Below are 56,537 nucleotides of genomic sequence, written 5' to 3'. Positions count from 1 at the left end.
CCGGCGACGACCAGAACGGAAGCGTCGAGGACGTACCGGTCTTCCTCTACCTCGCCACCGTCCAGCACGAGGACGACGTGATCGCGCTCATCGGCATCCACCCGACCGCGGTCGACGCGCGCGATTCGGTTCTCTCGTTGATGGAGCAGGTCGAACACCCCACGTCGGCGTGAGGCTGCATCCTCCGGTTTTGATCGTCTTCGAACTCCCCGGAGCGATCGCTCGAATCGCCTGACGTGAGCCGATCGATCGACGATATTTCCGCGAGCGGAAGCTTCTGTCTCCGTAACGCATTTATTACCTACTCGACCGAGTGAGAGTGGTACACGACACGAGACGGGGACGAGGCAGCGAGTCCGTCGAACACCACCATTCGCGCGCGCTCTCAGCCCCAGCTCCGTCGATCGTGGCCCGTCACGATGGACCGAAGAACCTCACTCCCACGTGGATCGGTAGGCGTTTTGATCATTTGTGTTATTGGCATTTTGCTTGTCGGAGTAGGAGTAACTCTGGCATCTGCAGAAGCAGATGGAGGTGAACCGCTTAATATAACCAATGCAGGAGATACAGAAGATTTGTTCTCATTTGAGAGTACTAATACAATCTCGAATATAGAAATCACGAGGGGTGAACGAACAAACGAGTACCTGACCCTATATATAAATTTCAAAGAATTACAGAGAGATAACATTAACGTATCCAACGTTGGGATTCGGAACGTAACCATATCGAATGGAGAATTTATTGAAACAGATCAGTTCGAAGATGATGATGAAATCATTATAACAATTAAAATTGAATCAACAGACAGTGATAATCCTATTCAGGTTGACACGGTGGAGTTTGATGGAATCAATACATCAACCGGTGGAATGACAGATAACCTTCATTACAGAGTAGCTGCAATAGGTAATAATTCAACAGAGAGCTACGAATATCTGAGATCAGAAGAATATGTGAAAAATTCTACAAAATTTAAATATGTTGATGGCTCCATTACAGTTCGAGATCAGGCAACGACTTCAACAAATCTCGGCAGAGATGGTAGAACTTCATCCGGAGTGACCGTTAGCAGACTCAATTCAAATATTAATTCTACTATTGTACTAACTGATAGAGATAATAATGAAATTGTAGGTTATAAATCTCGATCGGCAAAAGAAATGGATGGAACAGGGAATATATCACTCAACACCTCTAATCTTGGTGGAAAATATGACGCATATCTAATACCGGATGAAATGATAAATTTGGATCAAGAAGACATTGGAACAGAATTATCTGATAAGGAGAAACAATCCGCTGTTGATAAAAATAGATTCCATGTTTATTTGGGAACGGTAGAATTTGAGGATCAAAAATACGAGCTGGAAAGAACCACCAATATTTCTGTAGCAACTTCTGAAGTTCGAGACACAGTCGGAATGAATACACCATATATTATTATGATTCATCCACTTACTTCCGATAATGAGATTATTTACCAGAAGTATATAGGGTATTCAGATGTATTAGTTGGAGTACATGATGATTTGAATATACCGATTAGAGATGCTAAAGGAAACAAGAAAACCATTTGGCATAGTAACCGATATGCAGCGACTATCCGGCTGGCCAAGGGACAAGAGCCGGGGGATCCCGTTTTTCTCAATTCAACAAAGCGCTTACCAAATTCAGATATCGAAGATCAATTTGTAGAGGGAGATGTATCAGATAGCGCAATTATACAAATTTCTAATAATCTATCAACTGGAAATGAGAGTGTCCAAATAGATCGCCTATTTAATGACTCCGAGTACAACATAACACAATCGTACTCTGGGGAGCTAATTGGCTATAACAATACTACGTCGTCAGCAGAATCTATCAATTTGTATCGACGGACTTCGGATAATCGCTCAGTAATAGCTGGAACTGGGAATTATCAAAGTAGCACTGGGACGATATTATTTAATACGACGGGGTTGGAAACTGGGTCTTATTCTATTTCTCAAGATGATTTTGAGGATGAAAAACAATTTAGAATGATCGGAAGAAGCGATCAGAGAGTAGAACTCACCGATATTGATGGGCAAAAGAGAGTGGGAGGAAAAGTCGATTACAAATTATTTCACAACACGTCAAAAATTAAGCTAGAAATTATTGGATCAGATACAACACTCGCAACCGCTAACCTCACAACACCGGATCCCGGTCGCACTACAATCGGACTCAACACGTACGCGCTCGGAAACGGGTCGCTGACGGATAGCGTCGTCACAGCGGGGTCAACTGCGACGGTTGAGTCGGTCGATACGTCGATGTCGAACGAGACGCTACCGCCGGGAACGTATCGAGTTGCCGTCCGCTCCGAACAGGGCCTCGCCACGACCGCGGACGAGGCGACGGTGACGGTCGAAAACCGGTCGACGAACGGACTGACCGCCTACGCCACGACCGATCTCGGTCGTGACGACTTGGGGACGGCGGAGGCGGTGCGACGGGCCATCGGGAACGGAACGCTCTCGCCGACGTCGACCGTCACCTCGGAGGACACCGTGGTCTACGCCGCGAACGCCACGGGACTGACCGGACTGCCGGCAGCACGGAACGCGACGATCCAAACGGGAACCGACCTCGCTCTGCTCGACGGACTGGCGTTCGACGTCCGGTCGAACGCGTCGACCACGACGAACGGTGCGGGCGAGTCCGTACCGGCGAACTCGTCGGTGTATCTCGACGAGTCCGGACTCTTCCTCGTCAGCGACGGCGCTGACGCTCTCGCGACGGACGAGACGCCGACCGACGGAGAGACGTTCACCGCCGAGTTCCGCGTGGAAGACGACCGCCTGCGCGAGGCCGCGTCGAATTCGACGGCCGGCCACGACGCCTCGGCGACACTGACCTTCGAGGCGCCGGAGCGGGGCGGTGGGGGAACCGAGAGCGAGGACTCGCTCAGCGACGACTCGCTCAGCGACGGAGATGGCGGGAGCGAGGCCGACGACGGCGGAACGAGCGGCGGTGGGACCGGCGGCACAGGCGGTGGATCCGAGACCGCCGGCGGTGGCGGTCGCTCCGAGACGACGCCGACGGGAGATGCTCCGTCGAGCGACTCGACGGCCGCGGGAGCGGAAGTCCGAGGCGACGACGAGGCCCGGCCCGACCTCGGAATCATCGGCGGTCGGGTCGAGGTCCGTCCGGCACCCGACGTCCGAGGAGTGGCGAACAGCGAGTCGGACGTATCGGCGGCAGTCGGTTCGGTCCCGGCGGTACCGACCCGTGTGGGGGACGCTCCACCCGGAAGCGACGCCGGCGCGCCCGACGACGATCCGGTCGGCAGCGGCGCGGGATCGGAGGGAACGGCCGCCGGCGAGGACGAGGCATCGTCGGCCGACGGCGGCGACGACTCGTCCGGCACGACCGACGAGTCGGCGACGGAGTCCGACACAGCGGGGACGGAACCGCCCGCGCCGAGCTACGACGACGCGCCGATCCGAGCGACCGCGGAGGACGTGCCCGGGTTCGGCCCGGTCGTCGCGGTGATCGCACTCCTGGTCGCCGGACGCCTCGCCGCAATCCGGCGGTGACACCCGCGCTCGCGAGAGTCGATTCACCGACGCCGTGGCGGACGTATCCACCGACGCCGTGGCGGGCTGGCGGTATCCTTTTGCTGGACCGCCTCGTTCCGTCGAACATGAGCGCGACCATCACCCCGCCACGAGAGCGCGAGTGCGAGCTGTGCGGTCGCCGCGAGCGGTGGAACGACGAAGCCGTCGGCTGGCAGATCGACGACGAGCCGGGCGAGGTCTACTGCATCCACGAGTGGGACATCAACGGGACGTTCGCGCCGCTGCGCGAGTAGCTCGCCGCACCCAAAGCACCGACGGAGCCGATATGACGGTGCGAGGCGTCCGGTATCGCCGCGAGGGGTGCGGCGGCGGTCTGATCTGAAATTGATGATGTATATCTCAGTCGTCGAATACGCACATTTCTAGCCGTGAAATACACTCATTACTGATTATTATCGGCCATATAGCGGCTTTTTACTGATCGGACGACAAGTGTGATAAGGGTTATTCACCCCTGATGAATAATTACCTTATATTCCCTAATGTGTGTACGAGGGATCCTACCCCTATCAGGGTCATACCTTTAAGCAATCACCCGTGAGTGGTGTCCATGACCGAGCCACGTAGTGACACCCGGGGGAGCTCGGATTCCTCGGGCCACGGTGGAGGACTTGCGGCAGTAACAGACGAGCGATCGAACTGCGGGATCGGCGGGATCGTCGACCTGGACGGAGATCCGAGCCACGAGACGGTGACCGACGCGGTCCGACTGCTGGAGAACCTCGAACACCGCGGTACCACGGGCGCCGAGGAGAACACCGGCGACGGGGCGGGGATCATGGTCGCGCGCCCGGACGACTTCTTCGACGACGTGGTCGACGCCGACCTGCCCGACGAGTACGCGGTCGGATCCGTCTTCATGCCGACCGAAGGGAGCGTCCAAGCGGAGATCCACGACGTCATCGCGGAGGTGTTCTCCGTCTACGGGTTGGAGGTGCTCGCGTGGCGCTCCGTCCCGACGGACAACGCCGACCTCGGCGCGACAGCGCTCGACTCCGAGCCGGAGGTCGCTCAGCTGTTCGCCGCGCCCGTCGAGGGCGCCGGCCTCGCCGAGCGGTTCACGAGCGAGGAGACGCGACCGGACGACGTCGACCCGGAGCTGCTCGGCTTCGACCGCGCGCTGTACGCGGCCCGGCGCGAGATCGAGAACGCGGTCACGGACGTCGACGGCGCCGGGCGATTCTACGTCTGCTCGCTCGACCGCCAGCGCGTCGTGTACAAGGGGCTGCTGAAGGGCTCGCAGCTGGCCGAGTACTATCCGGACCTGACCGACGACCGCTTCGCGAGCCACGTCGCCCTGGTCCACGCGCGGTTCTCGACGAACACGCTCGGCGCTTGGCACCTCGCGCACCCGTACCGCAACATCGTCCACAACGGCGAGTTCAACACGATCCGCGGGAACGTTAACTGGATGCGCGCCCGCGAGAACGACCTCGATCACCCGGCGTTCGGCGCCGAGCTCGACACAATCAAGCCCGTGATCGATGACCCGAACCAGTCCGACACCGCGAGCGTCGACAACGCGGTCGAGCTCCTCCTCCAGGCCGGTCGGGACCTCCCCCACACCCTCCGGATGCTGATCCCGGAGGCGTTCCGCGGCGACGACCTGATGGACGCGGCCCGCACCGACTTCTACGACTACCACGCCTCGCTCGTGGAGCCGTGGGACGGCCCCGCCCTCGTGATCGGCTTCGACGGCGACCGCGTGGCCGGCGTCCTCGACCGCAACGGGCTCCGCCCGTGCCGGTACGAGGTGACAGACGACAACCGGCTCGTCGTCGGGAGCGAGGTCGGCGCGCTGCCGACCGACCCCGCCGAGGTGCGACGGCGCGGCCGGCTCCAGCCCGGCGAGATCTTCGTCGCCGACCCCGAGGAGGGGCGGATCGTCCCGGACGACGAGGTGTTCGCCGACCTCACCGACGAGAAGTACGGCGAGTGGGTCGAGGAGCGCCAGGTCGTTCTCGACGACGTCGTCGATGGGGTCGACGCCGGCACGGAGGACGAGGCCGCCACGGAGGTCGACGGCGACGCGGAGGCGACGGCCTCCGGTGGGAGCGACGGCGAAGTGAGCGACGAGGACCCGACCGTCAGGATTCATCAGGCCGCATTCGGCTACACCACCGACTCGCTGAACCACCTCGTTGAGCCGATGGCGAGAGACGGGAAAGACCCGGTCGGCTCGATGGGCGACGACACCCCGCTCTCGGTGCTCGCCGACGTCGACCGACCCCTGTTCACCTACTTCAAGCAGCTGTTCGCGCAGGTGTCGAACCCGCCGATCGACTACATCCGCGAGGAGCTCGTCACCTCGCTGGAGACCCGGATGGGGAACCAGCGGAACCTGCTCGACGAGACCCCCGAACACGCCGAGCAGATCGTCTCGGACTCACCGATCCTCACCGACGCCGAGACGGCCGCCCTCAAGCGGCTGGACGGCGAGCCGATCGACGGCGACGGACCGGCGTTCTCCTCGGTGACGGTCGACGTGACGTACGACCGCGAGGGGTCGCTCGTCGACGCCGTCACCCGGATCCGGCGGGCGTCCGCGGCCGCGATCGAGGACGGCGCCGACGTGGTCGTCCTCTCGGACCGCGCTGTCGGCCCGGACCGGCTCGCCGTCCCGAGCCTGCTCGCGACCGGTGCGGTCCACCACCACCTCGTGCGGAACGGGCTGCGGAACCGCGCCGGGGTCGTCGTCGAGTCGGGCGAGCCCCACGAGGTCCATCACATCGCGACGCTGGTCGGCTACGGCGCCGACGCGATAGACCCGTACCTCGCGTACGACTCCATCGCCGACGTCGTCGCGGGACCGGACGGCGCCGACGAGGACGAGGCGCTCGCGGCGTACCGCGGCGCCTTGGAGGACGGGCTCCTCAAGACGATGGCGAAGATGGGCATCTCGACGATGGAGTCGTACCAGGGCGCCCAGATCTTCGAGGCGATCGGACTCGCCTCCGAGTTCGTCGCCGAGTACTTCGAGGGGACCGAGATCCGTACGGAGGGGATCGGCATCGAGCAGATCGAAGACGACCTCCGGACGCGCCACGCGATGGCGTTCGGCGCCGACCCCAACCTGGAGACCACGGGCGAGTACGAGCACCGTTCCTCCGGGATCAAACACGGCTGGAACCCCCAGACGGTCGGGACGCTCCAGCAGGCGGTCCGGGGCGGCGACTACGAGCAGTACCGGGAGTTCGCCGAGCTGGTGAACGACCAGTCCAAGGAGCTCCAGACGCTGCGCGGCCTCTTGGAGTTCGAATCCGACCGCGACCCGGTGCCGGTCGAAGAGGTCGAGCCGGTCGAGTCGATCGTCGAGCGCTTCTCGACGGCCGCGATGAGCCTCGGGAGCATCTCGCCGGAGGCCCACGAGAACAACGCGATCGCGATGAACCGGATCGGCGCGAAGTCGAACACCGGCGAGGGCGGCGAGCCGCCCGAGCGGTTCGGCACCGAGAAGGAGTGTAGCGTCAAGCAGGTCGCCTCCGGCCGCTTCGGCGTCACCGCCGATTACCTCGCGAGCGCGGACGAGCTGCAGATCAAGATGGCGCAGGGGTCGAAGCCCGGTGAGGGCGGCCACCTCCCCGGCGAGAAGGTAAACGAGATGATCGCGCACGTCCGGTGTTCCACCCCCGGCGTCGGGCTCATCTCGCCGCCGCCGCAGCACGACATCTACTCCATCGAGGACCTCAAGCAGCTCATCTTCGATTTGAAGGCCGCGAGCCCCGACGCCGGCGTCAACGTGAAGCTGGTCTCGGAGGCCGGCATCGGGACCATCGCGGCCGGCGTCGCGAAGGCGAACGCGGACGTCGTCCACATTTCCGGCCACTCCGGCGGAACGGGCGCGTCGCCGAAGACCTCGATCAAGAACGCGGGGCTCCCGTGGGAGCTCGGGCTCGCCGAGGCGAACCAGATGCTCCGCGCGACCGGCCTGCGCGACCGCATCCGCGTCACCGCCGACGGCGGGCTCAAGACCGGCCGCGACGTCGCGGTGGCCGCCGCGCTGGGTGCGGAGGAGTACGTGTTCGGCACCGCGTCGCTCGTCACCGCCGGCTGCGTGATGGCCCGGCAGTGCCACGAGAACACCTGCCCGGTGGGCGTCGCGACCCAGCGCGAGGACCTCCGCCAGCGCTTCCCCGGCCAGCCGGACCACGTCATCAACTACATGACGTTCATCGCCCAGGAGCTCCGCGAGCTCATGGCCGAGCTCGGCTACACCGAGGTCGAGGAGTTCATCGGGCGCCCCGAGCTGCTCTCCCAGCGCGAGACGGACCACGAGAAGGCGAAGCACCTCGACCTCGCGGCGGTCATCGCCGAGCCCGCGGGCGACGCCCGGACGAAGACCCGCGAGCAGGAGGACGCCGACATCGAGACGCTGCTCGACTGGGACCTCATCGACGAGGCGGCCCCGGCCATCGAGGACGGCGCGCCCGTCGCGCTCACCCGCGACGTGGAGAACGTCGACCGCGCGGTCGGCGCGACGCTCTCGAACCGCGTCGTCTCCGAGCACGGCGGCGAGGGGCTCCCGGACGACACCGTCACCTGCCGGTTCGACGGCTACGCGGGCCAGAGCTTCGGCGCGTTCCTCGCGCCCGGCGTCACCCTCGAGCTGACCGGCGCCGCCAACGACTACCTCGGGAAGGGGCTCTCGGGCGGTCGACTCGTGGTCAACACGCCGGAAGAGGCCGGCTACGACCCGGCCGAGAACGTCGTCGCCGGCAACGTCGGACTGTACGGCGCCACCGACGGCGAGGTGTACGTCAACGGCGTCGTCGGCGAGCGGTTCGGCGTCCGCAACTCCGGTGTGAAGGCGGTCGTCGAGGGCGTTGGCGACCACGGCTGCGAGTACATGACCGGCGGGGTCGTCGCCGTCCTCGGCGACACCGGCCGGAACTTCGCGGCCGGGATGTCCGGCGGCGTCGCCTACGTACACGACCCCGACGGCCGGTTCACCGACCGGGTGAACCGCGGGATGGTGTCCGTCTCGCAGACGCTCGACGAGTCGGACGAGCAGATGCTCCGGCGGCTCGTCGAGAACCACCGCGCGTACACCGGCAGCGATCGCGCGGCCGAGCTGCTCGACGACTGGGCCGCGACGCTGGACGACTTCGTACGCGTCTTCCCCGACGCGTACGCGAACGTCATCGCCGAGGGGAAGGGCGCCGACGTGCGCGACGAGCCGCCGGCGGCGGCGGAGGCCGTCCCCGGCGCCGTAAGCGACCCGGCCGGGCAGGCGTCGAGCGACGACTGAGGCAATCGGTGTTGCCCGTCGCTGTCGAAATCCGCGGTCGGCGATGGATTTCGGCAGCCCCGAGGAACACGGAATGCGCCTCTCGCACAGAACTATTTCTCCGTTCGATCAGTCACCACAGGAGTGTTATCTACTGAGCTATCGGTTGAACGTGTACCCGTGGACGAGCGTATTAGCGAGAGCACCGAGCGCCGGCTGTTTCTGGATCACATCTACGATCGGTTCAGTGTATGACCACGAACGCACAGAACTGGCTGCTCGGACTCGTACTGGTGGCGCTTCTCGCCGCGCTCGCGGGTGACCTCCTCGGAGCACGGCTCCTCGTCAGGGTCGCCGTACCCACGTTCTTCCTTGCTGCAGCGAGTCTGTTCGCGCTCATGACCGTTACAAAGCTCGTCGATGCCATCCGATCGTCCGAACCGGACGTGCACGACCCGACCCGAACTGACTAGCCGAAGCGCCGGCCTTTCGATTGATCGTCGAGCGTCTCGCTCTCGACGCCCTCCTGCTCGACCGCGCGGTCGACGTGGCGCTCGCGGGCTCGGTCGACGAACTCCGCCGGCAGCTCCTCGATCTCGCCGGCCTGCACGCCCCAGAGCTTCGCGTAGAGCCCGTCGGCCGCCAGCAGGTCGTCGTGGCTCCCGCGCTCGACGACCTCCCCGTCCTCTAACACGAGGGTCGCGTCGGCGTCGGTCACCGTCGAGAGGCGGTGGGCGATGACGAACGTGGTTCGGTCGGCCGCCAGCTCGTCGAGCGAGCGCTGGATCAGCATCTCCGTCTCGGTGTCGACCGCGGAGGTCGCCTCGTCGAGGATCAGGATCGCGGGGTCCTGCAGGACGACCCGGGCGATGGCGACGCGCTGGCGCTGCCCGCCCGAGAGCTTCACGCCCTGCTCGCCGATCCGCGTCTCATAGCCGCTCGGGAGCGAGTCGATGAACTCGTGGGCCTCGGCGACCTTCGCGGCCTCGATCACCCGCTCGCGGACCGCGTCGCTCTCGACCGTCTCGTCGACCCCGGTGAACCGCCCGTACCGGATGTTCTCGGCGATGGTGCCGTCGAACAGCGTGGTGTCCTGCGCGACGTAGCCGACCGCGGAGCGCAGGCTCTCGACGGTGACGTCGCGCACGTCGTGTCCGTCGACCCTGACCGCGCCGTCGGTGACGTCGTAGAGCCGGAGGAGGAGCTTGAGCAGCGTCGACTTCCCGGCGCCGGTCGGCCCCACGAGGGCGACGGTGTCGCCGGGGTCGGCCGCGAAGGAGACGCCGCTGATGACTTCCTCGTCCGCGTCGGCCGGATCGACGAGGGCGTTCTCGGGGTAGGCGAAGGAGACGTCGTCGTACTCGACCGCGGCGGCGTCGCCGGCGCGGTCGACATCCGTCCCGTTCTGGGCCCCGAGCGCGACCGTGCCGTCGCCGTCCGTGATCCGGATCGGGATGTCTCGGAGGCCGAACACGCGTTCGCAGGAGGCCTTCGCGTTCTCGTACTGGTCGATAATGTTGGAGATCTCCGCGAGGGGAGCGACGAACTGCTGGGTGAGCAGGACGAACGTGACGAACGTTCCCACCGTGAGCGTCGTGGTGAACGGACCCGGCGGTCCGGCCGAGAGCCAGTAGCCGCCGACCGCGAAGGTGGCGGCGAACGCGAGGCCGGCGAACAGCTCCATCCCCGGACGATAGACGTAGTTCAGCCGGAGGATCGACATCGTCCGCTGGAAGTACCGGTGGGAGGCCGTCTCGACGCGCTCGCTCTCGTACGGCTCGGTGTTGGAGGTCTTCACCAGCTCGACGCCCGAGAGGGCGTTCTCCAAGGCGGTGTTGAGGTCGCCGACCACGGAGCGCTGGGCGACGTACCGCGGCTCCACGGCCCGCATGAACCAGAGCGTGAAGAGGATCATCAGGGGGATCGCCGAGAGGGTGACGACCGCGAGCTCGTAGTTGTAATACAGGAGGACGCCCGCGATGCCGACGACCATCACGCCGAGCCGCGCCGAGTTCTGGAGGGCGTTGTCCAGGAAGACCTCGAGGTTCGAGGCGTCGTTGTTGAGGACGCTCATCACCTCGCCGGTCTGCTTGTCGTCGAAGAAGGTCATGTCGAGCCGCTGCATCCGGTCGAAGGAGTCGGTCCGGACCGCGTGCATGACCCGGTGCGCGAAGTTGTTCGCGGCGATGCCGTAGATCCAGGTGAAGACGCCGGTGACGAGGAAGGAGCCGACGATGAGGACGACCGAGAGCCGGAACTGCGCCGGCCCCGCGGTCGGCAGCCACGCGTCGGGGACGACCGGGAGGGTGTACGGACCGTCGCCCGTGAACACGGCGTCGATGGCGACGCCGAGCACGACCGGCGGGACCAGCCCGGCGACGCGGGCGACGACGTTCGCGGTCATCCCGATCACGAGCCAGTGCGCCTCGGGGGCGCCGTACTCGCGGAACAGTCGGAGGAGGGGCCGGTCGACGCGGTCGCGGTACACTTCGAAGGCGTTTCGGTCGGCGGCGGCCATGGACGTAGGAGCGGTGCGAGCCCCATGTATCCGACGGCTTCGGTCGTCTCGGCCGGTTCGGTCGATTCGGTCGTCTCGGCCGGTTCGGTCGATTCGGCCGGCCCGGAGCCGGAGTGCCCTCCCGGCGTCGCCCGCGTCTGTCCGAACCGCGACTCAGTTGTGACGGAAACAGCGCGAGCCGGTGAACGCCATCGCCATGTCGTGTTCGTCGGCCGCGGCGATCACGTCCTCGTCGTTGACGGAGCCGCCGGGCTGGATCACGGCTTCGATCCCGGCCTCGGCGGCCTCCTCGATCGCGTCCGGGAACGGGAAGAAGGCGTCAGAGGCCATCACGGCGCCCTCGGCGGACTTGCCCTCCGCGTCCTTCTCGGCTTTCATCGCCGCGAGCGTCACGGCGTCGACGCGGGACACCTGACCCATCCCGACGCCGACCGTCTCGGTGCCGGTCGCGAACAGGATCCCGTTCGATTTGACGTGTTTGAGGGTCCTCCACGCGAAGAGCATCGTCTCCACCTGCTCGTCGGTGGGCTCGCGCTCGGTGACGACCTCGAGGTCCGCGGCGGTCGGCGACTGGCGGTCCCGCTCCTGGACGAGGCGCCCGCCGACGACCGGCTTCTCGGAGAACCGCTCGGCGAAGCGCTCCTCGCCCTCGCCGAGCGGGCCGACGTCCAGCACGCGGAGGTTCCCCTTCTCGCGGAGCACGTCGAGCGCGCTGTCGGTGTAGCCCGGGGCGACGACGACCTCCTTGAACGAGTCGGCGACGGCGGTCGCGGTGTCGGCGTCGCACTCGCGGTTCAACGCGACGATGCCGCCGAACGCCGACTTCGCGTCCGTGCTGAGCGCGCGGTCGTACGCGTCCGCGAGCGTGTCGCTCGTCGCGCAGCCGGCGGGATTCGTGTGCTTGATCACCGCGGCGGCGGGGTCGTCGAACTCCTTCACGAGGTTCAGGGCGGCGTCGGCGTCGTTGTAGTTGTTGTACCCCATCCCCTTCGCGCCGGGGTTGAGCTGGTCGGCGCCGACGACGCCGGCCTCCTCGCAGCCGTCGTCGGCGTAGAGCGCGGCGTCCTGGTGCGGGTTCTCGCCGTATCGGAGCGTCTCGGCGCGCTCCTCGGAGACGAACCGCCGTTCCGGGAAGTCGCCGCCCGCGTCGCCCTCGACGGTCACGTCGACGGCCTCGCCGTCCTCGCGCTCCATCGTCACGCGGTCCTCGGCGAACCACCGGACCGCCCGCGGGTACGCCGTGAACTCCGCGTCGCGGAGCACCCGGTCTTTCAGCGAGTCGGCGTCGTCGTCGCCGTAGACGGGGACCGGCTCTTGGGTGACGATCGGGCCGTCGTCGATCGCCTCGGTGACGACGTGGACGGTACAGCCCGTCGTCCGGACCCCGGCGTCGAGCACCTGCTCGTGGGCGTTCATGCCCGGGAACGCGGGCAACAGCGAGGGGTGGACGTTCAGCGTCGTCGGCGCCGAATCGAGGAACTCGTCCGTGAGCACGCGCATGTACCCGTCGAGGCAGACCAGATCGAAGTCGTAGCTCTCGAGCCGGTCGAGGATCCGGCGCTCGTGGGACGCGCGCGACTCGTCGTCCTCGCGCTCGACGACCTCGGTGGGGATCCGGCGCTCCGTCGCGGCCTCGAGGACGGGCGCCTGCTCCCGGTTCGTCAGGACGACCGACAGCTCCGCGCCGCCGGGCGCGACGTCGGCGATGTGTCTGAGGTTCCGTCCCCGGTTGCTCGCGAGTCCGGCGATCTTCATACGCCCGTGGTCCGACCGATCGCGTATATCGATTGCGGTCCGCATCGCCGGAATATCCACGTTTGCGGATAGGATCGGCCACCCGGGCGCGAAAAGGGGAGGTACCTATCCACGTCCGTGTGTCCCGGCATCGACACGCTTTTGCCGGCTCCGGGGGCAGTCGCGGACATGACTGATCACGCCATCTCGGGCCTGTCGCGGTCGGACCCGCTCGCGGCCGTCTCGCCGCTCGACGGGCGCTACGCCTCGCGGACCGCGCCGCTGTCGCCGCACGCGAGCGAGGCCGCGCTCATGCGCGCCCGGACCCGCGTCGAGGTCGAGTACCTGATCGAGCTGGCCGCGCTCGACGCGACACCGATCTCGCTCGACGACGACGCGGAGGCGACGCTGCGCGGCGTCTACAAGGAGTTCTCGGCCGAGGACGCGCGCCTGATAAAGGCGCTCGAAGTCGACGGCGCCGAGGGGTACGCCCCCACCAACCACGACGTGAAAGCGGTCGAGTACTTCCTCCGGGTCCGACTGGACGAGGCGGACGACGCCGGGACCGTCGCCGACGCGGAGGCGCTGTACCCGTGGATACACTTCGGGCTCACCAGCGAGGACGTCAACAACCTCGCTCACCGGCTGCTGCTCAAGCCCGCGGTGAGCGAGGTGCTCGTGCCCGCGGTCCGCGAGGTCCGGGACGCGCTCGTCGACCTCGCACAGGCGCACCGCGACACGCCGATGCTCGCCCGCACCCACGGTCAGCCCGCGACGCCGACGACGTTCGGCAAGGAGATGGCGGTGTACGCCGCGCGGCTCGGCCGTGCGCTCGGCCGCGTCGTCGTCGCGAACGGCGACCTCTCCGGGAAGCTGGCCGGCGCCTCGGGGGCCTACGCCGCCCACGACGCCGCCTACCCCGACATCGACTGGCAGGCGTTCTCCGAGTCGTTCGTGCACGGCCTCGGTCTGGAGCACACGCCGCTCGCGACGCAGGTGAACCCCTGCGACGACCTCGCGGCGCTGTTCGACGCGCTGCGAGGGGTCAACAACGTCCTCCTCGACCTGGACGTGGACGCGTGGCTCTACGTCTCCGACCGCTATCTCGGCCAGCGGGCGGTCGAGGGCGAGACCGGCTCCTCGACGATGCCGCACAAGGTGAACCCGATCGACTTCGAGAACAGCGAGGGCAACCTCTCGAAGGCGAACAGCGACCTCACCTTCCTCGGCGACTACGTGACGAGCTCGCGGCTCCAGCGCGACCTCTCCGACTCCACCGTCAAGCGAAACGTCGGCGCCGCGCTCGCGCACTGTCTCGTCGGCTACGGGAAGGCCGAGAACGGGCTCGCGAAGGTGGTGCCGAACGAGACGGTGATGCGCGAGGAGCTGGCGGCGACCCCCGAGGTGATCGGCGAGGCCGTTCAGACGATCCTCCGGCGCGAGGGCGACACCGACGCCTACGAACGCGTGAAGGAGCTGACCCGCGGTCGGTCGGTGACGCTCGACGACTTCCGCGAGCTGTTCGGCGACCTCGACGTCGACGAGGACGTGCGCGAGGAGCTGCGGGCGCTGACGCCGGCGGGGTACGTCGGCGTCGCCGACGCCCTCGTCGACGAGATCGACGAGTAGGGGTCACCGAGCGGCGTAGTCGGCGGAGCTCAACGCGCTCGTGAGACGGGTGTTAGTCCATAAAATGCTGGCCGAGAAGTCCCTCCTTCCCTGCGTGTTTTCGCGCGTAGACGAAGTACCAAGCGACGCCAAACACGACGAAAAGCGAACTCAGGAGGATCTCGATCGGCGCCATAAACGCAATCAGACCGAACGAGAAGACCGCACCGAGGACGGGAACGACCGGGTATAGGGGGGCTTCGAAATCGGGATCGTAGTCCTCGGCGTCGGTTTCCCGGTAGACGATCAGTGCGATGTTCAAGAGACCGTACACGATGAGGTGAAGTACACTCCCCGCCTTCGCCAGCACTTCGATGTCGCCGATGAGGATAAATCCGAAAACGAACGCCCCCGTAAGCGTGATCGAACGATACGGCGTTTCGAATTTGGGATGGACGGCGTTGAGTCGGGGAGTGACGATCTGATCTCGCGCCATGGCAAAATTGACTCGCGAAGACGCGAGGATGGAGGCGTTGGCGCTCGATGCCATCGCGAACAGCCCGGCGAGCATGAGGCCGACTACCCCGACCGACCCGGCCAATTGCTCGGCCACCCGAATGACGGCGACTTCGCCGAACTCGATTACGTCCGCGTACGGGACGACGCCCATCGTTACGATCATTACCACCACATACAACAGCGTCGCAAAGACCAGGCTACCGACCACAGCGAGAGGGAGATTTCGACCCGGATCTTCGAGTTCCTCTGCTACTGTGTTGATCTCCGCAAAGCCGAGATACGACACGAAGACGAGGGCTGCAGCAGGAAACACGCTCCCCCATCCGCCGGTTTCTGAGGGTGCAAATGGACGGAGATTCGCCGGATCAATCCGACCGAGACCGACGAGGCTGTACCCACAGAGAGCCACGATGAGCACGGCGACGATAGCGATTTGCACTTTGCCGGTCTCCTCAGTTCCGATGAAGTTGAGCGCGAAGAACAGCAGTCCTGCGACCAGGGCCATGACCTGCGAGGGAGCAAGGCCATACCCGAGAATATCCGCCGGTGGGACGGGGAGAAAAACCGCCGCGTAACTTCCCAGACCGACGAGGTAGAACGCGACGGCGGCAGACAGTCCGATCCAGTTCCCCCAGCCAGCAACGCTCCCGAACAGTGGCCCGAGCGTATCGTTGATATAGTAGTACGCGCCGCCCGCTTTCGGCATCGCCGTCCCGAGTTCGCTGATCGAGAGCGCGGTAAACGCCGAAATAAACCCCGCGAGGGCGAACGCAGCAGCGGCGGCTGGACCAGCCGTGGCAGCCGCCGCCGCCGGCAGGATGAATATCCCGGCACAAACCATCACACCGACGCCGATAGCGAATGCGGCTAGAAGGCCAAGTTCTTCCGAGAGCTCCTCGTCAGTCATTTCTGATCTTACTGTTCACCGTCCCCTGCGGAGCGGCGTCGGACGACGGGCACTGGTACGCGCGCTGCTCTGTGACCTCTTCGGACATGCCACCGAAGATCCAGTTCGGGATACTGGGTTCGTTCGCGCCCAAGATGACCGGATCGGAATCGTCGGCACGGTCGGGTGTCGTCGTCTCGGGATTGTCGGTCTCTTCGACGGCCTGCGAGATCCGCTGGACCGGTATGACCCCTCTTCCAGCGCCGTAGAGACACCCGACAGAGCCCGCCCGGCATACGTCTGTTCCGGAATCTCTTCGTGTCCGAGAAGGACGACGGGGACCGACGGGAGGGACTCGGTGGGCGTATCGGGAATGATGTCTCCTTCGAGAACCGCGATGGGGAGACTCACCCGTAGCGTAGCGACCATTGTGTAATCCTGTTCCGAAGACGACCCGCGGGTATATAAACCGGGAGAGGCGATCCCACGATTCCGGAGCCATCGCCAGCGCCGTCGGAAGGTGAGGACTCGTACGCCTGCTTCTCCGACCACGAGGAAGAAGCTCGTCGTCTCAGCGGGGACGAATTCGGTCGCTTGACCGAAGAAGTCATGAACCCGCTCCGGTCGCGTCGGGAATTTCAGGTTCACAACGACGTTTCTGCCGCTTACGGGAACCCGTTTAACACAGCCATCCTGATCGGCGGCTGACTGTCGTTCACGGGGACTCAGTTCTCGTGCAGCCTATCGGAAATCGGAGATCTCTGAGAACTCTAAAAGCGAAGGTGTTCCCCTTGATTTTCGGTGAAACCATCCTCACCGAAGCCGCCGCCACCCACGCCGGCATAAGACGTTTATCGATCGCGCATCCATCGCCGTCCGATGCCCTCCGACGACAACGACGACGAGGCGAAGTACTCGGTGTTCGGCAACGACGCGGCCAACACGCCGGAGGGATCCGGCGAGGACGCGCGGGTCGACCCGGAAGCGGTCGACCTCGGCGACGGCGACGACGGCTGTCCGAAGTGCGGGAGCGAGGAGACGGAGACCGACGAGATCGCGACCACCGGCACCGGCCTCACCAAGATGTTCGACGTGCAGAATCGCTCGTTCGTCGTGGTCTCCTGTGCGAACTGCGGCTACTCGGAGCTTTATAAGGGACAGTCGACGGGAAACGCCATCGACTTCTTCGTCGGCTGAGCGGTCGGGACGGGCGCGACGCTACCGACCCCCCTTCGAGCCCCTCTCGGAGCCCCGCGAGCGACCGATTTATGTCGACCGCGCAACCGATCTCGAGCGTGCATGGCCTCCCTCAGAAGCCCCTCCACCCTCCCGGTGGTCGGCGTTCTCGTCGACGGTCGGACCTACGGGAACCTGTTGTACCTGTTGCTCGCCGTCCCGCTCGGATTCGTCTACTCGACGGTGTTCACGTTCGGCCTCGCCCTCGGGCTCGCCCTCTCGGTCGTGCTCGTCGGGCTCGTGATCCTGCTGATGCTCCTGGTCGGCTCCCGGCTGGTCGCGGGCTTCGAGCGATGGCTCGCGAACGCGCTGCTGGGAACCGACCTGTCCCGGCCCGACGACCTGGCCGACGGCGACGGCGCGCTCGCGGGCGTCAGGAAGTACGTCGACGCGCGCTCGACGTGGACCGGACTGGGCTTCCTCTCGCTGAAGTTCTGGGTGTCGCTGTTCGCGCTCGTCCCCCTCGTCGTCCTGTCGAGCGCGCTCCCGCTCGTCGCCGCGCCGCTCCGGTACCCCTACGCGGCCGACTTCGGCGAGGTGAACGGCGAGCCGGTGACGTGGGCGGTCGACACGCTCCCAGAGGCGCTGGTCGCGCTCGCGCTCGGGGTCGCCGGCGTCCTCCTGTCGCTCCACGTCGCGAACCTCGTCGCCTACGCGGCCCGACAGATGGCCGTCGCGCTGTTGGGTCACGAAGCGCGGGGCGCGTCCCCACCGGAGTCGGCGGCGGGCGGCGAGTCTCACAGCCACGAGGGAGCGAGCCCCGTCGAAGCCGACACCGACCCCGAGGGCGGGTTCGAGTTCGTCGACGACCCAGTCGACCGCGACTTCCCCGACCACGACCCCGTTGACCGCGACCCAGTCGACCGCGACCCCGCCGACAGCGACTTCTCCGACCGCGGCCCCGCCGACCGCGGTCCCGCCGATCGCGACTCCCCCGACAGCGACTCCGCCGACCGCCCCAGCGACCCCGCTCACCGCGACGGCGACGAGGTCCCCTGATCCGGAGGCGATCCTCCGATCGACTTATTCCAGTGCGGTCGTCAGGGGCGGTATGGCACCGACGCCCGTCAACGCCGCCTTCGGTGCGCTGCTCGCGGCCGCCCTGCTCGGCGCCGCGTTCGACCGGCGCGCGGTCGCGATCGTCGTCGCGGCCGCGGTCCTCCCCGACCTCGACGCGGCCGCGAGCCTCTTGGTTCCCGGCGCGACGAACGCCCTCCTCCACGCGGTCTGGCTCCCCCTCGCCGCCGGGGGCGTCCTCTACTGGGACACGCGACTGCGCGACGACTCGGCACTCCGCGAGCGGGCCGGGTGGCGCGGCGTCCGGATCGCGTGGGTCGCGCTCGCGGCGTTCCTCGTCGCCGGCGTGGGCCCGGACCTGTTCGGCGGCGAGGGGGTGAACCTGCTGTACCCGCTCCATGACGCCTACTACCTCGTCGACGGCGGGTTCCTCTTCTCGACGCGGGACGGGGTCGTCCAGACGGTCGTCTCGGTCGGCGCGCAGGGACCGGGGATCCTCCCGCTGGAGACCCTCGGGACGACCGAGTCGTACGCCATCCCGACGTTCGCGAACCCCGACGGCCGACCGGGGCTCTCGCTCGGCGCGGACCGAGAGCTGTCCCTCGTCCGGACTGGATGGCAGCTCGTCGTGGTCGCGGCCGCGGTCGTGCTGCTGGCGGTGCGGTTCCGGCGGGAGGGTCGGACGAAACCGACCGAAGACGTCGCGGAGGTGAGCCGGTAGATGGTCTCCTCGGTCGTCCACGCCGGCTTCGCGCTGTTGCTCGCGGCCGGGCTGCTCGGCGACTACTACGACCGGCGGGCGCTCGCCGTCGTGCTCGCGATCGTCCTCGTCCCCGAGGCGGACAGCTTCCTCGGATTCGTCATGCCCGGGGCTCACCGCACGGTCGGCCACAACCTCGTGTTTCCCGCGGCCGCCGCGGCGCTGCTCTACTACGACACCCGCCTCCGCGAGCGGTCCGCGCTCCGCGAGCGCCTCGCCGACCGGTGGATCGCGGTGGCGTGGGTCGGGCTGTTCGTCCACGCCTTCGCGCACGTCTCGCTCGACTGGATCCACCTCGAAGGGGTGAACGTCTTCTGGCCGCTGCGGGACCGGTTCTACGCCCTCAACGGGGAGGTCCTGCTGTCGACCGCGGACGGGTTCGTCCAGACGTTCGTCGACCTGCAGACCGACCCGGAGACGGGTGGACGCGCGGTGGACGCGGGGACCACCGGAACCACGGAGACCGTCCACGTCAACAACCCCGTCGAGCCGCGCGACCCCGACGAGGTGACCGACGAGCCGGTCAACCGGATCTTTCCGATCGCGAACGCCGGCTGGCGGCTCTACCTCATCGGGACCGGGCTCTTCGTGCTGGTCGCCCGACGCTTGCAGGACCGGACGCCGGCCGACGGCGAGCGGTGAACTCGTCGACCGCGGCCCGAAGACCTCAACATAGTATGGGGGGGCAGTGAACCGCGTGGAGGTCGTACCGTCTCTCGATGAGCCCTCGTTCACGTGACGACGAGCGCCTCGCCGGAGCGGAGATCGCGGTCGTCGGCGCCGGGTTCGGCGGCCTCTCCACGGCCGCGTACCTCGCCGACGCCGGCGCGAACGTGACGGTCTTCGAGCGCAACGAGCACCCCGGGGGGTACGCCGGCCGGATCGAGCGCGACGGCTTCCGGATCGACACCGGCCCCTCGTGGTACCTCATGCCGGAGGTGTTCGACCGCTTCTTCGGGCACTTCGGGCGGTCGACGGACGAGTTTTACGAGCTGACGGAGCTCGACCCCCTCTACGAGGTCGTCTGGAAGGACGGCGACCGCGCGACGATGCCGGCGGACCGGGAGGGACAGAAGGCGCTGTTCGAGTCGTACGAGTCGGGCGCCGGCGACCGGCTCGACGCCTACCTCGACGACGCCGCGGAGGCGTACGAGCTCGGCATGGACCGGTTCGTCTACCCGAGCCGCTCTCGGCTCCGCGACATGATAGACCTCGACGTGTTGCGCTCGGGGCGCGCGCTTCCGAAGCTCCGGACGATGGACGACTACGTCGGCGACTACTTCGACCACGAGAAGCTGCGGCAGATCGCGGAGTACAAGCTCGTCTTCCTCGGCGGGTCGCCGTACAACACGCCGGCGATCTACACGCTGATGAGCCACGTCGACATGAACCTCGGCGTGTATCACCCGACCGGCGGCATCGCGAGCGTCGTCGACGGGATGGCGGACCTCGCGGTCGATCTCGGCGCCGAGATCCGGACGGGGACGCCGGTGACCGCCATCGAACCGTCGATCGCGGCGGCGGGACCGAAGTTCGAGGTCGAGGTCGAGACCGAAGGCGGTGACGCGCCCGAGGCCGACCGATTCGACCGGGTGGTCGCGAACGCGGCGCCGACGCACGTCGAGCGCGACCTCCTCCCCGACGAGCACGCGCGCCGCGAGGCGTACTGGGAGTCGCGGACGTACGCCCCCTCCGCGTTCCTCCTGTACTTCGGCGTCGAGGGCGACGTGGACCTCGACCACCACGCGCTCGTGTTGCCGACGGACTGGCGGCCGCACTTCGAGGAGATCTTCGACGACCCGGCGTGGCCCGACGACCCGGCGTACTACGTCCACGTCCCCTCGAAGACGGACCCGGAGGCGGCCCCCGAGGGGCACGAGGCGGTGTTCGTCCTCGTCCCGCTGGCGCCCGGGCTCGACGACGACCCCGCGACTCGCGAGCGCTTCCGCGAGCTGGTGCTCGACGACCTCGCATCGCACGCGGGCGTCGACTTCCGCGACCGGATCGTGCTGGAGGAGTCCGCGTGCGTCTCCGACTTCCGCGAGCACTTCAACGCGCCGCGGGGCACCGCTCTCGCGCTCTCGCACACCCTCGGACAGACCGGTCCGCTCCGGCCGGCCCACCGGGCGCCGGGGGTCGAAGGGCTCTATTACGTCGGCGCGTATACGAACCCCGGCATCGGGATGCCGATGTGCCTGCTCAGCGGCGAACACGTCGCCGACGCCGTGATCGAAGACGTCGCCGGCGACGGCATCCTTCCTCCCGTGGTGCCGACGTCGACGCTGCGGTAGGCGGGGGAGTTTTCACCGCGCTCACTCCGGGCCGTCCACCGCCTCCTGCACGGCGGCCCAGTGCGTGATCGTTCCGTCGGCGCCGGGGAGCGGCCGGAGCGACACGCGATTCAAAAAGGGAGTGCCGTCGCGCCGGTGGTTCCACACCTGGACCGTCACCGGTTCCCAGATCGACACCGCCTCGCGGAGGTCCGCGACCGCCGCGTCGCCCGTCTTCGGCCCCTGTAACAGCCGCGGGTTGCGACCGCGGAGCTCCGCGAGCGAGTAGCCGGTGAGTTCGCGAAGCGCCCGGTTCGCGTACCGAACGGGCGTGTCTCGGTACGCCGGACCGCAGAGCGTAATCCCGAGCGGCGCGTCGTCGAGGAGCCTGACGCGCTATATCAGGCGTCGGTCGCGGTCCGTGAGGTCGTCGGAATCTGCGACCGCCGCGGGCGGGGCGACCGCCGAGCGCGTCCGCGGGAGTCGATGCGGGTCGAGACCGCGGGCGCGCTCGGTATCGTCGCTATCCGCGAGGAGAGTCCGGAGCGCGCTCCGGGCGTCCGTCCCGTCGCACGCGAGGAAATCGAGGACGGCCGATCTGAGGCTCATCGCGCCGTCAGAACTCCCGCTCGATAGCGTGCGGCAAGCTGTTCGGGCGTTCCCCCGTGACTTCGTGCGTCGACATGCAGGTATCCACGGGAGCGTCCCGCATCAATCTGCGGAAACACCGGTGTCGGTTAGAAGCGTGCAGGGCTGAGGCGACGGAGAGTATCGCGGCGCAGAAATACGGACTCGCGGGGGTCCCGTGAGCAGAGAGGGACCACGCGAGGAAACGACTGAACGAACGAAGTGAGTCGAGTGGACTCGCGGGGATTTGAACCAGAGCCAGACGTGCTCGCTCACTCCGTTCGCTGCGCGCGACTGGCAGGGTTCAAACTCCGCTCGTTACGATGTTGCACCGCTCGTGCTATTGTTCGCTGCGCGCGACTGGCAGGGTTCAAACTCCGCTCGTTACGATGTTGCACCGCTCGTGCTATTGCTCGCGGCGCAGAAATGAGGACTCGCGGGGGTCCCGTGAGCGGTAGCGAACGGGACCACGCGAGGGAACGAGACGAACGAAGTGAGTCGAGTGGACTCGCGGGGATTTGAACCCCGGGCCTTCCCCGTGCCAGGGGGATGATCTACCACTGATCTACGAGCCCTCGTGCGCGTTTCACCGTTCCCCGGTGGATATATTAAGGCCTTCGACTCGACGACGGCGCCGAGACCGATCCGCACGTCCGCGGTCCGCGGCTCAGATCCGCTCGGAGTCGACGTACACGTCGAGCGCGACGTCGCGGGTCGAGTCCTCCAGGTCGCGGACGGCGCGCTCGACGACGCGTTCCGCCTCCGTCCTGATAAGCGGGACCGCTTTCTTCACCACCCAGTCGAAGGAGACGAGCCGCGGGAGATCGAGCGTGTCCGGGCTGGCCGACCCCGGATCGAACTGGACCTCGAGCGCGACCTCGCAGACGGGGGAGTCGGCGGCGTCGGTTCCGCTACCGTCGTCCGGACCCCTCGGCGTCACGCGCCAGCAGCCGCCGGCGTCGATGTCCTTCGTGATCTCCCAGTCGATCCGCTCGGGGGGGTCGACGCCCGTCACTCGCGAGTGGGCCGTGTAGGTGATCTTCCACCACGCGAACCTGAGCGCGTAGCGGGTCCCGGGGCCGCCGTCGCCCTCGATCGTCGCCACGTCGTCGAGGTACTTCGAGTAGCGCGCGTAGCCCGGGAAGTCGAGCAGGAACTCGTACACCTCCTCCGGGGCGGCGTACACCTCCGTGCTCACGACGAGTTCGTCCACGTACGGTGGTTCGAGCGGCGCGTAATAAGCGGTCCGGCGATAGGACGAAAACGATACGGCTGGCGGGTAAGCGTGAAGGACGCGAGAGGACACGACGGTGACCACCTCCAAAGCCCCAGTCGCTCGATTATAAATAGCGATCACCGAATCGGCAGTGACCACCTCCAAAGCCCCGGTCGCGAGGACTCGGTGCGCTCGCTGCGGTCCTCGTCACTCGTTTCACTTGTTCCTGCGGTCCTTGCGTCGCGCGCCTTCGTCCTCGCGACTGCCCCTTTGAGTCCCGCCCGCACAGCACCTCACGCCTCCCCAGCCTCGTCGGTCGTCCAGAGCAACGCGGAGGACGACCGACTCCCTCGCGCACTCTGCTCGCGCCCGATGGGCGCTCACAGGCGCGCGCCACCGCGGATTTATTTATAGAGTGTAGTCGTGTTCGCCGGTCTCGGAGTCGAGGAAGGCGGTGAGGAGGTCGATCGTCGCTGCGATATCGTCGCCGGCGGCGGTCTCGGTGACGGTGTGGAGGTACCGCGTCGGGATCGAGACGGCCCCGACGGGCTTCGCGCCGGCCGTGTTCTGGAACCCGGCGGTGTCGGTGCCGCCCGCCGGCAACACCTCGTGCTGGTGATCGATGTCCTCGGCCTCGGCCACGTCGGTCAGCCGACCGTGGACCTTCGGGCTGGTGATCACCGAGGAGTCCTTGAGCTTGATCGCGGTCCCCTCGCCGAGCTCGGTCACGGCGTCGGCCGGCTCGCCGATCTGCGGGACGTCGTTGGCGACGGTGACGTCGAGGGCGATCGCGAGGTCGGGGTCGATGTCGACGCCGAGCGCGCTCGCGCCCCGAAGCCCGACCTCCTCCTGGACGGTCGCCGCGAAGTGGATCGTCACGTCCGGGTCGTCGATCCGCCGGGCGGCCTCCAGCATCGCGAACACGCAGACCCGGTCGTCGAGCGCCTTCCCGGTCACCCGGTCGCCCATGCGCGTCGTCGTCTGGTCGAGCGTGACGAGGTCGCCGACGCCGACGAGCTCCTCGACCGCCTCGGCGGTGCGGCCGAGGTCGATGAACACGTCCGAGACCTCGTCGTCCGCCTCCTTCTGCTCCTCGGTGAGCGTGTGGGGAGGCACGGAGCCGATGACGCCGGTGAGGTCCTCGTCGCCGTGGACGGTGACGCGCTGGGCCCGGAGCACGCGGGCGTCGAAGCCGCCGAGCGGGTCCACCTGGACGAACCCCTCGTCGGTGACGTGGCGAACCATGAAGCCGATTTCGTCCATGTGGGCCGCGACCGCGACCGAGTAGTCGGACTCGCCCTCGATCGTCCCGACGACGTTCCCCATCGCGTCGGTGCGGACCCGATCGGTGAGGTCGTCGAACTCGCGGCGGACGATCTCGCGGACGTCGTCCTCGTACCCCGGGACGCCCCGGGCCTCGGTCAGCTCTCGCAGCAGGTCGAAGTCGAAATCGAACGACATGGCCGACGGTTGGCGCCCACCGACAAAGGTCCGGAGGTTCCGGCACGGTCGTCGCCGTTCTCGCGTTCCGCCCGTCGACGCTCCCGCGAGGGCCGTGTCGTCGTTCGAGAACGTCAAACTTGTTTATCGTTGTTCCGCAACGCTTTTGCGGGGGCTCGCGGGATGGGAGTGTATGAGCGACGTAAGAGCGGAACTCCGCGAACAGTTCCTCGACGCGTTCGGCGGCGCCGACTTCCCCGTCGAGAACCAGATGGACCTCGTCCCGGCGCTTCCGAACGGCCCGGCCACGAAGTTCGAGGCCGGCGACGTGAGCCTCACGGCGATGGAACTGGCCGCGAAGCTGGGCAGCGAACAGGAGTTCCCCTACGACACCCCCGAGGAGCTCGTCGACGACATCCTCGACGGGCTCGAGTCGAAAGGGATGATCTGAGACCGGCGCCTCGCTTCTCCCGACAGATCCTCGTTCCCCCCTAGCGCGTCGCTCGTCCCTAGCGCGTCGCTCGTCCCTAACGCATCGCTCGCCGGACGCCGAACGTCGGCGAGAGGTTGATAGGCACCGAGCCGTTACTGCGGTCGTGGTCGTCGAGCTCATCAGCGCGGTGCCGCCGTGGATACTGTTAGGCGCCGCGCTCGGCGGGATCGCCTCCGTGCTCGTGGCGCTCGCGTTCTACCTCGGGAACCGGTTCGTCGCCCCGAGCGTCGCCGCGGCCGACGACGGCCGGGCCAGCGCGGGCGACGAGCGGCGCCGCCGGGAGATCCGCGAGTACCTGACGGCGATAAACGAGCGGTTCCGCGAGAATCACGCGCTCGGCGAGGTGGCCGTCCCGTTCTATCTCCCCGAGCGAGAGGTCGCCATCACGTTCGACGCGCACGACTACTTCAGGCTGGAGGGGGAAGGCATCTACACGGTCCTCTGCGAACACGAGATGCCGGGACGCGGGCTCGGTCGCCGCCTCCCGTTCGACGTGATCGAGCCCGATTGGGGCCCCGGTCGGCCGTCCGGCAGCCGCGGTCGCGACCCGGTCGCCGCCGCGTTCGCGGAGCTCGACGTCGACCGCAGTGCCGACGCCGCCGAGGTGAAACACGCCTACCGCGAGCGCGTCAAGGAGACCCACCCGGACCAAGGCGGCGACGAGGAGTCGTTTCGCCGCGTCCGCGAGGCGTACGCGACCGCTCGCAACCACGCCGGCGGCGCGAACGAAGACGCCCGTCGCGGTCGCCCGGCCGCCCGGACCGACCGCACCGACCCGCCGACGGGCTTCGGCCGGTGACGGCGGTCGCGTTCGGCGAGCGCGCGGCGTACCTCGCCCGCCACGACGCGCTCGTCATCGCCGACCTCCACGTCGGCCGCGGGGAGGCCTCCGCGGTCTCGCTTCCGCTCGGCGAGCGGGAGGACCTCGTCGACCGACTCGCCGGACTCGCGGCGCGGTTCGACCCCGCGACCGTCGTCGTCGCCGGCGACGTCGTCCACACGTTCGATCGAGTGAGCGACCGGAGCCTCGGCACGCTCGCCGCGCTCCGAGACGTCTGCGAGGCGGCCGGCGCTGAGCTCGAACTCGTCGCCGGGAACCACGACACCGCCCTCGCGAGCGCGTGGGAGGGCCCGGTTCACGGGGAGTACGCCCTCGACGCCGCCGACATCGACAACGCCGAGTTTCGCACGATCGTCTGCCACGGTCACGAGGCGCCGGAGACGGCGGCGGACCGCTACGTGATCGGCCACGTCCACCCGACGATCGAGATCGAGGGCGACCGCCGGCCCTGTTTCCTCCGGGGTGAGGGGGTCTACCGCGGCGCGGACCTCCTCATGCTGCCCGCGTTCACTCGACTCGCCCCGGGCGTGGCGGTCAACGACATGCGAACGGGGGCGTTCGACTCCCCGCTCGTCACCGACGCGGACCGACTGTCGCCGGTCGTGTACGATCCGGGGGCGGGCGACGCGAGCGACGGAGGCAACGCGAGCGACACAGGCGACGCGAGCGACGCAGGCGACAGGAGCGACACAGGCGGTACGAGCGACGCAGGGGCGGCCCTGCGGTTCCCGCCGCTCGGTGAGTTCCGCGGGCTGTTGTGAACGCTTTTGTTCGGCCGTGCGTAGTGTGAGTCATGAACACGGAGAACGCGTGTCTCGGCTGCGGCGAGCCCTTCGACTGGGGCGAGGGGGAGTGTCCGGCGTGCGGCTGGGACCGCGACGCGTGGGCCGCGAGCGGCCGACACGGACTGGAGAAGGAGGGGCACGGCGAGCCCGAGGAGGACGGGCGCTCGGGGGGCGGCGGGCTCGGCGGACTCGGACCGATTCGGTGACGGCGTCGACGGGGGTCCCTACGAGCCGGGGCCGTCCGGGCCGTGGCGCGCCCGGTGGAGCGCGTCGCACACCGCGCCCTGCCCGCCCACGTTGACGGTGGCGAGCCGCGAGCGCTTCTGGACGACGTCGAGCCGGTCCGCGTCGATGGGCTCTCCCTCCGGCGTCAGGAACAGCGTGTCGGCCGGGTCGGTCACGTGACCGCTTCCGGCCGCCCGATCCAGGTACTCGTCGAGCGGGTCGGCGTCGACGACGACGGAGAGGCCGCCGATCGAGACGTGTGCCTCCTCGCCGGCGAGGTCGACGTCGGACCGGTCGAGCGCGACGATCTGCCCGGGGTCGACCCCGGCGTCGAGCAGCGCGTCGATCGCCTCGCGCTGCGTCGAGACGCGGGCCTTGTCGGCGAGGGCCGCTCGCACCTCCGCCACGCCGCCGTCCGCGTCGGGGAACGTCTCGCCGAAGGTGTCGCGGGCGTTGACGCCCGTCGTTATCTCCTCGCCGTGCATGTGGTCACACAGCTCGATCCGCGCCTCGCGGACCCAGTCGAGCGCCTCGACCTCGTCGCGGGCGTCGGTCGCCATCATCCACGCGAAGGCGGGCGAACACCACGCCGTCGGGAGCGTGAACTGGACCTCGACGCGATCGCCGTCGACGCCGATCGTGTCGATGTAGTCGAGTTCGACGATGGAGCGGGCGAGTTCCGGGTCCTCGACTCGATCGAGTCGGTCCCTGACCGCAGAGGTCCCGCGCCGGTCGCCCGTTGGGTCGTCGCCTCTGGGACCGCCACCGGCGTCGTCCGTCGGGTCCGCGCTACTCCCCGACATCAGTCCGCGGCGGCCCCCGCGTCGCCGCCGTAGTGGGCGCCGAGGTCGAACCGCTCGGTGATCTCGTCGTCGCGAAACTGGCGTTTCTTCTCCTCGATGTCGATGTCGTACAGCTCAGCGGCGTTCTCGCCCATGATCTTCTTCATGGTGTCGACGTCGAGCTCGACCCCGTACTCGTCTCTCTGCTCGTCGGTGAGCTCGGCGTTCATCACCTGGTCGACGAGCCAGTCGGGGTTCCACAGCGCGTAGTCGGAGCCGAACAGGATCCGGTCCTCGCCGAGCCAGAAGAGCAGCTCGCCCATGATCTCGCCGAACTTCCGCTCGCGGTGGGTCGACAGCGCGGAGGCGACCGCGAGCCCGCCGTACACGTTCGGCTCCTGAGCGGCGATCCAACAGAAGTCGTCGAGTCTCGGGAGCCCGACGTGGTTGACGATGAAGTTGAGCTCCGGGAACGACGAGGCGGCGTCGTCGACGTCCTTCACGTCGAACGCGTCCTTGTTGAGCGGGCGGATCGTCGGTCCCTTGTGAGCGTTGATGTTCTCGATGCCGAGGTCGGCGCACTTCTCTAAGAACTCGAAGGCGTCGTCGCTGTCGAGCCGCCACCCCTTCGACTCGCCGCGCCACTCGGCGGTGTACAGCTTCACGCCCGGGATGTCGTACTCCTCTTTCAGGTGTTCGAGGTATCGCAGGCCCTCCTCGCCATCGCGCGGATCGAAGCTCCCGTTGAGCACGAACCGCTCGGGGTACTCCTCCGCGAGTTCGGCGTTCTGTTCGGTCGTGTTGAACCCCTCGTCGTAGAAGTCGGAGAGGTACGTCGGCTGGAAGATCGCCATGTCCGCCGCCGCGTTTCCGAACAGGTCCTCGGTCATGCGGTCGGCGCCGTAGTGCCGGTACTCCTCGATGTCCCACTGCTCGTCCTCCGGCGTGAACCCGGTGTGGTAGTCGTAGAAACACTGCAGGAACTGTTCGCCTCCCTCGTGAACGATGTTCTCCTGACGCGCGTCCCAGAGGTGGACGTGCCCGTCGATGACGAATATCTCCTCGCCGTCCTTCTCGTACATGTGCCTTAGACTGTGAAGTGCTCACACATAACTATAAGGATTATTCAGGTTAATTACCATTGGTAGTTGATCCCTCATTTACGTGTACAACGTTTATCACTACGCAAGGAAATCATAACGAATGTTTATGTAGAAGCGTACGAGAGTGAGAAACACATGCAAGCTGCCAGACTTCACGAGTACACCGACGACATGAGCGAAGGGCTCACGATCGACGAGGTAGACCGGCCGCACGCGACGGGCGCGAGCGACGTGATCGTCGAGGTCGAGGGCGCGGGCTGGTGCCAGACGGACAACCACATCATCGAGGGGATGTGGGAGGAGTACGTCCCACAGGAGCTCCCCATGACCTTGGGCCACGAGAACGCGGGTACCGTCGTGGAGACGGGCGAGGACGTCGATATCGTCTCGGAGGGCGACCCGGTGATCTGCCACCCGGTTCAGACCTGCGGCACCTGCCGCCCCTGCCGGCTCGGCGAGACGATGTACTGCGAGAACAGCGCGTTCAACGGGCTCACCACCGACGGCGGCTTCGCCGAGTACCTCCACACCAGCGAGCGCGCGGTGATCCCCCTGCCGTCCGGCGTCGAGCCGATCGACATCGCCCCGCACGCCGACGCCGGGATCACGGCGTATCACGCCGCCAAGAAGGCGGTCGCTGACCTCAATCCCGGCGATCACGCGGTCGTCATCGGCGTCGGGGGGCTGGGCCACATCGGCCTGCAGTGCCTCGACTCGATGAGCGCGGCCCGGATCACGGCGATCGATTTAAAAGAGTCCGCCCTGTCGCTCGCGGAGAGCTACGGCGCCGACCACGTGATCAACCCGGGCGAGGCGGACGTCCGGGAGGAGCTCGACGGGATCACCGACGGTAACGGCGCCGCGCAGGTGCTCGACTTCGTCGGCGAGGACGTCACCACCGCGTACGCGCCGGACGTCACCGCCAGCGGCGGCGACCACCACATCATCGGGTACGGCGGGCACATCCACGAGCCGGCGCAGGCGCTCGTGAACGGGGAGTTCTCCTTCGTCGGCAACATCGTCGGCCGGTACGCGGAGCTCCAGGAGCTGGTCGCGCTCGTCGAACAGGGCGACGTCGACCTCCACACCAGCCGGTACGACCTCGGCGACGTGAACACCGTCGCGGAGAAGCTCGAACACGGCGAGATCGACGGGCGCGCCGTGATCACGCCCTGAACGGAAGGCTCAAATCGGCATTTCACCCACGAGAATACTTTTACTTCGCGTTCACGACCTCGGAGTATGGACGACGCTCTCCGACCCGGGTCGGGGCTCTCGTCTCCGCGGCGGTGGGCGCTGTTCGCCGGCGTCTACGCGTTCGTCTGCGGCGCGTTCGTCGCCGTCCTCCTCTCGGACGTGCTCCGCGTGTTCGTCGACGTCGCCGGCCTCCCGTCCGGGTTCCCGATTCCGCTGTTCGCGACCCCGGCGCTCGTCGCGGGGACGCTGTGCTGGTGGCGAGTGGTCGAGCGCAGGCGCGCGTTCGGCTTCCGGTCCGGCGCGGCGTTCGGTCTGGTCACGGCGCTCTGTACCGGCGGCCTGTGGACCGCGTGGTTCGCGGTCCGCTGGGGTCCCGAGATGCTCGCCGCCGGCCCGGTGCTGTTGATCGTCGGACTGACGCTCGCGTTCGCCGCCGTCGCCGGCGTCTTCGTCGGTGTCCCGCTCGCGTACGTCCGGCGACGGATCGGCGTCGAGAGCGCCGCCGCGACCGCTAACTCCTTGTGACCGGCGCGCACACCGATCGCCCATGGACGAGAACGGCGCCGAGGCCGCCGGCTCCCCCGATTCGCTCGCCGACCCGCTCGCGGACGCGGACGTCTACCGCGTGCTCGGGCAGGACGGCAGCCCCCTGCCGGACGCGACGGTTCCCGACCTATCGGACGAGCGGTTTCGCGCGATCTACCGCGATCTGGTGACCACGCGCCGCTTCGACGAGCGCGCGGTCAGCCTCCAGCGACAGGGGCGGATCGGGACGTACGCGCCCTGCGCGGGACAGGAGGGGTCGGCCGTCGGATCGACGCACGCCCTCGCCGACCATGACCTGATCAGCTACCAGTACCGCGAGCACGGCGCGGTCGTCGTCCGCGACCTGCTCGCCGAGTACCTCCCCTACTGGATGGGCCACGAGTCCGGGACCGAGGCGATCGCCGAGGGGAACGTCTTCCCACTGAACATCGGGATCGCGGCGCACCTCCCGCACTCGGTCGGGGCCGCGTGGGCGTTCGACTATCGGGACGAGGACCGGGTCGTCGCCGCGCACTTCGGGGACGGCGCGACCAGCGAGGGCGACTTCCACGAGGCGATGAACTTCGCCGGCGTCTTCGACACGCCGACGCTCTTCTGCTGTCACAACAACGGCTGGGCGATCTCGATCCCCGAGTCGCGCCAGACCGCGAGTGACACCTTCGCGCAGAAGGCGAGCGCCTACGGCTTCGACGGCGTCCGCGTCGACGGAATGGACCCGCTCGCGAGCTACGCGGTCACGCGGGAGGCTGCCGGGCGTGCCCGCGGCGGCGGGGACGGGTCGGGGGACGAGCCCGCGGCGGCTCCCACAGACGACCCCCGTCCGGCCCTGATCGAGTTCGTCGAGTACCGATTCGGCGCGCACACCACCGCCGACGACCCGGCCGCGTACCGCGACCCGGACGACGTGGACCCGTGGCGCGCGCTCGACCCCCTCGACCGCATGGAGGGCTTCCTGCGGGAGACCGGGCGGATCGACGACGAGGGCGTCGCGGCGATCCGCGAGGAGGCCGACGACGTCGTCGCCGACGCGATCGACGTCGCGGAGGCGGTCGAGGCCGAGCCGAGCGACATGTTCGACGACGCGTACGACGACCTGCCGCTCGAACTCCGTCGCCAGCGCGACGAGCTGCTCGCGGCGATCGACGAGCACGGCGAGGCGTCGTTCCGGCGGGAGGGGTAGGGGCGCCGGGCGGGCGGAGCGCGGCTCTATTTATAAATAGGCGGCGGCGACACCGGCCGCCGTCCGCCCGCTCTCCAAGGCGCCTTGAATCGACGACCACTCCGTGTAGTCGCCGGCGAGCACGACCGGGCCATCCGGGTCGTCGGGGGCGGGGAGGTCGGCGTAGACGCCCGGCGGCTGCGCGAACTGCGCGAACCGGATCCGGTGGACGTCGACGGTCTCCAGCCCGGAGAAGTCTCGCTCGAGGTACCACGTCGCCAGCGCGTCGCGGACGTCGTCGCGGAGGGCGTCCGCGGGGCGATCGAGGGAGTCCTCGCCGAGGAACGTCGCGGCGAGCAGCGCGCGGCCGTCGGGGGCGTACTCGGGCGCCACCTCCGACATCGGGACCACGGCGTTCGGCGATTCGTCGGCCGCGTTGAGCAGGATGCGCCTGCCCGTCTCGAACGATTCGCCCGCGGGGAGCGTGTACCAGCCGGTCACGTTCGGAACGCCCGCCGTGGGGATCGACTCGACGCCCGTGAGCCGGCGCGCCTCCGGCGGGGTGGTCGCGACGACGACCGCGTCGGCCTCGCGGGTCGACCCGTCCGCGAGTTCGACGGTGGCGCCCTCGGCGTCGGCGCTCCCGGTCCGGAAGGGGACCCTCCCCTGTCCCGCGGTCCGGACCGACTCGACGTCTTCGCCGGTCTCGATCGCCACGCCGGCCTCGCGGGCGCGGGCGGCGAGCGCCGCGGGGATCGCCCGCATCCCATCGGCGGGGACGCCGATCGACCCGCGGCTCATCGCGCGGAACGTGTACTCGAACGTCTGCTTCGAGGTCGAGAGGCTCCGATCGAGGGTGATCCCGCCGTAGAACGGCTCGACGAAGTTCTCGACGTAGTCGTCGGCGAACCCCCAGTCCCGGAGGTACTCGCGGATCGAGGCGTCCCGGCCGGTGAAAAAGGAGGCCTCCTCGCGCTTCGAGAGGTCGTACCGGAGCGCGAGCGTCCGGAGCTTGTCGGAGAAGGAGACCTCGTCGTTCAGCAGCGAGGGGACCGCCCCGCGGGGGTCGCGGAGCGGGTCCGAGAGGACCGAGCGCGAGCCCGGCCGGCAGATCGTCGCGCCCGGGGCGAAGCGCCGGACGTCGAGGGCGTCGACGTCGAGTTCGGCCGCGACCGCCGGGTAGCTCGTGAACAGCACCTGGAACCCGCGGTCGAGGGTGAAGCCGTCGACGGTCTCCGTCCGCACGCGGCCGCCGACTTCGGGTCGTCGCTCGTACAGCGTCACGTCCGCGCCCGCCTCGGCGAGTCGGGCCGCCGCGACGAGGCCGGCGAGCCCGCCGCCGACGACGGTGGCGTCTCTACTCATGCGTGGAGTATCGGGTCGCGGGTTCATAAGTCGTTGATAACTAGTTGACGGGGGATCTCTCCGAAGCCCCAGCCGCTCAGGTATACGTCAGTCATAATGGACAGACCGTGAACGCCTCAAAGCCCCAGCCGCGACGACTCGCGCGTTTGCTGCGCTCCTCAGTCGCTCACTCCGTTCGCTCCTTCCGGCGCTTGCTGCAGCGTGCTTCGTCCTCGCGACTGCCCCTTTGAATCCACCCGCCCGTACAGCACCGTAGCCTCACGCCTCCCCAGCCTCGGCGGACGGCCCGGCGCGGGCGGAGCCGCGCCGGACCGCCGCCTCCCTCGCGCGTGCGACTCGCGGCCTGTCGGCCGCTCGTCGGCACGCGCCACCGCTCCAGTCCGTCGCATCGCTCGGTCGCGTTCGGCCCGAGTGGGAAGCGATTAGTCGCCGCCGCCGCAAGGGTTCGTATGGAGTCGACGGAGACGACGACGGCGTTCCGCGGGCTACAGAGTCGCGCGTCGGGTCGCGTCCACGAGACGGCCGACCCGACGACGGTGTCGGCCGAGGAACAGGCGCGCGGGCTCGACCCTGCCTACGACTACGACGCGGTCGATCCGGAGACGCTCTTGAGGGCCCCGCGAGACGGCCCGGCGGGGGCGGGGCGCGGCCACTGGCGCTTCGACGCGCTCCTCCCGTTCCCGGCCGAGACGGCGATCTCGGCCGGCGAGGGCGCCACGCCGCTCGTCCCGACGGAGCGGCTCGCCGACGAGCTCGACGTGGAGTCGGTCTACGTGAAAGACGAGGGGCGGAACCCGACGGGCACCGTGCTCGACCGCGGGCTCTCGGTCGCGCTCACCGCCGTCGCGGCGCGGGCGGCCGAGGGCCAGGACGTCGAGCCGCTCGCGTGCGCGAGCCCCGGCAACGCCGGGCAGTCGATGGCGGCGTACGCGGGCCGGGCGGACCTCCGCTCGTACGCGTTCGTCCCCTCGCGGTGCGCGTTCTCGAACAAGGCCATGACGAACGTCCACGGCGGGGACATGCGCGTGGTCGGCGGCCGGTTCCCCGACGCGGCCGCGGCGGTGGACGAACAGCTGGAGACCGACTACACCGACCTCGGCGAGTTCGCGACCCCGTACCGCCACGACGGCGTGAAGACGCTCGCGTTCGAGCTGGTCGCCGAGCTCGACGCGGCGCCCGACGTCGTCGTCGTCCCGACCGGATCCGGCGAGGTCGTCGCCGGCGTTTATAAGGGCTTCACCGAGCTGGAGCGCGTCGGCGCGATCGACGCGGTCCCGAAGGTCGTCGCCGCGCAGACCGCGGGCTGCGCGCCGATCGCGACCGCGGTCGAGCGCGGGCTGGAGGAGCCCGAGCCGTGGAAGACGCCCGACACGATCTGCGGCGAGCTGGAGATCGCGGACCCCGCGGGCGGCGCGGCCGCGATCGAGGCGGTCACGGAGAGCGGCGGGACGGCGGTGGGCGTCGAAGACGAGGACGTCCTCGCGAGCGCGGTCGCCGTCGCCCAGAACGAGGTGATGGAGATGGGCGCCACCGGCGGCGCCGCGCCCGCCGGGGCGTGGGCGCTCGCGGAGGACGGCTTCTTCGACGGCGACGAGACGGTCGTCCTCGTCAACAGCGACGCCGGGCTCAAGACGCCGGACGTGCTGCGCAGCCACCTGATGGGCCAAGGGATCTAGGCTCGGCCGTCGTCGAGGGTCCCGTCCGGGGAACCGTTTTTATGTCGCCCCGCGTACGTGGGAGTATGTACGTCCGCGACGCCAAAAACCGTGACGAGGCGTGGTTACTGGACGCGATCGAGCGGCTCGGGCTCGACGACGTCGCCTTCCGGTCACGGGACTACGTGATCGCGGTCGATCAGGAGTCGGGCGACCGGGCCGGGTTCGGACGGCTGCGACTGCACCGCGGCGACGAGGGCGAGGAGAACCGGATCGAGCTCACCGGGATCGGCGTGCTCCCCGAGTGGCGCGGGCGGGGCGTCGGCGCGCACGTGGTCGAGCGCCTCGTCGACACCGCGGCCGCGGACGGGTTCGAGACGGTGTACGTGCTCACCGACCAGCCGGAGTACCTGACGCAGTTCGGCTTCGAGGAGGTCGACACCGAGGAGCTCCCTCCGGCGCTCTCCGACCGGCTCGGCGAGAAGCGCGAGTTCCTCGGCGGGGACGTGGTCGGCCTGCGGCTCCCGGTCGACGAGTTCGAGATGCCGGAGCGCTTCCGCGAGGCGTTCAAGCAGGCCGAACCGGCGGATTCCACTGACGACGAGGTAACGGAGTCGCCGGAGGACTTCGGGATCGATCCCGAGACGGCCACGTACAAGTACGACACCGGTCGGTAGGGCCCGAAGGGAGGGCGGGCTCTCGCAGGGACCGCCGCCCCGGATCCGGAAGTGACATTGAGACGTGCCTCGTACGCGGCGTGAATGGGGTCACGGATCCACAGCGTGGACGCAATGCGGATCGTCGCCGTCGCGCTGGTCGTCGTCATCCACACGAACCCCTTCGAGGGGCTCGGTGCGTCCGGAAACGCGGTCAACTTCGTCCTCGAGACCACCGCTCGGGTCGCCGTTCCGTTCTTCTTCCTGGCGTCGGGCTACTTCTTCGCGAGAAAGACCCTCGACGGCGACCCGGCGGCGTACTTCCGATCGCGGGCGCGGTCGCTCGCGGAGCTGTACGCGTTCGGAATCGCCCTGGCGCTTCCCGTCTTCCTCGCCGGAACGGCGGTCGAGGCGGCCGCCGCCGGCGAGTCGGTGACCCGGGGCGTCGGCGGGCGGCTGGCCGAGAGCCTCTCGCCGGTCGACCTCCTCTACTACGGGACCTCCGTCTCGGAGATCCTGTGGTTCCTCCCGGCGCTGGCCGTCGGACTCGGACTGGTCGCCGGGCTCGCCGCGATCGGGCGCGGCGATCTGGCCCTCCCGATCGCGCTCGCGCTCCACGCGGTCGGGCTCCTCGGTCCGGAGTACGCCGGGGTCGTGTCCCTCCCGGTCGACGTCCGCGACGGGCTCTTCTTCGGGTTCTTCTACGTGAGCGTCGGCTACGTCGTCGCCGCGCGCGGGTGGCGCGGCGGGTCGGGACGGTCGGGACCGCTGCTCGCCGCGACGGTCGCGTTCGGCCTCCTCCACGTGGCCGAGCGCTACGCGATGGGGTACGCGCTCGGCGACGCGTCGATCGCGGCCGGGGTGTACGCGCCCTCGTTCACCGTCGGCACCGCGGCGTTCGCGGTCTCGCTGTTCCTGTACCTCCTCTCCCGGCCGGGACTGGGCGCCTCGACGCGCCTCCCCGCGTGGGGGAGCTACGCGGTCGGCGTGTACGTCGCGCACCCGCCGGTGTTGGCGGCTCTCGAACTGGTCGGCGATCGAGCCCTCGTCGGCGGCGTGCCGCTCGCGGAGACCGTCGGCTGGCACCTCGCGTTCGCGCCGGCGACGTTCCTCGTCGCGCTCGGCGTGTATCTGGCGGCGGATCGGCTCGGCGTCGTCGAGATCGGAGGATCGCATCTGCCGCGACCGCCGGACCTCGGGCGGCTCTCGCGTCTGTTCGGTCGTCGGCCGTCGTGACCGCCGGCGGCGGCCGTCGTGACCGCCGGTCGCTCGAGGGGGGCGGTCGCGACCGTCGGGGTCCGCCGCGCGGCGCGCCGTCGATCCGACCGCTTAACGCCCCGCCGGTCGACGCCTCGGTATGGACCTGATCGAGGCCGCGCGCGGCGCGCTCTCGGACGCGCACGTCCCGTACTCCGAGTACCGCGTCGGCGCCGCGCTCCGGACCGCCGACGGCACCGTCTACACCGGCTGTAACATCGAGAACGCGAACTACTCCAACAGCCTCCACGCCGAGGAGGTCGCGCTCGCGGAGGCGGTGAAGAACGGCCACCGCGAGTTCGACCGGATCGCCGTCGCCTCGGGCGTCCGCGACGGCGTCACCCCCTGCGGGATGTGTCGACAGACGCTCTCGGAGTTCGCGGCCGACGACCTCGTCGTCGTCTGCGACGAGGGCGACGGCGAGACCAGCGAGTACACGCTCGGCGAACTGCTCCCGAACACCATCTCCGAGGGGACGCTCGACGACGCCAAGAACGTCTGAGAGCGGGAGGGGAGGGCGGGCGACGGGCGGCGAGACGGAACTACTTTTAAACGGCTCGCCGAAGGTCGGGGACATGACCGACGAGAGCGAGACCACCGCCGACGAGGCCGCGGGCGGCGACAGCGAGGACCCCAACGACGAGGTCCAGTACCACGTCGAGGTCGGCGAGGGCGACGTCGCCGACTCCGTGCTCCTCCCCGGCAACCCCGAGCGCGTCGACAAGATCACGGCGCTGTGGGACGACCACGAGGAGGTCGCACACCACCGCGAGTACCGCACCGCGACCGGCGCCTACGACGGCGCGCCGATCTCGGTGACGTCGACGGGGATCGGCTCCCCATCGGCCGCCATCGCCGTCGAGGAGCTCGCCAGGGTGGGCGTCGACACGTTCGTTCGGGTCGGCTCCTGCGGCGCCATCCAGCCCGGGATGGACGTCGGCGACCTGGTGATCACGACCGGCGCGGTCCGCCAAGAGGGAACGAGCGACGAGTACGTCCGCGAGGACTACCCGGCCGCCGCCGACGGCGAGGTCGTCTCGGCGCTCGTCGCCGCCGCGGAGCGGCTCGGACACGACTATCACACCGGCGTGACGATGAGCGCCGACTCCTTTTACGCCGGGCAGGGACGTCCGGGCTTCGAGGGGTTCGAGGCGGCCGGCTCCGACGAGCTCGTCGCGGAGCTGCGGAACGCGAACGTGAAGAACATCGAGATGGAGGCGTCGGCGATCCTGACCGTCGCGAGCGTGTACGGCCTCCGCGCCGGCGCGGTCTGCTCCGTCTACGCGAACCGCGTGACCGGCGAGTTCCGGACTGAAGGCGAGTCGCGGGCGGCGGAGACCGCGAGTCTCGCCGTGAGGCTCCTCGCGCACATGGACGAGATCAAGGGGGAGGCGGGCGCCGACCGCTGGCACGCCGGCCTCTCGCTGTAGGGCGGCGGGCTTCGAAACTGTCGACCGTTTTAGGGACGTTCCAAAGCGACTTTACCCGCGCACTGCGGAACGATATCCATGACTACACAGGTCGTCGTCGTCGGCTCCGGCTACGCCGGGGCGGGAGCGGTGAAGGCGTTCGAAGGCGAGGTTGGCGAAGGCGAGGCGGAGCTCACGTGGATCTCGGAACACGACTACCACCTCGTCCTCCACGAGGTCCACCGGGCCATCCGCAACCCCGCGGTCGCGGACAAGATCACGATCCCCGTCGACGAGATCAAATCGCCCGAGTCCGACTTCGTCGAGGGCCGCGTCGTCGACGTCGACACCGACGAGCGCGTCGTCGAGACGGAGGACGGAACGACCGTCGACTACGACTACCTGCTGCTCGGCGTCGGCTCCACGACCGCCTTCTTCGGCATCGACGGGCTGAAGGAGAACGCCCACCAGCTCAAGAGCCTCGCCGACGCGAAGGCGATCCACGAGGACGTGCGGTCAGCCGCCGCCGAGGCGACCCGCTCGGACCCCGTCGAGGTCATCGTCGGCGGTGCCGGACTCTCCGGCATCCAGACGGCGGGCGAGATCGCGGAGTACCGCGACAAGCACCGCGCCCCGATCAACATCACGCTCGTCGAGGGGCTCGACGAGGTCTTCCCCGGCAACGACCCGCAGCTGCAGGGCGCGCTCCGACAGCGGCTGGAGGACGCCGGCGTGGAGATTCTCACCGGCGACTTCATCTCGAAGGCCGACGAGGACGCGGTCTACCTCGGCGGCGGCGAGGACGAGGAGCCCGAGGAGCTCCCGCACGACGTGTTAGTCTGGACCGGCGGTATCACGGGCCAGCCGGAGCTGGATAATGTCGAAGTCGATAAGGACGAGCGCTCGAACCGCGTCCACGCCGCCTCCGATTTCACCACCAGCGACGACCGCGTGTTCGCCATCGGCGACACCGCCCTCGTCGAGCAGGGCGACGACGACGTGGCGCCGCCGACCGCGCAGGCCGCGTGGCAGGCCGCCGAGGTCGCCGGCAGGAACCTCGCGCGGGCCGCCCGCGGCGCCCCGCTCCAGTCGTGGGAACACACCGACAAGGGGACCGTCATCTCGGTCGGTGAGGAGGCGGTCGCCCACGACGTGGTCGGGGTCCCGATCAAGACGTTCGGGGGCACTCCCGCGAAGGTGCTGAAGAAGTCCATCGCGGTTCGGTGGATCGCGAAGGTCTCCTCGACCGGACGCGGCGTGAGCGCGTTCGGCGACATGTAACGACGGCGATCGCTGCGCGTTCTGGCGGTGTATTGGCCGGCGAATCTCTGAGACGAGCGCGGACTCCGCTACCGGCGGCTTCGAGACGGACCGATAGCGATGTCGCGGACGAGCGGTCAGTGCTCGGCGGGCTCGTCGGGCGCGCGCATGTCGTCGATCCGGAGGATGAGGATGTTGGCGGTGTCGTCTTTTCCGTCGACGGTTCCGTCGATGACGAGCTTCGAGAGCGGCGTCGGGCCGACGGTGACCGAGTCGCCCTCGTGGAACGCCCGAACCGAGCCTTGAACGTGGATCTCGGCGCGGCACAGCTCGGGGTGGTGGACGCTGGAGAGGTCGATTCCGTCGACGTTAACGCCCGATACCTCCTCGCCCTCGTGGAAGATGGGGACGTCGGCGGGCTCGTCCATGCGCTGGATGTCGAGCGCCTCGTAGGCGTTCGAGGTGGGCTTGTACCCGCCCTTCGGGCCGGGAACGCCCTCGACCAGCTGGAGCGCTTTCAGGCTCTGCATCTGGTTGCGGATCGTGCCGGGGTTGCGGTCGACCTCCTCGGCGATCGCCTCCCCTTTGACGGCGTCTTCCTGTTCCCCGTACAGGTTGATGAGGGCCGTCAGGATGCTCTTCTGACTCGACGTGAGCTCGATGGATGACATGGTTTCGGATAGAGGACGACACCGCTTAAAGGCGCTGGAAGCTGTTTATAAACGATCGTGTGAAATCTCACGATCCGTACCGTCGTCGGTGCCGGAGGTACGCGATCGGACTGGAGAGCGCCACGACGACGCCGACCCCGATCAGGGCCAGTCCGAGATCCGTGACGAACAGGGAGATCCCCGCGCCGACGAGCCCTGTCACGGCGCCGGTAAAGGCCACGGCGATCATCGCGCCGAGCGGGTCGATGTCGGCGGCGTCGACGCCGCTGGGGTCGAACTCGGAGGGCGCGACGCCGGTGTCGGTGTCGTCCGCATCCGTGCCGGTGTCGTCCGCATCCGTGCCGGTGTCGTCCCCGTCCTCGGGACCGCCCATACCGTGCGAACGGGACGGGGCGACAAAACCGTGTGCGATCGCGGCCGTCGCGGGATCCCACCATTCAAGAGTGGGGGCGTCGCGCCTTCAACTATGACCACCGTCAGGATCATCGGCGCGCCGACCGACTACGGGGCGAACCGACGCGGCGTGGACATGGGGCCGTCGGCCATCCGGTACGCCGGACTCGCCGATCAGCTCGCGAGCGCGGACGTCGAGACCGTCGACACGGGCGACCTCGCGGTCCCGCGCGCGGAGGAGCGCGATCCGGACACCGACGCCCCGAGAAGGGGGAAAGCGAAGTTCCTCCGCGAGACGGCCGACGTCTGCCGCCGCCTCGCGGACAGAGTGAGCGGGACGCTCGCTGACGGGGCGGTCCCGCTCGCGCTCGGCGGCGACCACTCGATCGCCATCGGTTCGCTCGCGGGATCCGCGCGCGACGCGGCCATCGGCGCGGTGTGGTTCGACGCCCACGCCGACCTCAACACGCCCTCGACGACTCCCTCGGGGAACGTCCACGGGATGCCGCTCGCGGCCGCGCTCGGGCTCGACGAGTTCGCGGACTCGGACTGGGCGAACGCGCGCGGGCTCACCCCGGCGAACGTCGCGCTCGTCGGGCTCCGGTCCGTCGACGACGCGGAGATCGAGACCATCCGCGACCACGGCTTCGCGGCGTACACGATGTCAGACATCGACGAACGCGGGATCACCGAGGTCACGGAGGAGGCGATGGCGACTGCGGGGGAGGGCGTCGACGGCGTCCACGTCAGCCTCGACCTCGACTGGCTCGACCCCAAGGAGGCGCCCGGCGTCGGGACCCCCGTCCGCGGCGGGGTCACCTACCGAGAGGCCCACCGCGCGATGGAGACCGTCGCCGAGGCCGGCAGCCTCCGGTCGATGGAACTCGTCGAAGTGAACCCGACGCTCGACCAGCACAACGAGACCGCCGAGCTCGCGACTGAGCTGGCGGCGAGCGCGTTCGGAAAACGGGTGCTGTGAGCGGAGACGCGGCCGGGTGATCGGCTCTCAGACGCCGCGGTCCAGTTCGTCGACGACCCGCTGGAGGTCGGCCTCCCGCTCGATCTCCCGCTTGATCTCCTCGCGTCGTCTGACGGCCGCGGAGTCGGCCTCGTACGCGCGAACGAACTCGGCCCTGGTGTGCTCCTCGAACGCGTGCCGAATCGCGAAGTAGCCGTCCGGGACGATCGTGCCGCACACCTTACACTCGTGGCGCTGGTGGTCGTCGGTCTGGTGGACGATGGCTGACTCCACGTCGGCGAAGTCGGCGTCACAGCCGTCGATTCCGCACATCCAGCGAGGCATGTTCCCCCGTGGCTCCCGCGGGGGATTAACCGTTTCCCCCTACGGCCCCGGCCGGGGCGCGCGATCAGGGTCACCGGACGTGGCCCGCTCGCCGACGCCGGATCCGTTCGCCGTCGAACGATACGCCTTTGCTCCGGGGCGCATACCAATCACTCGTGACCCGACCGAGAACGCGCGTCGACGCCCACGTGAAGGTGCTCGACGACGACGTCGTGGCCCTCGCGAAAGAGCGAGGGATCGACGCGCTCGTGTACGCGCCGCATTTCACCCGGCTCGCGACGATCCGGGGGCGCGCGGCCCGGTACGCCGACGACGACCTGACGATCGTTCCCGCTCGCGAGGTGTTCACCGGCGACTGGGGGAACCGCCGGCACCTCCTCGTTCTCGGCTTGGAAGCGCCCGTCCCCGACTACATCACCTTCGAGGCGGCGATGGCCGAGTTCGAGCGGCAGAACGCCGTCGCGCTCGTTCCGCACCCCGGCTTCGCCACCATCTCGCTCACCCGACCGGAGATCGCCGCTCACGGCGAGCGGCTCGCCGCGGTGGAGACGTACAACACCAAGCTCCTCCCGCATCAGAACGCCCGAGCGCGGCGGATCGCGGAGGCGACGGACACGCCCGGCTTCGGGTCCTCGTACGCGCACCTGCCCGGCACCGTCGGCGAGGCGTGGACCGAGTTCCCCGGCGACCTCGACGACGCGGACGCGGTCGTCGACGCGTTCCGCGAGGCGGAACCCCGGACAGTGGTCCACCGCGGCGGGGTCCGCCACCAGCTCCGCGGACTCTTGGAGTTCGCTCACCTCGGCTACGAGAACACCTGGGAGAAGCTCGACCGCCTGTTCCTCTCCGGCGACGAGCCGACCCTCCCGACCAACGTCGCATACGAGGGCCGGTTCAACGACGTGAGCGTCTACTCCGGCGCGCTGTCGGACTACCGGCCGAAGTGAGTCGGCCCGCGGTTCGCGGCGGACCCGAATCGACTCCGGTTCAGAGCCCGAGCCCGGCCGTCGCCTCCGAGGCGGCCGCCGAGAGGTCGAGATCAAGCGTCACGACGTACGTGTGGAGCGCCCAGAACGCCGCAAGCTCCAGCGCGGTGACGACGACGGTGACGAGGTCGGCGTACTTGCTGCTCGTCGTCACGCCTGTCGGGAAGCCGTACTCCTTGTCGGACAGGGGGTGGAACAGCGCGATGCCGCGGCGGCTCCCGACGATGTCGAGGAGGTAGTGGGTCAACACGCCGATCCAGACGTACTGGAGGTTACCGAAGACGATCGGGTACGCGAGGAAGACGGCGAGCACCGGGAGGCTGTGGAGCGTCTTCCGGTGGCGTCCGAAGGCGGTGTCGACGTCGGGAAACAGCGCCCCCAACACGATCGGTACGGTGATCTGGGCGGTGGTCCGCGCCGTGGCCGCGTCGAGTCCGGGCTCGATGACGAAGCCGAGCCCGAGCGCGAGCAGCAGGGCGTTGAGGACGTGTCCGCGTTTGTTCATGTCTTCGGGTAGCCGGGGCCGTAGGTGAAACCACCGGATCCGAACGGACGGGAGTAAGGTCGGCATAACGCGGGGCGCTCGGCCGAAAGAGCCACGGCGGCGGCCCCCCAGCGGTCGGTATGGAGTACGAGGAGCCGAAGTTCTTCCACGTGATGCAGTACGCGGCCGCGGCCGACGGCGACGTCATCGACATGGTGAGCGGCAACCCGGACTGGGAGCCGCCGGCCGCGCTGCGGGAGGCGCTCCGCGAGTACGCCGAGCTCCCGCCCGACGCCTTCCAGTATCCCCCGAGCGAGGGGCTCTCGGAGCTCCGGGAGGCGATCGCCGAGCGCCGGGGCGTCGACGTCGACCGCGTCGTCGTCACGAACGGGACCGGCGAGGCGAACTACCTCGCGATGGCGCGCGCGTTCGGGCGCGACGCCGGCGACGAGGCGCTGTTGATGGACCCCGTCTACCCGTACTATCCCGGGAAGGTGGACCTGCTCGGCGGCGAGTCGACGCTCGTCCCGACGGAGCGCGACGGCGGCCTGAACGCGGCGGCGATCCGCGAGGCCGCGAGCGCGGACACGGCGCTGATCGTCCTCAACACCCCGAACAACCCCACGGGAGCCGTCTACGACCTCGACGCGGTCCGCGAGGTCGTCGCGGTCGCGGACGAGGTCGACGCCCTCGTCGTGGTCGACGAGGTGTACGACCACTTCGATTTAACCGGGCGCTTCGAGTCCGCGCTGACGCTCGGGTCCGACCGCGTGATCGTCACCGGAGGGTTCTCGAAGTCGATGGCGATCACGGGGTTCCGGGTCGGGTACGGCCTCTTCCCCGAGGAGCACGTCGACGACGCGAAGACGCGGCACATGCTCGTGAACGTCGCCGGCGCGCGCCCCTCGCAGTACGCGGTCCACCACGCGCTCGCCGAGACGCCGCCCGAGTACTACGCGGAGGCCCGGGAGCTGCTGGCGGAGCGCGCGGACGCGTTCGCCGACGCGCTCGACGCGGCCGGTGCCGAGTACAACCGTCCCGAGGGCGCCTTCTACGTGCTCGCGCGCTTCGAGGGGTTCCCCGGGACGATGGCGAACGTGAAGCGGCTGGTCGACGAGGCCGGGGTCGCGGGGATGCCCGGCGACGCGTTCGGCACCGCGCGCGACGAGTGGATCCGGTTCGCGCTCGTCACCCCGCACGCCGTCGAGGCCGCGCAGCGGCTGGCCGACTACTTCGGAGAGTAATCTGCGACGGATCAAGTGGCGCGCGCCTCTGGCAGCCGGCGCACAGCGCCGGCGACGAGGCTGGGGAGGCGTGAGGTGCGGGGCGGGTGCAGTCGGGTGGGACACAAAGGGGCAGCCGCGAGGACGGCGCAGGCGACGCACGCACCGCCGGGAAGGAGCGTAAGCGACTGACTGAGGAGCGCAGCGAGCGTGCGCCGTCCTCGCGGTTGGGGCTTTGGAGGTGTTCACCGCAGCGTCGTCGGAAACGTATAAGCGAGCGGCTGGGGCTTTGGCGGTGTTCATCGGCGATCCGTAGCCAACTGCTTATAACCGAGCGGTTGGGGCTTTGGAGGTGTCCTCCGCTTATCTCGCGGTATCCGTTTTTAAATCACCCGCCAAAACGTCTCGAATCGCGTCTAGCCGAAGTTCTCGACCTTGGCGGCCTCGGGGTCCCCGCCGGCCGCCTCGACCGCGGCCTCGGCGTCGGCGACGAGGTCGGCGAAGCCGTAGACGAAGACGGTCTCGCCCGCCGCTCCCGTCAGCGCCTCGGCGACCGCGTCGTCCAGGTCCTCGCCGGCGTCGAGGAGGCGGATCGCGGCGCCGCGCGACGCCAGCCGGTCCAGACGGTCCGCGTGCGACACGTCGTCGTCGCGGTAGACGACCGCCGCCTCGGCGCCGTCGTCGAGGGCGCGCTCCGCGATGGCGACCGCGGGCCCGACGCCCGGGCCGCCGGCGATCACGACCGCGCGCGGCTCGCCGTCGTAGTGCTGGTCGCCGAACGGACCGGAGAGCGTCATCTCGGTGCCCGCCTCGGCGTCCGCGAGGAACGCGGAGAACTCGCCGCCCTCCTCGGGGTCGATCCCGACCGTGACCTCGAAGGTGTCGCCGACGGTCGGCGACGAGAGGGTGTAAAACCGAGCGACCGACTCGCCGTCGATCTCCGTGCCCAGTTTGACGAACTGACCGGGTTCCGCGGCGAAGCCCTCGGGCGCGTCGAACCGGAGGGCGTACGTGTCGCGGCCGACCGACTCGACCGCGCTGACCGTCGCTGTCGTGTCCATACGAGCGATCCGGTCGGCGGACACAAACGTGTTCCCGTCCGCGTCGGTGCCGCCCGTGCCGAGAGAGCCGTCCGCCGGGAGCCGCCGTTCGACGAACGTCGAAAAGAGATGCGACGAAGTGGGTCGATCGTGAGGAATGTGGAAAACGTTCGTTCACTCGAAAGCCATATAATTTGTATAGATAGGGTCAAAAGCGACAATATTCGCGAAGTGGTGTACGAATGTTCGAAAGTACGTCGGTGACTCCTTCCAGAAGTCTTTTGATGAGTCCGGCGAAAACTGCGACATAGCATGGCCGCGGATTTCAATTGGGCCGTCGGCGGAGAGGCCGGCGACGGCATCGACTCGACCGGGAAGATCTTCGCGCAAGCGCTCTCTCGGGCGGGTCGACACGTGTTCACGTCGAAGGACTTCGCCTCCCGGATCCGAGGCGGGTACACCGCCTACAAGGTGCGGACGTCCGTCGACAAGGTACAGAGCGTCGTTGACCGGCTCGACGTGCTCATCGCGCTGACGCCCCGGACGATCGAGGAGAACCTCGAGGAACTCCACGAAGGCTCGGTGATCATCTACGACGGCGAACGGACCACGATGCAGGACGTCGAGATCCCCGACGAGATGATCGGGATCGACGTCCCGCTCAAGCGGCTCGCCGAGGAGGCGGGCGGGGCGATCATGCGGAACGTCGTCGCGCTCGGTGCGGCCTGCGAGGTCGCCGAGTTCCCCATCGAGAACCTCGACTCCGCGCTCAAGAAGCGGTTCAAGGACAAAGGGCAGAAGCTCGTCGACAACAACAAGGAGGCCGCCCGCGCGGGGCAGTCGTACGTCGCCGAGGAGTACGACCACGAGTTCGACTACGAGTTGGAGACCACGGACGAGGACTACGTCCTCCTCAACGGCGACGAGGCCATCGGGATGGGCGCCATCGCGGCCGGCTGTCGCTTCTACGCCGGTTACCCGATCACGCCCGCGACGGACGTGATGACGTACCTCACCGGCCGAATCGAGCGCTACGGGGGCCACGTCGTGCAGGCGGAAGACGAGCTCTCCGCGATCAACATGGCGCTCGGCGCCGCCCGCGGCGGCGCGCGGTCGATGACCGCGACGTCCGGCCCCGGGATCGACCTGATGACCGAGACGTTCGGACTCATCGCCACCTCCGAGACGCCGCTCGTCATCTGCAACGTGATGCGTTCCGGTCCCTCGACCGGAATGCCGACGAAACAGGAGCAGGGCGACTTAAACCAGATGCTGTACGGCGGCCACGGCGAGGTCCCCCGGTTCGTCGTCGCGCCGACGACGATCGACGAGTGCTTCTGGAAGACGGTCGAGGCGTTCAACCTCGCCGAGAAGTACCAGACCCCCGTCTACCTCACCGCGGACCTCTCGTTGGCGGTCACCGAACAGACGTTCGCTCCGGAGGTCTTCGACATGGACGCGGTCGAGATCGACCGCGGCTTCGTCGTCGACGAGGCCGACATCGACGACCACATGAGCGAGTCGGGCGGCTTCCAGCCCCACGAGATCACCGACGACGGGATCTCGCCGCGGGCGTTCCCCGGCACCGCCGACGGCGCGCACATGTCCACCGGCCTCGAACACGACGAACAGGGGCGCCGGACCGAGGACACCGAGATGCGCGTCGCGCAGGTCGACAAGCGCAACCAGAAGGTCGAGACCGCGCGCGAACGCGAGGACTGGACCCCCCGCGAGTTCGGAGACGCCGACGCGGAGAATCTCGTCATTTCCTGGGGGTCGAACGAAGGGGCGCTCGTCGAGGCGCTCGACCTCCTCGCCGACGACGGAATCGACGTGCGGACCCTCTCGGTCCCGTACATCTTCCCGCGGCCGGACCTCACGGAGGACGTGAAGGCGGCCGAGAACGCCATCGTCGTCGAGTGTAACGAGAGCGGGCAGTTCGCAGACCTCGTCGAGCACGACGTCTTGGAGCGCGTCGACCGCGTGAACAAATACACGGGCGTGCGATTCAAGGCCGACGAACTCGCAGAGGAGATCAAAGCGACCCTCGCGGCGGGGGTGGAGGCGTAACCAATGAGCTCAGACATTCGATTCACCGACTTCAAGTCCGACAAACAGCCGACGTGGTGTCCTGGCTGTGGCGACTTCGGAACGATGAACGGCATGATGAAGGCCCTCGCGGAGACGGGCAACGACCCCGACAACACCTTCGTCGTCGCCGGTATCGGCTGTTCCGGAAAGATCGGCACCTACATGCACAGCTACGCGCTCCACGGCGTCCACGGGCGCGCGCTTCCCGTCGGGACCGGCGTCAAGATGGCGCGACCCGACATCGAAGTGATGGTCGCCGGCGGCGACGGCGACGGCTACTCCATCGGCGCGGGCCACTTCGTCCACGCCGTCCGGCGCAACGTCGACATGACGTACGTCGTGATGGACAACCGCATCTACGGGCTGACGAAGGGCCAGGCGTCGCCCACCTCCCGCGAGGACTTCGAGACCTCGACGAGCCCCGAGGGGCCGAAACAGCCCCCGGTCAACCCGCACGCGCTGGCGTTGGCCTCGGGCGCGACGTTCATCGCGCAGTCGTTCTCCTCGGACGCGCTGCGGCACCAGGAGATCGTCCAGCAGGCGGTCGAGCACGACGGGTTCGGCTTCGTGAACGTCTACTCGCCCTGCGTCACCTTCAACGACGTCGACACGTACGACTACTTCCGCGACTCGCTGGTCGACCTGAAGGAGACCGACCACGACCCGGCCGACCGCGACGACGCGAAGGACGCCATTCTGGACTCCGAGAAGGAGTACCAGGGCGTCATCTACCAAGACGAGGGCTCGGTGCCGTACCACGAGCAGCACGGCGTCGACGAGGACATGTCCGTCATTCCGGACGGCGCGCCCGAGGGCGCGACGGACCTCGTCCGCGAGTTCTACTGACGCCGCGTCCGTCGGGACGCCTCGTTTTCCGCGGTCATCGACCCCGGCGAGCGGGGGATATTCCGACCTCCCTCAATAGCCAAATTCCGCCGATGGAGCCGGGTCAGGCCCCGTTCGCGACCCGTTTCAGCAAACCTAATTACGTGGGTACGAATTACTTTGTATATGACTGATCGCTACGACGTCGTCGTCGCGGGCGCCGGACCGGCGGGGGCGCAGTGCGCCCGCGACCTGGCGACGCGCGGCTACGATGTCGTCGTTCTCGAAACGGAGCCGGAGGCCGAGTTCCCCCGTCAGAGCAACAAGTCGACCGCGGGGACGTTCCCGTCCATGATGTCCGCGTTCGGGATTCCCGACGACGTCGTGATGTCGTACACCGACGACGTGGTGTTGGAGTCGCCGAACAGCTACTACGAGAGCTATCAGCCGGGCGCCGTGCTGGAGTTCGCCGACTTCAAGCGCTTCCTCGTCGAGGACGGGCGCGAGAACGGCGCGGAGTACTGGTTCGACGCGCGCGTCTCCCGCCCGATCCTCGACGACGAGGGCGTCATCGAGGGGGTGCGGTACAACGGCGACGAGGAGGTGTACGCCGAGGTCGTGGTCGACGCCACCGGACCGGCCGCGCCGATCGCCAGCGCGCTCGACGTGGTCGATCTGGAGCGCGAGAACCAGGCGATCGGCATCGAGTACGAGATGGAGGGCGTCGAGATGAACCACCCCGAGTACGCCGACCTCCGGCGGGCGATGATGCTTCGGCTCGACCACGACATCGCGCCCGGCGGCTACTCGTGGATCTTCGCGACGGGCGAGGACACCGCGAAGGTCGGCATCTGTTACATCCAGAACGACCGCCACCGCGAGTTCGCCGAGGAGGGCCAGACCGTCGACGGCTACCTGGACGACTGGATCGATCGGGACCCCCGGTTCGCCGACGCCGAACAGATCGACGACACGGTCCACCGCGGCTCCGCGCACATTCAGATGCCCGACGAGATGCACACCGACCGGCTCCTCGCCATCGGTGACACCGTTCCCACGATCGACCCGCTGTGGGGCGAAGGGATCCACAAGGGGATGAAGTCGGCCCGGGCGGCGGCGTCCACCATCGACCGATGTCTCACGGACTCGAAGCGACGCGTGGACGCAGAGAGCCTCGCCGTCTACGAGCGGCTCTGGCACCGTGACGTGGCTCCGCGGATGCGGGCCCGGCTGATGCTCACCCGGCTGCTGTACCTCGCACCGAACGAGCGGTACGACCGGTTCATGGAGGACCTCCGCCGGACGGACGACAACACCTTAGAGAAGGCGAATCAGGGCGACAAGACCGCGATGGCGAAGCTGCTTCACTTCGACGACCTCCCGCTGCTGGCGAAGTTCGCCCGCGAGCGGCTGGGGTCGTGAGCCGCTATTTATAAGAGAATCCCGCGTCGGGAGACCGCTGCCGCTCCGCCTACCGCTCGTCGATCGGGACGAACTCGGCGCTCTCGGGGCCGGTGTACCGAGCGCGCGGGCGAATGAGCCGGTTGTCGGCCTGGTACTCAACCACGTGGGCGATCCAGCCGCCGGCGCGGCTCATCGCGAAGATGGGCGTGTACATGTCGACGGGGATCCCGAGCGAGTCGTAGACCGAACCCGAGTAGAAGTCGACGTTCGGGGCGATCCCCTTGTCGAGCAGTCCCTCTTCGGTCAGGTAGTCCTCGATCGCGGTGGTGTAGTCGAGCCACTTCGAGTCACCGGACGACTCGGACAGGTCGCGCAGCTTCTCCTGAAGGATCCTCGCGCGCGGGTCCTTCACCTTGTACACCCGGTGGCCGAAGCCGGGAATGCGCCGATCGGATTCGCGGGCGTCTTTCACCCACTCGACCGGGTCCTTCGCGGAGTCGTCGATCTCGTGGAGAACCTCCATCACGTCCTGGTTCGCGCCGCCGTGGAGCGATCCGGAAAGCGCGCCGATCCCGCCGGTGACGCCCGAGTAGACGTCGGCCAGCGTCGAGCCGATCACCATCGCCGTGAACGTCGAGGCGTTGAGCCCGTGGTCGGCGTGGAGCGTCAGGGCCATGTCGAACGTCTCCTCGCTGACGGCGTCGGGCTCGGTGCCGGTGAGCATATACAGGAAGTTCCCGGCGTACGAGAGGTCGGGATCCGGCGCGACGGGCGCTTTACCCTGTCGCTCTCGCTCGAAGGCGGCGAGGAGGGTCGGCACCTTCGCCGTGATCCGACGGCCCTGCCGGCGCGCCCTCTCCGTGACGTCGTCGTCCCCGTCGTTCGCGTCGGGGTCGTACGCCGACAGCATGGAGGTGGCCGTCCGGAGGGCGGCCATCGGTCGCTCGCCGGCGTCGGCGAGCGTCTGGACCGTGTCGAGCACGTCGTCGTCGATAGCCCGCTCCGCGGCCAGGTCCGCGGTGAACGCGTCGCGCTCCTCGCGCGTCGGCAGCGACCCGTGCCAGAGGAGGTACAGCACCTCCTCGTAGCTCGCCCCCCGAGCGAGGTCCTCGATGTCGTACCCACGGTACACGAGCGTGCCGGCCTCGCCGTCGACGTGGCTCAGTTCCGACTCCGCGACGAGGACGCCTTCGAGCCCGCGCTTTAACTCGTCTGACATGCCGTGACGTTCCGACCACCACCAAAAAAGCGTTATCTTTCAGGAGGGATGTAATTCGACGATCGACGAATGCCGTGGAGTCGAACGACGACGGCGGCGGGCGGAGAGGGCGCGTCAGCGCGCCGGGACGACCGTCACGGTCCGCTTGCGGTCGATGGCGTCCTCCAGCTCCTCCGCGATAGCGGAACCACGGGACACCTGCACTTCGCCGCCGCGGCCGACGGTGGCGGTGAACAGGTACTCGCCGTCCGCGCGCACCTCCACCGTCTCGCCGACGCCGCCGTCAACGTCGATCACGACGTGACGAGAGGTGATCTCCGGTTGGACGACGGTGCCGCGCTCCTCGCCGACCTGTCCGCCAGCCGCTGCGTTCGCGCCGGAGTCGGCGGAGTCGTTCGGCTTCTCGCCGTGGGTCCGAACGTCGATCTCGATACCGAGCCGGTTCTCGATGTCGGCGATGCGACCGCCGCCCTTGCCGATCACGGTCCCGATGTCGCCCTCGGAGACGTACACGATCGCCTCGTCGTTGCCCTTTAATTCGACGTCAACGTGGCCGTGGGCCACCGACCGGATCTCGCGTTCGATCTCCTGTTTGGCGATGCGACCGACGCCCGTCTCGCTCTCGCCCCGCCCGTCCTCGTCGTTCAGGGGAACCGTGACGACCTGCCGGTTGAACGTGTATATCTCGTACTCCGGGCGACCGGTCTCGAAGTCGGACACTTGGATGACCGGCCGCGCGAGGTCCTCGGCGGTGAGGCCGGCGGGCACCTTCACCTCCGTGGTCACGTCGTAGACGGTGTGGACCTCGCCGGCCTCGATGTACACCACGGTGTCGACGATCTGGGGGATCATCCCGAGCTCGACGCGGCCGACGAGCCGCTGGAGCGCGTCGATGGCGCGGGAGGCGTGGACGACGCCGACCATGCCGACGCCGGCCATCCGCATGTCCGAGAACACCTCGAAGTCGTTCGTCTTCCGCACCTCGTCGTAGATGGTGTAGTCGGGTCGGACCAGGAGGAGGGAGTCGGCCGTCCTCTCCATCTCGCCGCCGAGCGCGCCGTACTGGGTGATCTCGGGGCCGACCTGGAGGTCGCGCGGCTTCTCCATCGTCTTCACGGCGTAGTCGTTGTCGTTGAGGAACTCCGCGACCGCCTGCGCGAACGTCGACTTCCCGGCGCCGGGGGACCCGGAGATGAGCACCCCGCGCTTCCGCTCTTTGAACCGCTCGCGGAGCTCGTCGGCGAACTCGTAGTCGTCGAGCGTCGTCTTCGCGATCGGCCGGACCGCCGTAATCTCGATCCCGTCCGCGAAGGGCGGTCGCGCGACGGCGATCCGGTAGTTCCGGAACTGGACGATGTCCATGCCGTCGTCGGAGAGCTCGATGAACCCGTCTTTCGACTGGCGCGCCAGGTCCACGATGGCGGTCGCCCACTCGTCCATCTGCGCCTCGCTCGTCGGCTCCTCGTCGATGGCGACGTACCGCATCTCGCCGAGGCTCCCGCGTTTCGCCTTCGGCTTCGTCCCCGTCTTGAGGTGGACCGACATCGTCTCATCGGTGAAGAACTCCTGGATGGGGAGCTCGTCGACGACGCCGCGGGCGACCGGTTCGACGTACTCGACGTCGATCCCCTTCGCGCGGGCGACCTCCGCCTGCACGATGTCGCTGGAGAGGAGAGTCGCGTCGTGATCGCCGGCGATCTCGCGTATCAGCGCGTCGATGTCGCCCTCGTGGGCGCGCGAGCGCGCGTCACCGCCGGGCCGCTCGCCGACGTAGCGCAGCTCTATCGTCCCCTCGTCCGCGAGGTCGGCGAGGCGCTTGAGCTCGCTCAGTCCGTCCCACCCGGACTCCAACCCGTCGTTCGCCTGCGACTCCAGTTCGCCGACGACGGCCTCGGGGACGAGCACGGTCGCCCCCTCGTAGGTCCCGTCCGCGACGTGTTCGGACACGCGGCCATCGATGACCGCACTGGTGTCCGGTACTACGTTCATACGCAGAGTCCGGGCGGGAACTGTATAAGGGTGTTCGACCGGAGCGGCGTCCGTCCGTGACCGTCACTCGACCCGCTCGTGGACCGAGTCGTCCCCCTCGCCCACATCGGTGTGCTGGTTACCGACGTCGGGCGCGCGTGAGCCCCCGTCGGCGTCGGACGGAGCCGATATCTCCTCGGCGTCGGACGGAGCCGATCCATCGCCGTCCGCCTTGACGACGTCGGTGACGGCGTCGACGACGCCGAACTGCCGTCGCTCGTACGCGATGACGATCCGGTGGGCCGCGACGTAGCTGGCCGCGGCGGCGACGACCGCGAGTATCAGGTTCCCGATGACGAGCCGCGTGACGATCGCCGGCCCCGCCGACAACGACACGGTCGAGGGAGACACGCCGGGAACGGGCCCGAGTAACATCGTCCCGAGCGTGAAGCTGCTGCCGTACACGCCCCACTTCACGACCGGATTGAACACGATCACGGACGCGAACATCGCGATCCGGTTGATCCGGTCGAACGCCCACGCGAGCACGACGAACGCGAGCAGCCCCGTCCCGAGCGTCGGCAGCATCGTGATGAACACGCCGAGCGAGAAGCTCCCGGCGGTCTCCCGGGGGGAGAACTCGTCCGTGAACGAGCGGTGGAGCTCCGACCTGACTCGGTCCAGCAGTTCGCTCGCCCTCCGAACGATCATTACGAGAACGGAGACGCCGGCGAGAAAAGTAGCTGTCGGCGAGAGTCAGGAGCCGCGACGACCGTTCGGCTCACGTCCGGTCAGTCGTCGGCGGCCGCCGGCGGCTCGCGGTCCGCTCGCAGCCGACGGGCGTACTCGGTGAAGTTGTCGAACAGTCCCTTCACTTCGCAGGCAGCGTCATGTGCCTCCGGAGTGATCTCACGGAGGGCGGCGTCCACCCGCGCGTCGCCGATCCGCCGGCGCTTTCCATCGGCGACCTCCCGTGCGGTGTCGAGGTCGTACTCCGGGTGGAACTGCACGCCCCAGCAGTGGCCGTCGCGGAACGCGTGGACGCCGTGATCGTTCTCGGCGAGGAGCGTCGCGGTCGGCGGGAGCTCGACAACCGTGTCCCCGTGCGTCGTGAACGCGGTGAACTCCTCGTCGATCCCGTCGAACAGCTCGTCGTCACCGCGACGACGCACGGCGTTGTACCCGATCTCGAAGCTGTCCATTCCGGCCACGCGCCCGCCGAGGGCCTCCGCGAGCACCTGGTGGCCGTAACAGACCCCGAGGATCGGCAGGCCGGCCTCGGCCGCCTCAGCGACGTAGTCGATCAGCGGGGGGATCCACGCCTCGTCCCAGTAGACGGACGATCGAGACCCGGTGACCACGACCCCGTCGAAGTCGGTGTGGTCGGGAAGGTGACCGTCGGTGGCGTCGAACTCGACGAGGTCGGCGTCGAGCTCCCGACGGAAGTTGCGCCGGGTGTTCGCGCCGTCGTGGGCGGCGTTAAGCAGGGCGAACCGAAGCCGTGTCATTGATCCTACTGAGGCCGACGAAGCCAAAACGGTTGCGGCACGGAAACGCTACCGGCGTCGTGAGATAAGGTCGAATTACTCGGGGACGCGACCGGATTACCCGGAGAGCGGGTCGGCCCCGTGCTCCGCGAGCCACCCGACCAGCGCGTCGTTGACCGCGGCGGACGCCTCGACGCCGACGAGGTGGCGCGCGCCCTCGACCGCGTGCAGTTCGCCGCGCGGGAGCCCCTCCGCGAGCGTCTCCGCTGCGGGCACCGGACAGACGGTGTCGTCGGTCCCGTGAACGACGAGCGTCGGCGTCGTGATCTCGTAGAGGCTGTCGGTGACGTCGAACGACTCGACGGCCGCGCGGTGGGCTTCGAACGTCTCGCGACCGGCGTCCTCGGCGAGGCGCCACTCCACGATCCGAGAGAGCGCGTCGGGGTGCGTCTCGCGAAAGTCGACGGAGCACAGCCCGTGGAGCGAGCCCGTGACCGCCGCGGGGTCGGTGGGGTCGGCCCACACGCCGTCCGGCTTGTAGGCGTCGCCCGAGGGAGCCGTGCCGACCACCGTCAGGCTCGTCGGACGCGCCGAGCCGAGGGCGGCCGTGAGCGCGACCATCCCGCCGAGCCCGTAGCCGACGAGGTGGGCGTTCCGGATCCCCTCCGCGGCGCACACCGCGTCGACGTCGGCGGCGAGGTCCTCGACGGCGTACGGACCGGGCGGCGTGTCGGACCGACCGACGCCTCGCGTCTCGGGCGTGATCACCGTGTGCGGGCCCGCGAGCGCGGCGTGCTGCCAGCCGAACTGCCACGCGCCGAGCCCGACGTCGCCGCAGAACACGACCGCCTCGTCCGGGTCGCCGGCGTCCGGTGCGTCGACCTCGTAGCGTATCGAGACGCCGCCGTTGTTCGCGTGTGGCATGGGAAACCCGCGAGATCAGGCCTCCTGCAGGCTGCGCAACACGTCAGGCGCCGACGCGAGCGCGTCGTCGAGGGCGTCGACGTCGGGACCGCCTCCCTGCGCGAAGTCCGGCGGACCGCCGCCGCCGCCGCCCACGCGACCGGCGAGCTCGGCGACGACCTGTCCGGCGTTCACGTCGACGCCGTCGGGGACGCCGACGACGAAGCTCGCGGAGCCGTCCGCGCCGCTGCCGACGACGGCGACCTTCCCGTCGTCGACGTGGGCGTTCGCCGTCGCGCGCAGTTCGTCGGCGTCGCCGTCGAGCCGCTGAATCACCGCCGCGGTGCCGCCCAGGTCGACCTCCTCGACGTCGGCGCCGCCGGAGGCGCGTGCGGCCGCGAGCTCCTCTTTCAGCGACTCGATCTCCTTGCCCCGCGCCTTCCACTCCTCGAAGAACCGCTCCGCCGTCTCGGGGACGTCGAGCGGGTCGACGTCGAGCACGTCCGCGGCGTCGTACAGCGCGTCCTCCGTGCGCTGGGTCGCCTCGATCGCCGCGCCGCCCGCGGCGAACACGAGGCGCTCGACGCCGTCCTGAACGGGCTCCGTCTTCAGCACCTTCACGGCGCCGATCTGGCCGGTCCGATCGACGTGCGTGCCCGCACACGCCTGCACGTCGGCGTCGCCGACGTGGATCAGCCGCACGTTCGTTCCCGGCGGGACCCCGCCCTGATACAGGTCGAAGCCGTGCTCGGCCTCGGCCTCGTTGCGGTCGGGCCACTCCTGGCGGACCGGGACGTCGTCGCGGACGAGCTCGTTGGCGACGCGCTCGATGCGCTTGACCTCCTCGCGGGTGATCCGCTCGTAGTGGCGGACGTCGAGCCGCGAGGAGTCGATCCCCTTCTGCGCGCCGGCCTGTCGGACGTGGTCGCCGAGCACCTCGCGGGCGGCGTGCCCGATCAGGTGCGTCGCCGTGTGGTGCGCGCGGAGACGGTTGCGGCGGTCGCCGTCGACCTGTCCCGTGACGAACTCGCCCTTGCCGGGATCGGCGTCCGTCCGGTGGAGCACGACGCCGTCTGACTCCTGGACGTCGACGACGTTGACCGACGCCTCGCCGACGGTGAGCTGGCCGCGGTCGGCGGGC

General features: G+C 68.2%; 51 protein-coding genes and 1 tRNA gene (1 of these 52 running past the window's edge). 30 read left to right on the top strand and 22 right to left on the bottom strand.

Annotation, left to right across the window (positions count from 1 at the left end):
* The 5 genes from R6U01_RS04595 to R6U01_RS04575 form a co-directional block, all read left to right on the top strand.
* On the top strand, positions 1–173 hold a 173-nt coding region (locus R6U01_RS04595; protein WP_410285284.1), incomplete at its 5' end, for a DUF6517 family protein.
* Positions 174–419: 246 nt separating this feature from the next.
* Positions 420–3,566, top strand: coding sequence for a PGF-CTERM sorting domain-containing protein (locus R6U01_RS04590; RefSeq protein WP_410285277.1), 3,147 nt, complete (start codon positions 420–422; stop codon positions 3,564–3,566).
* A 107-nt stretch (positions 3,567–3,673) separates the two neighbouring features.
* Entirely contained in the window at positions 3,674–3,841 is a 168-nt protein-coding gene (locus R6U01_RS04585) for an HEWD family protein (protein WP_410285276.1), read from the top strand.
* A gap of 317 nt (positions 3,842–4,158) precedes the next feature.
* Positions 4,159–8,856, top strand: a complete 4,698-nt coding sequence (gene gltB, locus R6U01_RS04580) for a glutamate synthase large subunit (RefSeq protein WP_410285275.1) — start codon at positions 4,159–4,161, stop codon at positions 8,854–8,856.
* 230 nt (positions 8,857–9,086) lie between these two features.
* Positions 9,087–9,308 (top strand): hypothetical protein, encoded by a 222-nt coding sequence (locus tag R6U01_RS04575; protein WP_410285274.1) that lies wholly within the window; start codon positions 9,087–9,089, stop codon positions 9,306–9,308.
* On the opposite strand, the gene R6U01_RS04570 is transcribed toward R6U01_RS04575, so the two are convergent.
* Positions 9,305–11,353: an ABC transporter ATP-binding protein gene (locus tag R6U01_RS04570; protein ID WP_410285273.1), complete on the bottom strand. Its 2,049-nt coding sequence runs from the start codon at positions 11,351–11,353 to the stop codon at positions 9,305–9,307. The two genes, R6U01_RS04575 and R6U01_RS04570, sit on opposite strands and share 4 nt — an antisense overlap.
* 153 nt (positions 11,354–11,506) lie before the next feature.
* A complete protein-coding gene (gene purN, locus R6U01_RS04565; RefSeq protein ID WP_410285272.1) occupies positions 11,507–13,108 on the bottom strand; it encodes a phosphoribosylglycinamide formyltransferase in 1,602 nt (533 codons plus the stop codon).
* A gap of 168 nt (positions 13,109–13,276) precedes the next feature.
* Between purN and purB the strand changes: the two genes are divergently transcribed.
* On the top strand, positions 13,277–14,716 hold the full coding sequence (purB, locus tag R6U01_RS04560; RefSeq protein WP_410285271.1) for an adenylosuccinate lyase: 1,440 nt from the start codon (positions 13,277–13,279) through the stop codon (positions 14,714–14,716).
* Between the two features lie 52 nt (positions 14,717–14,768).
* Here purB and R6U01_RS04555 read toward each other — a convergent pair whose 3' ends face one another.
* Positions 14,769–16,121: an APC family permease gene (locus R6U01_RS04555; protein ID WP_410285270.1), complete on the bottom strand. Its 1,353-nt coding sequence runs from the start codon at positions 16,119–16,121 to the stop codon at positions 14,769–14,771.
* 858 nt (positions 16,122–16,979) lie between these two features.
* On the opposite strand from R6U01_RS04555, the gene R6U01_RS04550 reads away from it, so the two are divergent.
* The 5 genes from R6U01_RS04550 to R6U01_RS04530 all read left to right on the top strand — a co-directional run bounded on the left by R6U01_RS04550 (position 16,980) and on the right by R6U01_RS04530 (position 21,404).
* Positions 16,980–17,297: a zinc ribbon domain-containing protein gene (locus R6U01_RS04550; RefSeq protein WP_410285269.1), complete on the top strand. Its 318-nt coding sequence runs from the start codon at positions 16,980–16,982 to the stop codon at positions 17,295–17,297.
* Between the two features lie 102 nt (positions 17,298–17,399).
* Positions 17,400–18,335, top strand: a complete 936-nt coding sequence (locus R6U01_RS04545) for a sensor domain-containing protein (RefSeq protein ID WP_410285268.1) — start codon at positions 17,400–17,402, stop codon at positions 18,333–18,335.
* 52 nt (positions 18,336–18,387) lie between these two features.
* Positions 18,388–19,074, top strand: a complete 687-nt coding sequence (locus R6U01_RS04540; protein WP_410285267.1) for a hypothetical protein — start codon at positions 18,388–18,390, stop codon at positions 19,072–19,074.
* Entirely contained in the window at positions 19,075–19,755 is a 681-nt protein-coding gene (locus tag R6U01_RS04535) for a metal-dependent hydrolase (RefSeq protein ID WP_410285266.1), read from the top strand.
* 77 nt (positions 19,756–19,832) lie between these two features.
* Entirely contained in the window at positions 19,833–21,404 is a 1,572-nt protein-coding gene (locus tag R6U01_RS04530) for a phytoene desaturase family protein (protein WP_410285265.1), read from the top strand.
* A 21-nt stretch (positions 21,405–21,425) separates the two neighbouring features.
* Here R6U01_RS04530 and R6U01_RS04525 read toward each other — a convergent pair whose 3' ends face one another.
* From R6U01_RS04525 to R6U01_RS04505, 5 genes are all read right to left on the bottom strand, one after another.
* Complete coding sequence (locus R6U01_RS04525) at positions 21,426–21,746, bottom strand: PAS domain-containing protein (RefSeq protein WP_410285283.1); 321 nt, start codon at positions 21,744–21,746, stop codon at positions 21,426–21,428.
* A gap of 33 nt (positions 21,747–21,779) precedes the next feature.
* On the bottom strand, positions 21,780–21,992 hold the full coding sequence (locus R6U01_RS04520; protein WP_410285264.1) for a hypothetical protein: 213 nt from the start codon (positions 21,990–21,992) through the stop codon (positions 21,780–21,782).
* A 521-nt stretch (positions 21,993–22,513) separates the two neighbouring features.
* A tRNA-Ala gene (locus R6U01_RS04515) sits at positions 22,514–22,585 on the bottom strand.
* 92 nt (positions 22,586–22,677) lie between these two features.
* On the bottom strand, positions 22,678–23,223 hold the full coding sequence (locus R6U01_RS04510) for an SRPBCC family protein (protein ID WP_410285263.1): 546 nt from the start codon (positions 23,221–23,223) through the stop codon (positions 22,678–22,680).
* 411 nt (positions 23,224–23,634) lie between these two features.
* Positions 23,635–24,687, bottom strand: coding sequence for a M42 family metallopeptidase (locus R6U01_RS04505; protein WP_410285262.1), 1,053 nt, complete (start codon positions 24,685–24,687; stop codon positions 23,635–23,637).
* Positions 24,688–24,859: 172 nt separating this feature from the next.
* On the opposite strand from R6U01_RS04505, the gene R6U01_RS04500 reads away from it, so the two are divergent.
* The 4 genes from R6U01_RS04500 (at position 24,860) to R6U01_RS04485 (ending at position 26,991) form a co-directional block, all read left to right on the top strand.
* The gene (locus tag R6U01_RS04500) at positions 24,860–25,117 is read left to right on the top strand and encodes an MTH865 family protein (protein ID WP_410285261.1); all 258 of its coding nucleotides are present in this window, start codon (positions 24,860–24,862) and stop codon (positions 25,115–25,117) included.
* A gap of 145 nt (positions 25,118–25,262) precedes the next feature.
* Positions 25,263–25,958: a J domain-containing protein gene (locus tag R6U01_RS04495; RefSeq protein ID WP_410285260.1), complete on the top strand. Its 696-nt coding sequence runs from the start codon at positions 25,263–25,265 to the stop codon at positions 25,956–25,958.
* Positions 25,955–26,761: a metallophosphoesterase gene (locus R6U01_RS04490; RefSeq protein ID WP_410285259.1), complete on the top strand. Its 807-nt coding sequence runs from the start codon at positions 25,955–25,957 to the stop codon at positions 26,759–26,761. The genes R6U01_RS04495 and R6U01_RS04490 overlap by 4 nt, the downstream gene beginning before the upstream one ends.
* A gap of 32 nt (positions 26,762–26,793) precedes the next feature.
* Positions 26,794–26,991, top strand: coding sequence for a hypothetical protein (locus R6U01_RS04485; protein ID WP_410285258.1), 198 nt, complete (start codon positions 26,794–26,796; stop codon positions 26,989–26,991).
* 18 nt (positions 26,992–27,009) lie between these two features.
* On the opposite strand, the gene R6U01_RS04480 is transcribed toward R6U01_RS04485, so the two are convergent.
* Entirely contained in the window at positions 27,010–27,813 is an 804-nt protein-coding gene (locus R6U01_RS04480; protein WP_410285257.1) for an iron-sulfur cluster assembly protein, read from the bottom strand.
* Complete coding sequence (locus tag R6U01_RS04475; RefSeq protein ID WP_410285256.1) at positions 27,813–28,874, bottom strand: amidohydrolase family protein; 1,062 nt, start codon at positions 28,872–28,874, stop codon at positions 27,813–27,815. The genes R6U01_RS04480 and R6U01_RS04475 overlap by 1 nt, the downstream gene beginning before the upstream one ends.
* Before the next feature lie 156 nt (positions 28,875–29,030).
* Here R6U01_RS04475 and R6U01_RS04470 point away from each other — a divergent pair, with 156 nt between their 5' ends.
* From R6U01_RS04470 to R6U01_RS04460, 3 genes are all read left to right on the top strand, one after another.
* Positions 29,031–30,071, top strand: coding sequence for an NAD(P)-dependent alcohol dehydrogenase (locus R6U01_RS04470; RefSeq protein WP_410285255.1), 1,041 nt, complete (start codon positions 29,031–29,033; stop codon positions 30,069–30,071).
* 66 nt (positions 30,072–30,137) lie between these two features.
* On the top strand, positions 30,138–30,617 hold the full coding sequence (locus R6U01_RS04465; RefSeq protein ID WP_410285254.1) for a hypothetical protein: 480 nt from the start codon (positions 30,138–30,140) through the stop codon (positions 30,615–30,617).
* Positions 30,618–30,639: 22 nt separating this feature from the next.
* Positions 30,640–31,818, top strand: a complete 1,179-nt coding sequence (locus R6U01_RS04460) for a thiamine pyrophosphate-dependent enzyme (RefSeq protein ID WP_410285253.1) — start codon at positions 30,640–30,642, stop codon at positions 31,816–31,818.
* A 30-nt stretch (positions 31,819–31,848) separates the two neighbouring features.
* On the opposite strand, the gene R6U01_RS04455 is transcribed toward R6U01_RS04460, so the two are convergent.
* Positions 31,849–33,162, bottom strand: coding sequence for an NAD(P)/FAD-dependent oxidoreductase (locus R6U01_RS04455; protein ID WP_410285252.1), 1,314 nt, complete (start codon positions 33,160–33,162; stop codon positions 31,849–31,851).
* A 449-nt stretch (positions 33,163–33,611) separates the two neighbouring features.
* Here R6U01_RS04455 and R6U01_RS04450 point away from each other — a divergent pair, with 449 nt between their 5' ends.
* The 6 genes from R6U01_RS04450 to R6U01_RS04425 all read left to right on the top strand — a co-directional run bounded on the left by R6U01_RS04450 (position 33,612) and on the right by R6U01_RS04425 (position 39,420).
* A complete protein-coding gene (locus tag R6U01_RS04450) occupies positions 33,612–34,838 on the top strand; it encodes a pyridoxal-phosphate dependent enzyme (RefSeq protein WP_410285251.1) in 1,227 nt (408 codons plus the stop codon).
* 65 nt (positions 34,839–34,903) lie between these two features.
* Positions 34,904–35,494 carry a GNAT family N-acetyltransferase gene (locus tag R6U01_RS04445; RefSeq protein WP_410285250.1) on the top strand — a complete coding sequence of 197 codons (591 nt, stop codon included), beginning with the start codon at positions 34,904–34,906 and terminating at the stop codon, positions 35,492–35,494.
* 84 nt (positions 35,495–35,578) lie between these two features.
* On the top strand, positions 35,579–36,709 hold the full coding sequence (locus R6U01_RS04440; protein WP_410285249.1) for an acyltransferase family protein: 1,131 nt from the start codon (positions 35,579–35,581) through the stop codon (positions 36,707–36,709).
* 121 nt (positions 36,710–36,830) lie between these two features.
* The gene (gene cdd, locus R6U01_RS04435) at positions 36,831–37,232 is read left to right on the top strand and encodes a cytidine deaminase (RefSeq protein WP_410285248.1); all 402 of its coding nucleotides are present in this window, start codon (positions 36,831–36,833) and stop codon (positions 37,230–37,232) included.
* Positions 37,233–37,305: 73 nt separating this feature from the next.
* Complete coding sequence (locus R6U01_RS04430) at positions 37,306–38,160, top strand: nucleoside phosphorylase (protein ID WP_410285247.1); 855 nt, start codon at positions 37,306–37,308, stop codon at positions 38,158–38,160.
* 78 nt (positions 38,161–38,238) lie between these two features.
* Positions 38,239–39,420, top strand: a complete 1,182-nt coding sequence (locus R6U01_RS04425) for an NAD(P)/FAD-dependent oxidoreductase (RefSeq protein ID WP_410285246.1) — start codon at positions 38,239–38,241, stop codon at positions 39,418–39,420.
* 116 nt (positions 39,421–39,536) lie between these two features.
* On the opposite strand, the gene R6U01_RS04420 is transcribed toward R6U01_RS04425, so the two are convergent.
* Both R6U01_RS04420 and R6U01_RS04415 read right to left on the bottom strand, forming a co-directional pair.
* Positions 39,537–40,070 (bottom strand): Rrf2 family transcriptional regulator, encoded by a 534-nt coding sequence (locus tag R6U01_RS04420; RefSeq protein ID WP_410285245.1) that lies wholly within the window; start codon positions 40,068–40,070, stop codon positions 39,537–39,539.
* 67 nt (positions 40,071–40,137) lie between these two features.
* The gene (locus R6U01_RS04415) at positions 40,138–40,443 is read right to left on the bottom strand and encodes a hypothetical protein (protein WP_410285285.1); all 306 of its coding nucleotides are present in this window, start codon (positions 40,441–40,443) and stop codon (positions 40,138–40,140) included.
* Positions 40,444–40,536: 93 nt separating this feature from the next.
* Between R6U01_RS04415 and rocF the strand changes: the two genes are divergently transcribed.
* Complete coding sequence (gene rocF, locus R6U01_RS04410) at positions 40,537–41,442, top strand: arginase (RefSeq protein ID WP_410285244.1); 906 nt, start codon at positions 40,537–40,539, stop codon at positions 41,440–41,442.
* A gap of 27 nt (positions 41,443–41,469) precedes the next feature.
* Here the strand turns inward: rocF and R6U01_RS04405 are convergent, their stop codons facing one another.
* Positions 41,470–41,766: a hypothetical protein gene (locus R6U01_RS04405; RefSeq protein WP_410285243.1), complete on the bottom strand. Its 297-nt coding sequence runs from the start codon at positions 41,764–41,766 to the stop codon at positions 41,470–41,472.
* Positions 41,767–41,921: 155 nt separating this feature from the next.
* Here R6U01_RS04405 and R6U01_RS04400 point away from each other — a divergent pair, with 155 nt between their 5' ends.
* Entirely contained in the window at positions 41,922–42,713 is a 792-nt protein-coding gene (locus R6U01_RS04400; protein ID WP_410285242.1) for a PHP-associated domain-containing protein, read from the top strand.
* A 40-nt stretch (positions 42,714–42,753) separates the two neighbouring features.
* Here the strand turns inward: R6U01_RS04400 and R6U01_RS04395 are convergent, their stop codons facing one another.
* Positions 42,754–43,257 (bottom strand): metal-dependent hydrolase, encoded by a 504-nt coding sequence (locus R6U01_RS04395; protein ID WP_410285241.1) that lies wholly within the window; start codon positions 43,255–43,257, stop codon positions 42,754–42,756.
* A 119-nt stretch (positions 43,258–43,376) separates the two neighbouring features.
* Here R6U01_RS04395 and R6U01_RS04390 point away from each other — a divergent pair, with 119 nt between their 5' ends.
* The gene (locus tag R6U01_RS04390) at positions 43,377–44,480 is read left to right on the top strand and encodes a pyridoxal phosphate-dependent aminotransferase (RefSeq protein ID WP_410285240.1); all 1,104 of its coding nucleotides are present in this window, start codon (positions 43,377–43,379) and stop codon (positions 44,478–44,480) included.
* 395 nt (positions 44,481–44,875) lie between these two features.
* On the opposite strand, the gene R6U01_RS04385 is transcribed toward R6U01_RS04390, so the two are convergent.
* Positions 44,876–45,520, bottom strand: coding sequence for an FAD-dependent oxidoreductase (locus tag R6U01_RS04385; protein ID WP_410285239.1), 645 nt, complete (start codon positions 45,518–45,520; stop codon positions 44,876–44,878).
* Positions 45,521–45,811: 291 nt separating this feature from the next.
* On the opposite strand from R6U01_RS04385, the gene R6U01_RS04380 reads away from it, so the two are divergent.
* The 3 genes from R6U01_RS04380 to R6U01_RS04370 all read left to right on the top strand — a co-directional run bounded on the left by R6U01_RS04380 (position 45,812) and on the right by R6U01_RS04370 (position 49,837).
* Positions 45,812–47,569, top strand: a complete 1,758-nt coding sequence (locus tag R6U01_RS04380) for a 2-oxoacid:acceptor oxidoreductase subunit alpha (RefSeq protein WP_410285238.1) — start codon at positions 45,812–45,814, stop codon at positions 47,567–47,569.
* 3 nt (positions 47,570–47,572) lie between these two features.
* On the top strand, positions 47,573–48,436 hold the full coding sequence (locus R6U01_RS04375; protein WP_410285237.1) for a 2-oxoacid:ferredoxin oxidoreductase subunit beta: 864 nt from the start codon (positions 47,573–47,575) through the stop codon (positions 48,434–48,436).
* A gap of 165 nt (positions 48,437–48,601) precedes the next feature.
* Positions 48,602–49,837: a digeranylgeranylglycerophospholipid reductase gene (locus R6U01_RS04370; protein WP_410285236.1), complete on the top strand. Its 1,236-nt coding sequence runs from the start codon at positions 48,602–48,604 to the stop codon at positions 49,835–49,837.
* A 49-nt stretch (positions 49,838–49,886) separates the two neighbouring features.
* Here the strand turns inward: R6U01_RS04370 and citZ are convergent, their stop codons facing one another.
* The 6 genes from citZ to alaS all read right to left on the bottom strand — a co-directional run.
* Entirely contained in the window at positions 49,887–51,038 is a 1,152-nt protein-coding gene (gene citZ / locus R6U01_RS04365; RefSeq protein ID WP_410285235.1) for a citrate synthase, read from the bottom strand.
* A gap of 114 nt (positions 51,039–51,152) precedes the next feature.
* Positions 51,153–53,027 carry a PINc/VapC family ATPase gene (locus R6U01_RS04360; protein WP_410285234.1) on the bottom strand — a complete coding sequence of 625 codons (1,875 nt, stop codon included), beginning with the start codon at positions 53,025–53,027 and terminating at the stop codon, positions 51,153–51,155.
* 63 nt (positions 53,028–53,090) lie between these two features.
* Positions 53,091–53,717 carry a DUF2062 domain-containing protein gene (locus R6U01_RS04355; RefSeq protein ID WP_410285233.1) on the bottom strand — a complete coding sequence of 209 codons (627 nt, stop codon included), beginning with the start codon at positions 53,715–53,717 and terminating at the stop codon, positions 53,091–53,093.
* Positions 53,718–53,797: 80 nt separating this feature from the next.
* Positions 53,798–54,514, bottom strand: coding sequence for a type 1 glutamine amidotransferase (locus tag R6U01_RS04350; protein ID WP_410285232.1), 717 nt, complete (start codon positions 54,512–54,514; stop codon positions 53,798–53,800).
* Positions 54,515–54,610: 96 nt separating this feature from the next.
* Positions 54,611–55,417 carry an alpha/beta fold hydrolase gene (locus R6U01_RS04345; protein WP_410285231.1) on the bottom strand — a complete coding sequence of 269 codons (807 nt, stop codon included), beginning with the start codon at positions 55,415–55,417 and terminating at the stop codon, positions 54,611–54,613.
* 15 nt (positions 55,418–55,432) lie between these two features.
* Positions 55,433–56,537: the final stretch of an alanine--tRNA ligase gene (gene alaS / locus R6U01_RS04340; protein ID WP_410285230.1), read on the bottom strand. Its footprint extends 1,673 nt past the window's final position; the window shows 1,105 of its 2,778 coding nt (coding positions 1,674–2,778); its start codon lies beyond the right edge, outside the window; it ends in the stop codon at positions 55,433–55,435.

This window comes from Halorubrum sp., assembly GCF_046498025.1.
Lineage (GTDB): Archaea > Halobacteriota > Halobacteria > Halobacteriales > Haloferacaceae > Halorubrum.
The sequence above is the reverse complement of the archived record's forward strand: the minus strand, read 5'-3'. Positions and strand labels throughout refer to the sequence as shown.

Bases quoted from the DNA above. Each gene is read 5' to 3' on its own strand.
- R6U01_RS04590 (WP_410285277.1), top strand. From the start codon at position 420: ATGGACCGAAGAACCTCACTCCCACGTGGATCGGTAGGCGTTTTGATC.
- R6U01_RS04585 (WP_410285276.1), top strand. From the start codon at position 3,674: ATGAGCGCGACCATCACCCCGCCACGAGAGCGCGAGTGCGAGCTGTGC.
- gltB (WP_410285275.1), top strand. From the start codon at position 4,159: ATGACCGAGCCACGTAGTGACACCCGGGGGAGCTCGGATTCCTCGGGC.
- R6U01_RS04575 (WP_410285274.1), top strand. From the start codon at position 9,087: ATGACCACGAACGCACAGAACTGGCTGCTCGGACTCGTACTGGTGGCG.
- R6U01_RS04570 (WP_410285273.1), bottom strand. From the start codon at position 11,353: ATGGCCGCCGCCGACCGAAACGCCTTCGAAGTGTACCGCGACCGCGTC.
- purN (WP_410285272.1), bottom strand. From the start codon at position 13,108: ATGAAGATCGCCGGACTCGCGAGCAACCGGGGACGGAACCTCAGACAC.
- purB (WP_410285271.1), top strand. From the start codon at position 13,277: ATGACTGATCACGCCATCTCGGGCCTGTCGCGGTCGGACCCGCTCGCG.
- R6U01_RS04555 (WP_410285270.1), bottom strand. From the start codon at position 16,121: ATGACTGACGAGGAGCTCTCGGAAGAACTTGGCCTTCTAGCCGCATTC.
- R6U01_RS04550 (WP_410285269.1), top strand. From the start codon at position 16,980: ATGCCCTCCGACGACAACGACGACGAGGCGAAGTACTCGGTGTTCGGC.
- R6U01_RS04545 (WP_410285268.1), top strand. From the start codon at position 17,400: ATGGCCTCCCTCAGAAGCCCCTCCACCCTCCCGGTGGTCGGCGTTCTC.
- R6U01_RS04540 (WP_410285267.1), top strand. From the start codon at position 18,388: ATGGCACCGACGCCCGTCAACGCCGCCTTCGGTGCGCTGCTCGCGGCC.
- R6U01_RS04535 (WP_410285266.1), top strand. From the start codon at position 19,075: ATGGTCTCCTCGGTCGTCCACGCCGGCTTCGCGCTGTTGCTCGCGGCC.
- R6U01_RS04530 (WP_410285265.1), top strand. From the start codon at position 19,833: ATGAGCCCTCGTTCACGTGACGACGAGCGCCTCGCCGGAGCGGAGATC.
- R6U01_RS04520 (WP_410285264.1), bottom strand. From the start codon at position 21,992: ATGAGCCTCAGATCGGCCGTCCTCGATTTCCTCGCGTGCGACGGGACG.
- R6U01_RS04505 (WP_410285262.1), bottom strand. From the start codon at position 24,687: ATGTCGTTCGATTTCGACTTCGACCTGCTGCGAGAGCTGACCGAGGCC.
- R6U01_RS04500 (WP_410285261.1), top strand. From the start codon at position 24,860: ATGAGCGACGTAAGAGCGGAACTCCGCGAACAGTTCCTCGACGCGTTC.
- R6U01_RS04485 (WP_410285258.1), top strand. From the start codon at position 26,794: ATGAACACGGAGAACGCGTGTCTCGGCTGCGGCGAGCCCTTCGACTGG.
- R6U01_RS04480 (WP_410285257.1), bottom strand. From the start codon at position 27,813: ATGTCGGGGAGTAGCGCGGACCCGACGGACGACGCCGGTGGCGGTCCC.
- R6U01_RS04475 (WP_410285256.1), bottom strand. From the start codon at position 28,874: ATGTACGAGAAGGACGGCGAGGAGATATTCGTCATCGACGGGCACGTC.
- R6U01_RS04470 (WP_410285255.1), top strand. From the start codon at position 29,031: ATGCAAGCTGCCAGACTTCACGAGTACACCGACGACATGAGCGAAGGG.
- R6U01_RS04465 (WP_410285254.1), top strand. From the start codon at position 30,138: ATGGACGACGCTCTCCGACCCGGGTCGGGGCTCTCGTCTCCGCGGCGG.
- R6U01_RS04460 (WP_410285253.1), top strand. From the start codon at position 30,640: ATGGACGAGAACGGCGCCGAGGCCGCCGGCTCCCCCGATTCGCTCGCC.
- R6U01_RS04455 (WP_410285252.1), bottom strand. From the start codon at position 33,162: ATGAGTAGAGACGCCACCGTCGTCGGCGGCGGGCTCGCCGGCCTCGTC.
- R6U01_RS04450 (WP_410285251.1), top strand. From the start codon at position 33,612: ATGGAGTCGACGGAGACGACGACGGCGTTCCGCGGGCTACAGAGTCGC.
- R6U01_RS04445 (WP_410285250.1), top strand. From the start codon at position 34,904: ATGTACGTCCGCGACGCCAAAAACCGTGACGAGGCGTGGTTACTGGAC.
- R6U01_RS04440 (WP_410285249.1), top strand. From the start codon at position 35,579: ATGGGGTCACGGATCCACAGCGTGGACGCAATGCGGATCGTCGCCGTC.
- cdd (WP_410285248.1), top strand. From the start codon at position 36,831: ATGGACCTGATCGAGGCCGCGCGCGGCGCGCTCTCGGACGCGCACGTC.
- R6U01_RS04430 (WP_410285247.1), top strand. From the start codon at position 37,306: ATGACCGACGAGAGCGAGACCACCGCCGACGAGGCCGCGGGCGGCGAC.
- R6U01_RS04425 (WP_410285246.1), top strand. From the start codon at position 38,239: ATGACTACACAGGTCGTCGTCGTCGGCTCCGGCTACGCCGGGGCGGGA.
- R6U01_RS04420 (WP_410285245.1), bottom strand. From the start codon at position 40,070: ATGTCATCCATCGAGCTCACGTCGAGTCAGAAGAGCATCCTGACGGCC.
- R6U01_RS04415 (WP_410285285.1), bottom strand. From the start codon at position 40,443: ATGGGCGGTCCCGAGGACGGGGACGACACCGGCACGGATGCGGACGAC.
- rocF (WP_410285244.1), top strand. From the start codon at position 40,537: ATGACCACCGTCAGGATCATCGGCGCGCCGACCGACTACGGGGCGAAC.
- R6U01_RS04405 (WP_410285243.1), bottom strand. From the start codon at position 41,766: ATGCCTCGCTGGATGTGCGGAATCGACGGCTGTGACGCCGACTTCGCC.
- R6U01_RS04395 (WP_410285241.1), bottom strand. From the start codon at position 43,257: ATGAACAAACGCGGACACGTCCTCAACGCCCTGCTGCTCGCGCTCGGG.
- R6U01_RS04390 (WP_410285240.1), top strand. From the start codon at position 43,377: ATGGAGTACGAGGAGCCGAAGTTCTTCCACGTGATGCAGTACGCGGCC.
- R6U01_RS04385 (WP_410285239.1), bottom strand. From the start codon at position 45,520: ATGGACACGACAGCGACGGTCAGCGCGGTCGAGTCGGTCGGCCGCGAC.
- R6U01_RS04380 (WP_410285238.1), top strand. From the start codon at position 45,812: ATGGCCGCGGATTTCAATTGGGCCGTCGGCGGAGAGGCCGGCGACGGC.
- R6U01_RS04375 (WP_410285237.1), top strand. From the start codon at position 47,573: ATGAGCTCAGACATTCGATTCACCGACTTCAAGTCCGACAAACAGCCG.
- R6U01_RS04370 (WP_410285236.1), top strand. From the start codon at position 48,602: ATGACTGATCGCTACGACGTCGTCGTCGCGGGCGCCGGACCGGCGGGG.
- citZ (WP_410285235.1), bottom strand. From the start codon at position 51,038: ATGTCAGACGAGTTAAAGCGCGGGCTCGAAGGCGTCCTCGTCGCGGAG.
- R6U01_RS04360 (WP_410285234.1), bottom strand. From the start codon at position 53,027: ATGAACGTAGTACCGGACACCAGTGCGGTCATCGATGGCCGCGTGTCC.
- R6U01_RS04355 (WP_410285233.1), bottom strand. From the start codon at position 53,717: ATGATCGTTCGGAGGGCGAGCGAACTGCTGGACCGAGTCAGGTCGGAG.
- R6U01_RS04350 (WP_410285232.1), bottom strand. From the start codon at position 54,514: ATGACACGGCTTCGGTTCGCCCTGCTTAACGCCGCCCACGACGGCGCG.
- R6U01_RS04345 (WP_410285231.1), bottom strand. From the start codon at position 55,417: ATGCCACACGCGAACAACGGCGGCGTCTCGATACGCTACGAGGTCGAC.